The 57,671-nt window shown below is 63.7% G+C and carries 45 protein-coding genes and 1 pseudogene (2 of these 46 running past the window's edge); 18 read left to right on the forward strand and 28 right to left on the reverse strand.

Annotated features, from left to right (window positions below; genetic code table 11):
- On the forward strand, positions 1-2,696 hold the 3' portion of the coding sequence (locus tag OKA05_RS11590; protein ID WP_264487303.1) for a DUF1553 domain-containing protein. Its footprint begins 544 nt before the window's first position; 2,696 of the gene's 3,240 nt are visible here — the last part of the coding sequence; its start codon lies beyond the left edge, outside the window; the stop codon is at positions 2,694-2,696.
- A 6-nt stretch (positions 2,697-2,702) separates the two neighbouring features.
- Complete coding sequence (locus OKA05_RS11595) at positions 2,703-4,154, forward strand: DUF1501 domain-containing protein (RefSeq protein ID WP_264487304.1); 1,452 nt, start codon at positions 2,703-2,705, stop codon at positions 4,152-4,154.
- Between the two features lie 53 nt (positions 4,155-4,207).
- Here OKA05_RS11595 and OKA05_RS11600 read toward each other — a convergent pair whose 3' ends face one another.
- The 6 genes from OKA05_RS11600 to OKA05_RS11625 form a co-directional block, all read right to left on the reverse strand.
- Positions 4,208-5,314, reverse strand: a complete 1,107-nt coding sequence (locus tag OKA05_RS11600) for a PepSY-associated TM helix domain-containing protein (RefSeq protein ID WP_264487305.1) — start codon at positions 5,312-5,314, stop codon at positions 4,208-4,210.
- Between the two features lie 62 nt (positions 5,315-5,376).
- Complete coding sequence (locus tag OKA05_RS11605; RefSeq protein ID WP_264487306.1) at positions 5,377-6,354, reverse strand: FAD:protein FMN transferase; 978 nt, start codon at positions 6,352-6,354, stop codon at positions 5,377-5,379.
- Positions 6,351-7,133: a DUF4198 domain-containing protein gene (locus OKA05_RS11610; protein WP_264487307.1), complete on the reverse strand. Its 783-nt coding sequence runs from the start codon at positions 7,131-7,133 to the stop codon at positions 6,351-6,353. Before OKA05_RS11610 ends, OKA05_RS11605 begins: the two co-directional genes overlap by 4 nt.
- A gap of 19 nt (positions 7,134-7,152) precedes the next feature.
- Entirely contained in the window at positions 7,153-7,671 is a 519-nt protein-coding gene (locus tag OKA05_RS11615; protein WP_264487308.1) for a DUF2271 domain-containing protein, read from the reverse strand.
- A 4-nt stretch (positions 7,672-7,675) separates the two neighbouring features.
- Positions 7,676-8,347, reverse strand: coding sequence for a PepSY-associated TM helix domain-containing protein (locus tag OKA05_RS11620; RefSeq protein ID WP_264487309.1), 672 nt, complete (start codon positions 8,345-8,347; stop codon positions 7,676-7,678).
- A gap of 80 nt (positions 8,348-8,427) precedes the next feature.
- Positions 8,428-10,725, reverse strand: a complete 2,298-nt coding sequence (locus OKA05_RS11625; RefSeq protein WP_264487310.1) for a TonB-dependent receptor — start codon at positions 10,723-10,725, stop codon at positions 8,428-8,430.
- 201 nt (positions 10,726-10,926) lie between these two features.
- Here OKA05_RS11625 and OKA05_RS11630 point away from each other — a divergent pair, with 201 nt between their 5' ends.
- Entirely contained in the window at positions 10,927-11,619 is a 693-nt protein-coding gene (locus tag OKA05_RS11630; RefSeq protein WP_264487311.1) for a Fe2+-dependent dioxygenase, read from the forward strand.
- Between the two features lie 68 nt (positions 11,620-11,687).
- Here the strand turns inward: OKA05_RS11630 and OKA05_RS11635 are convergent, their stop codons facing one another.
- From OKA05_RS11635 to OKA05_RS11660, 6 genes are all read right to left on the reverse strand, one after another.
- On the reverse strand, positions 11,688-12,767 hold the full coding sequence (locus OKA05_RS11635) for an alpha-hydroxy acid oxidase (protein WP_264487312.1): 1,080 nt from the start codon (positions 12,765-12,767) through the stop codon (positions 11,688-11,690).
- Positions 12,768-12,911: 144 nt separating this feature from the next.
- Positions 12,912-13,646, reverse strand: a complete 735-nt coding sequence (gene truB / locus OKA05_RS11640; protein WP_264487313.1) for a tRNA pseudouridine(55) synthase TruB — start codon at positions 13,644-13,646, stop codon at positions 12,912-12,914.
- 16 nt (positions 13,647-13,662) lie between these two features.
- Positions 13,663-14,634, reverse strand: a complete 972-nt coding sequence (locus OKA05_RS11645) for a DHH family phosphoesterase (protein WP_264487314.1) — start codon at positions 14,632-14,634, stop codon at positions 13,663-13,665.
- A 67-nt stretch (positions 14,635-14,701) separates the two neighbouring features.
- Positions 14,702-15,472, reverse strand: coding sequence for an NIPSNAP family protein (locus OKA05_RS11650; protein WP_264487315.1), 771 nt, complete (start codon positions 15,470-15,472; stop codon positions 14,702-14,704).
- Between the two features lie 75 nt (positions 15,473-15,547).
- Positions 15,548-15,772, reverse strand: coding sequence for a hypothetical protein (locus tag OKA05_RS11655; protein ID WP_035602756.1), 225 nt, complete (start codon positions 15,770-15,772; stop codon positions 15,548-15,550).
- 191 nt (positions 15,773-15,963) lie between these two features.
- A complete protein-coding gene (locus tag OKA05_RS11660) occupies positions 15,964-17,358 on the reverse strand; it encodes a PLP-dependent transferase (protein WP_264487316.1) in 1,395 nt (464 codons plus the stop codon).
- Between the two features lie 201 nt (positions 17,359-17,559).
- On the opposite strand from OKA05_RS11660, the gene OKA05_RS11665 reads away from it, so the two are divergent.
- The 4 genes from OKA05_RS11665 to OKA05_RS11680 all read left to right on the forward strand — a co-directional run bounded on the left by OKA05_RS11665 (position 17,560) and on the right by OKA05_RS11680 (position 24,349).
- A complete protein-coding gene (locus tag OKA05_RS11665) occupies positions 17,560-19,119 on the forward strand; it encodes a S8 family peptidase (protein ID WP_264487317.1) in 1,560 nt (519 codons plus the stop codon).
- Between the two features lie 49 nt (positions 19,120-19,168).
- The gene (locus OKA05_RS11670; protein WP_264487318.1) at positions 19,169-19,888 is read left to right on the forward strand and encodes a hypothetical protein; all 720 of its coding nucleotides are present in this window, start codon (positions 19,169-19,171) and stop codon (positions 19,886-19,888) included.
- A 270-nt stretch (positions 19,889-20,158) separates the two neighbouring features.
- Positions 20,159-23,599, forward strand: coding sequence for a hypothetical protein (locus OKA05_RS11675; protein ID WP_264487319.1), 3,441 nt, complete (start codon positions 20,159-20,161; stop codon positions 23,597-23,599).
- Positions 23,600-23,626: 27 nt separating this feature from the next.
- Positions 23,627-24,349: a hypothetical protein gene (locus OKA05_RS11680; RefSeq protein ID WP_264487320.1), complete on the forward strand. Its 723-nt coding sequence runs from the start codon at positions 23,627-23,629 to the stop codon at positions 24,347-24,349.
- Here the strand turns inward: OKA05_RS11680 and OKA05_RS11685 are convergent, their stop codons facing one another.
- The 10 genes and pseudogenes from OKA05_RS11685 to trpS form a co-directional block, all read right to left on the reverse strand.
- A complete protein-coding gene (locus OKA05_RS11685) occupies positions 24,350-25,309 on the reverse strand; it encodes a phytoene/squalene synthase family protein (protein WP_264487321.1) in 960 nt (319 codons plus the stop codon). It lies immediately after the preceding gene.
- A gap of 109 nt (positions 25,310-25,418) precedes the next feature.
- On the reverse strand, positions 25,419-27,944 hold the full coding sequence (locus tag OKA05_RS11690) for a protein kinase domain-containing protein (RefSeq protein ID WP_264487322.1): 2,526 nt from the start codon (positions 27,942-27,944) through the stop codon (positions 25,419-25,421).
- An 87-nt stretch (positions 27,945-28,031) separates the two neighbouring features.
- Positions 28,032-28,598, reverse strand: a complete 567-nt coding sequence (locus OKA05_RS11695; protein ID WP_264487323.1) for a hypothetical protein — start codon at positions 28,596-28,598, stop codon at positions 28,032-28,034.
- Between the two features lie 75 nt (positions 28,599-28,673).
- Complete coding sequence (locus OKA05_RS11700) at positions 28,674-32,594, reverse strand: DUF7133 domain-containing protein (protein ID WP_264487324.1); 3,921 nt, start codon at positions 32,592-32,594, stop codon at positions 28,674-28,676.
- Between the two features lie 635 nt (positions 32,595-33,229).
- Entirely contained in the window at positions 33,230-33,538 is a 309-nt protein-coding gene (locus tag OKA05_RS11705) for a hypothetical protein (RefSeq protein ID WP_264487325.1), read from the reverse strand.
- A gap of 78 nt (positions 33,539-33,616) precedes the next feature.
- Complete coding sequence (locus OKA05_RS11710; protein ID WP_264487326.1) at positions 33,617-33,805, reverse strand: hypothetical protein; 189 nt, start codon at positions 33,803-33,805, stop codon at positions 33,617-33,619.
- A gap of 451 nt (positions 33,806-34,256) precedes the next feature.
- Positions 34,257-36,098 carry a transcription termination factor Rho gene (gene rho, locus OKA05_RS11715; RefSeq protein ID WP_264487602.1) on the reverse strand — a complete coding sequence of 614 codons (1,842 nt, stop codon included), beginning with the start codon at positions 36,096-36,098 and terminating at the stop codon, positions 34,257-34,259.
- A gap of 9 nt (positions 36,099-36,107) precedes the next feature.
- Positions 36,108-36,188: pseudogene (locus tag OKA05_RS29330) on the reverse strand (DNA-binding protein); the annotation flags it as partial.
- 91 nt (positions 36,189-36,279) lie between these two features.
- Positions 36,280-37,032: a YebC/PmpR family DNA-binding transcriptional regulator gene (locus OKA05_RS11720; protein WP_264487327.1), complete on the reverse strand. Its 753-nt coding sequence runs from the start codon at positions 37,030-37,032 to the stop codon at positions 36,280-36,282.
- A 533-nt stretch (positions 37,033-37,565) separates the two neighbouring features.
- Positions 37,566-38,534, reverse strand: a complete 969-nt coding sequence (gene trpS / locus OKA05_RS11725) for a tryptophan--tRNA ligase (protein WP_264487328.1) — start codon at positions 38,532-38,534, stop codon at positions 37,566-37,568.
- Between the two features lie 83 nt (positions 38,535-38,617).
- On the opposite strand from trpS, the gene OKA05_RS11730 reads away from it, so the two are divergent.
- From OKA05_RS11730 to OKA05_RS11760, 7 genes are all read left to right on the forward strand, one after another.
- The gene (locus OKA05_RS11730) at positions 38,618-39,589 is read left to right on the forward strand and encodes a thioredoxin domain-containing protein (protein ID WP_264487329.1); all 972 of its coding nucleotides are present in this window, start codon (positions 38,618-38,620) and stop codon (positions 39,587-39,589) included.
- A gap of 33 nt (positions 39,590-39,622) precedes the next feature.
- Complete coding sequence (locus OKA05_RS11735) at positions 39,623-41,158, forward strand: trypsin-like peptidase domain-containing protein (protein WP_264487330.1); 1,536 nt, start codon at positions 39,623-39,625, stop codon at positions 41,156-41,158.
- A 30-nt stretch (positions 41,159-41,188) separates the two neighbouring features.
- Positions 41,189-41,893: an SDR family oxidoreductase gene (locus OKA05_RS11740; RefSeq protein ID WP_264487331.1), complete on the forward strand. Its 705-nt coding sequence runs from the start codon at positions 41,189-41,191 to the stop codon at positions 41,891-41,893.
- 360 nt (positions 41,894-42,253) lie between these two features.
- The gene (locus OKA05_RS11745) at positions 42,254-43,456 is read left to right on the forward strand and encodes a GNAT family N-acetyltransferase (RefSeq protein ID WP_264487332.1); all 1,203 of its coding nucleotides are present in this window, start codon (positions 42,254-42,256) and stop codon (positions 43,454-43,456) included.
- A 736-nt stretch (positions 43,457-44,192) separates the two neighbouring features.
- Positions 44,193-44,954 (forward strand): hypothetical protein, encoded by a 762-nt coding sequence (locus tag OKA05_RS11750; protein WP_264487333.1) that lies wholly within the window; start codon positions 44,193-44,195, stop codon positions 44,952-44,954.
- A gap of 214 nt (positions 44,955-45,168) precedes the next feature.
- Complete coding sequence (locus OKA05_RS11755) at positions 45,169-45,621, forward strand: GYF domain-containing protein (RefSeq protein ID WP_264487334.1); 453 nt, start codon at positions 45,169-45,171, stop codon at positions 45,619-45,621.
- 253 nt (positions 45,622-45,874) lie between these two features.
- On the forward strand, positions 45,875-46,975 hold the full coding sequence (locus OKA05_RS11760; protein ID WP_264487335.1) for a glycoside hydrolase family 76 protein: 1,101 nt from the start codon (positions 45,875-45,877) through the stop codon (positions 46,973-46,975).
- On the opposite strand, the gene OKA05_RS11765 is transcribed toward OKA05_RS11760, so the two are convergent.
- The 4 genes from OKA05_RS11765 to OKA05_RS11780 form a co-directional block, all read right to left on the reverse strand.
- Positions 46,939-47,829 carry a YihY/virulence factor BrkB family protein gene (locus tag OKA05_RS11765; RefSeq protein WP_264487336.1) on the reverse strand — a complete coding sequence of 297 codons (891 nt, stop codon included), beginning with the start codon at positions 47,827-47,829 and terminating at the stop codon, positions 46,939-46,941. The genes OKA05_RS11760 and OKA05_RS11765 overlap by 37 nt on opposite strands.
- Before the next feature lie 53 nt (positions 47,830-47,882).
- Positions 47,883-50,000 (reverse strand): fused MFS/spermidine synthase, encoded by a 2,118-nt coding sequence (locus OKA05_RS11770; RefSeq protein ID WP_264487337.1) that lies wholly within the window; start codon positions 49,998-50,000, stop codon positions 47,883-47,885.
- Positions 50,001-50,067: 67 nt separating this feature from the next.
- A complete protein-coding gene (locus tag OKA05_RS11775; RefSeq protein ID WP_264487338.1) occupies positions 50,068-51,324 on the reverse strand; it encodes a S1 family peptidase in 1,257 nt (418 codons plus the stop codon).
- Between the two features lie 144 nt (positions 51,325-51,468).
- Positions 51,469-52,551 (reverse strand): mannose-1-phosphate guanylyltransferase, encoded by a 1,083-nt coding sequence (locus tag OKA05_RS11780; protein WP_264487339.1) that lies wholly within the window; start codon positions 52,549-52,551, stop codon positions 51,469-51,471.
- 100 nt (positions 52,552-52,651) lie between these two features.
- On the opposite strand from OKA05_RS11780, the gene OKA05_RS11785 reads away from it, so the two are divergent.
- Genes OKA05_RS11785 through OKA05_RS11795 form a run of 3 tightly spaced genes read left to right on the forward strand, consistent with a single transcriptional unit; the run spans position 52,652 to position 54,435 of the window.
- Entirely contained in the window at positions 52,652-52,957 is a 306-nt protein-coding gene (locus tag OKA05_RS11785; protein ID WP_264487340.1) for a hypothetical protein, read from the forward strand.
- Positions 52,958-52,961: 4 nt separating this feature from the next.
- Complete coding sequence (locus tag OKA05_RS11790; protein ID WP_264487341.1) at positions 52,962-53,816, forward strand: SDR family oxidoreductase; 855 nt, start codon at positions 52,962-52,964, stop codon at positions 53,814-53,816.
- A gap of 37 nt (positions 53,817-53,853) precedes the next feature.
- Positions 53,854-54,435: an SH3 domain-containing protein gene (locus OKA05_RS11795; protein WP_264487342.1), complete on the forward strand. Its 582-nt coding sequence runs from the start codon at positions 53,854-53,856 to the stop codon at positions 54,433-54,435.
- A 58-nt stretch (positions 54,436-54,493) separates the two neighbouring features.
- Here the strand turns inward: OKA05_RS11795 and OKA05_RS11800 are convergent, their stop codons facing one another.
- Positions 54,494-54,988 (reverse strand): redoxin domain-containing protein, encoded by a 495-nt coding sequence (locus OKA05_RS11800; protein WP_264487343.1) that lies wholly within the window; start codon positions 54,986-54,988, stop codon positions 54,494-54,496.
- A gap of 72 nt (positions 54,989-55,060) precedes the next feature.
- Between OKA05_RS11800 and OKA05_RS11805 the strand changes: the two genes are divergently transcribed.
- Positions 55,061-56,344 carry a valine--pyruvate transaminase gene (locus OKA05_RS11805; protein WP_264487344.1) on the forward strand — a complete coding sequence of 428 codons (1,284 nt, stop codon included), beginning with the start codon at positions 55,061-55,063 and terminating at the stop codon, positions 56,342-56,344.
- A gap of 49 nt (positions 56,345-56,393) precedes the next feature.
- Here the strand turns inward: OKA05_RS11805 and OKA05_RS11810 are convergent, their stop codons facing one another.
- On the reverse strand, positions 56,394-57,671 hold the 3' portion of the coding sequence (locus OKA05_RS11810) for an NAD(P)/FAD-dependent oxidoreductase (protein ID WP_264487345.1). 12 nt of this gene lie beyond the right edge of the window; only the last 1,278 of its 1,290 coding nucleotides appear in the window; the start codon falls outside the window, past its right edge; the stop codon is at positions 56,394-56,396.

The following is a 57,671-nucleotide window of genomic DNA, read 5'->3' on the forward strand; positions in this document are numbered from 1 at the left end:
ACCCGATCGACCGCTTCATCGCCGACAAGCTGGCCCAAAACGGCCTGAAGCCGAATCCCGCGGAAGACCCGGCTCGCTTCTACCGCCGCCTGCATCTCGACCTCACCGGTCTGCCGCCGTCCCCGGAGGAAGTGAAAGCCTTCACCTGGGACAAGCTCGATACCGAGGTGGACCGCCTGCTCGCGACCACCGCCAGCGCCGAGCACTTCGCCCGCCAGTGGCTCGATGCCGCTCGCTACGCCGACACCCACGGCATCCACATCGACAACTATCGCGCAATCTGGCCTTACCGCGACTGGGTGGTGCGCGCCTTCCAGGCTAACATGCCGTGGGACCAATTCACCACCGAGCAGATGGCCGGCGACCTCCTGCCGGACCACACGCTCGACCAGCAGGTCGCCACCGGCTTCAACCGCTGCCTCGCCACCACCGGCGAGGGCGGCGCGATCGCAGAGGAATACGACGCAATCTATGCGAAGGACCGCGTGGAAACGGTCTCCGCCGTCTGGCTCGGCCTCACCACCGGCTGCGCCGCCTGCCACGACCACAAGTTCGACCCGATCTCCACGAAGGAGTTCTACTCGCTGACATCGTTCTTCCGGAACACCCCGATGTCCGCGCTTGATGGCAACAACGCCGAGCACCCGCCGAATGTCTTCGTGCCACTGGTGGAAGACCGCGAGCGCTGGGGATCGCTGGCCGGCGAGATTTCCGGAACGGACAAGGCGCTCGCCGACCGCGGCAAGGCGGCTCGCCCCGAGTTCGATGCCTGGCTCGCGAATGCCACCATCGCGCCGCCTCGGGAAATCGATTCCACCTTGGCCCTGCACCTGCCGCTGACCGAATCCGAAGGACCTCTCCGCGGACTCGTCGATGGCCAATCACGCGAGTGGCAGGCCAACCTTTCCCGCATCGACGCACCACTCGGCAAGGCCCCGCTGGTGAGCGATGCCCCGGTGGACCTCGGCGACCTCGCCAGCTTCTCACGCGGCGACCGCGTCACCTACGGAGGCTTCATCCGGATCGAGGGAACCCCGACCGGCGCGGTGATCGCGCGGATGAATCCGGCCGAGTCCTTCCGCGGCTGGGACCTCTACTTGCAAGGCGGCCGGCCCGCCTCTCACGTCATCGACTCGTGGGACAAGTCCGCCAATAAGATCGTCGCGCCGAATCCGCTGAAGCCCGGCCAATGGCATCACGTGATGGTTACCTTCGACGGCACCCGTTCTGGCAATTATGCAAATGAGATCTACGTGGACGGCAAGCGGGTCGGTGCGAAGCTCTACCCTAACAGCGTCGGCGGCACGATCGAGACCAAGGTTCCGCTCCGCCTCGGCTCGCGCGACAACAACGACTCGAAGCTCAATGGCAAGGTCGCCCTCCAGGACTTCCGCTTCTACCGCCGCCTGCTCGCCCCCGCGGAGATCCAGGGCTTGGCGCAGAACAGCCTGCTCCAGCAAATCGCAGCGCTGCCGGCCGACCAGCGGACGAAGCAGCAGTTGGACGCCCTGTTCCAATACTACCTCGCCAATATCGATGCGCCAACCCGGGACCTGCGGGTGAAACTCGACGCACTGAAGACCGAGCAGTCGACGTTGCGCAGCCGCGGCTCCGTCTCGCTGGTCATGGCAGAGAAAAAGGGCGAACCCTTCGCACACGTGCTCACCCGCGGAGTGTATTCGGACAAGGGCGAAAAGGTCGGACCTACGACGCCCGCCGTACTTCCCCCGATGCCCGCCGATGCACCGAAGAACCGCCTCGGCCTCGCCCGCTGGTTGAATGACCCGGCCAACCCCCTGCCCGCCCGCGTGACGATGAACCGCGCATGGTACTATCTCTTCGGCACCGGCATCGTGGAGACGAATGACGACTTCGGCATCATGGGCGCACGCCCCAGCCACCCGAAGCTGCTCGATTGGCTCGCTGCCGAGTTCGTCGATTCGAAGTGGAACTACCGCCACATGGTGAAGCTGATGGTGACCTCGTCCGCTTACCGGCAGTCCGGTGTCGTCTCGGCGGACAAACTGGAAAAGGATCCCTCGAATCGCCTCATCTCCCGCGGTCCACGCTACCGGATGGATGCCGAGTTGATCCGCGATTCCGCCCTTTCTGCTGCCGGTCTGCTTTCAGAAAAAGTCGGCGGCCCGCCGGTGAAGCCCTACCAGCCCGAAGGCATCTGGGAGGCCGTGGCAATGCCGCAGTCCAACACGAAGAACTACCGCCCCGACAAGGGCGAAGCACTCTACCGTCGATCAATCTACACCTTCTGGAAGCGCACCGCGCCGCATCCCGCGATGGAAATTCTCAATGCGCCGAGCCGCGAGGTCTTCTGCGTCCGCCGCGACCGCACCAACACGCCGCTGCAGGCCTTCGTCACCATGAATGATCCGCAATTCGTCGAGGCCTCGCGACGTCTCGCGGAGAACGCCATGAAGGCCTCCGCGGACCCGCAGGCACGACTCGACTTCATCAGCGCCCGCTTGCTCTCCCGCACGCTCAACGACCGCGAACGGAAGCTCGCGCTCGATGTCCAAGGCACGGCCCTCGCCGCTTACAAAGCCGACGCCAAGCAAGCGCAGGCACTGATCGCCAACGGCGAGACCAAGGCCGACCCGGCGCTCGACGCTCCCGAACTCGCGGCCTGGACACTCGTTTCCAGCCAGCTTCTCAATCTCGACGAAACACTCAACAAGTAGTCCGCCATGAACTCGATCACCGACTACAACGACGCCATCACGCGTCGCCAGTTCTTCCGGAAAAACGGCACCGGTCTCGGCGTGGCGGCCCTGTCCTCGCTGTTAGGAAGCGGACGCGCCTTTCCCGAAGTGATGCAGGAGGCGATGCCCCACATTGCCCCGAAGGCCAAGCGCGCGATCTACATCTCGCTCATTGGCGCGCCCTCGCAGCTCGACCTCTTCGACTACAAGCCGGATCTCAAGAAGCGCTTCAAGGAAGACCTCAAGGACTGGCTCGCCAAAGAGGGCCAGCGCCTCACCGGCATGACCTCGGGGCAAGCAGCCTTCCCGCTCGCGCCGACGATTTTCAAGTTCGCCCAGCACGGCCAGTCCGGCGCATGGATCAGCGAGCTGCTGCCATGGACCGCGAAGATGGCGGACGACATTTGCATCATCAAGTCGATGCATACCGAGGCGATCAACCACGAGCCCGCGAACCAGCTCGTCTACACCGGCTCGATGCAGTCCGGCAAAGCCTCCATCGGCTCATGGCTGTCCTACGGCCTCGGCACCATGAACGAGGACCTGCCGACCTTCGTGGTGCTGCACGCCACCCACAGCTCGCCGTATGCGAACGTCCAGGCGATCTCCGCACGCCTGTGGGGCTCCGGCTACCTGCCGGGCAAGCACGCCGGCGTCGCATTGCGTTCGAAGGGCGATCCCGTCCTCTACCTGCAAGATGCCCCCGGCATCTCCCGCGATCTGCGCCGCAAGATGCTCGACGGCCTCAATGCGATGAACCAGCAGTCCTACGAGACCGTCGGCGACCCGGAGATCCAGACTCGCATCCAGCAGTATGAAATGGCCTTCCGCATGCAGGCTTCGGTGCCGGAATTGGCCGACATGGCCGGCGAGCCCGAGCACGTGCTCGAACTCTACGGCAAGGACAGCAAGGTCGGCGGCACCTTCGCCGCCTCGGCACTGATGGCGCGGCGTTTGTTAGAACGCGGCACCCGCTTCGTGCAGATCTTCCACCGCGGCTGGGACCAGCACGGCGACCTGCCGCGCGACCTCACCTCGCAGTGCAAGGACGTCGACCAAGGCATCTACGGCCTGATCCAGGATCTCAAGCAGCGCGGCATGCTGGACGACACGCTCGTCGTATTCGGCGGCGAATTCGGCCGCACCATCTACTGCCAGGGCGGACTCAGCGAAACCAACTACGGCCGCGACCATCACCCGCGCTGCTTCTCGCTCTGGATGGCCGGCGGCGGCATCAAGGGCGGGCAAGTTTATGGCGAGACCGACGAGATGAGCTACAACATCGTCAAGAACCCGGTCCACATCCGCGACCTGCACGCGACCATGCTGCACCAGCTAGGACTCAGCCACGAGCGACTCACCTACAAGTTCCAAGGCCTCGACCAAAAACTCACCGGCGTCGAACCCGCGAAGGTCGTGAAGGACATCCTAGCCTAACAGCCGCCCCGCATCGGTCGGCCCCACTGGCAGCGCCCCTTTCGCTCCCCCCTTCAACCCCGCGACCTCCTCCAACGCCGCCAAGCCAACGCCAACCCCGTCCACACCAGCGTAATCGCCGCGACCGCCGAAAGCCCGGCCAACAACTGCCCCGCCCAACCACCGGCCTCGCCCGTGTGAATCCACCGGATCCAAGTCCGCCAGCGTCGCCCGGCACTCTGGTCTTCAAATCGTTCCACCTTCCGCACCTCGCCACTCGCAAGATCGACCGTCACCACCTGGCGCAAGTCAGGCCGACCGCGGTGGCTATGGAACACCTGGAACACGCCTTCCTTCCCGCCACCCTGCGGGAACTGAAACTGGATCGACTGCCACCCCGGGCTCCGCCCCTGCACTGTCGCAAACGCCGCATTCCAACCCGTTGTGGAAATCGCCGCGGAAGCCATACCACCCGGCGGCGCGCCCTTCCCCTTGGGCGGGGGCGGATTCTCCCCGGCAAGGCGGAAGACCAGATTGTTCGCCCACGGGTAGCCAATCACCAGACCGGTGGACGTGATGACCAGCAAGGGAAGCGCGAACCAAATGCCGAGGACGTTGTGCCAGTTCCAATCCCGTGCGCGCCCCTTGAGTTGCCGCTGAAAGGTGGCAATGACCTTGACCCCCTGCCTCGTCCAGCGCTTGGGAATCCAGATGACGAGCCCGCTCAGGATCAGGAAAAAGAACACCAGCGCCGCGGCCGAGGTGATGTTCTTGCCGAGCTCCTGCGAATCGCTCTTCATCGCCAGCCAGCGGTGGAGGCCCGTCACGAATTGGAAGAACGCTCGCGTCTTCTTCGCTCCCTCGCCTAACACCACCCCGGTCTCGGGATGAACGAAGAGAGTCTTCTCCTTGCCGAATTGAAACGCCGCGGGCTGGGTGGCATCGGAGAAAACCATGAGCCCGGTAGCCCCCTTCAAGTCAGACTGGCGAAGGGAAACGAGTCCTTCAGGGTTAGCGGGCTTGGTGGCTGGCTCGAGCTTGAAGCCATCCGTCGCTTCGGTGATCTGCCGCTCAAACGAAAGCAGCACCCCGGTGCTCGCCATCATCAGGATGAGCAACCCGGCCGAGACCCCGGCAACGAGGTGGGCCCAAAAGACGAGTTTTCTGATTCGCTGGAACATGGCGGACGCAGCGCATGTGCCCGATGTGACCGCCGCTGACAATCGCGATTGTGGACAGCGCGCTACTCCAGCATCGCAGCCAGCGCCGCAGACCAACACTCCGAATGGCCCTCACCAGCCCGCAGCGTGAAGAGCGCCGACAGGCCCTGCTGCTCCGCGAGCTTCATTCCCTCCTCGGGACCGGCGATGAAAAGCGCGGTCGCCCAAGCGTCGGCATCCATGCACTGCTTGGCGAAGACACTGACCGCCGCCAACGCACCGTCCGAGGACAACGCGGTGCGGGGGTCGATCAAATGACGGCGAAACGCATCCCCCGAAGTAGCCACCGAGAGACCACAAAGAGCGGCGACCGTCTCAGGCAGATCGTCCGAAGATCGCGCGAGCGAAACCCACCACGGTTCGCCATCGGGCTTACAACCATGGCCACGGAGTTCACCGCCGATCTCGATGAGGAAATGCTCCACTCCCAGCGTCGAGAGACGCTCCGCGGCGAGATCCACCGCGTAGCCTTTCGCAATCGACGACAAGTCGAGTCGCAAGCCACCCGGCTGAAGGGCACGGCCCTTCAAATCCAGCTTGAGCTTTCGCCACCCGGCTCGCTCGCGAGCTGAGGGAACCTGCTCGGGATGACTCGAACCCGACGGACCGAAACCATGAAGATCGACGATCTCGCCAAGCGTAGGATCTAACAGACCGTCGGACGCCCGGGCAATCTCGACCGCACGCGAAAGAACCAGGAAGAACTCCGGCGACAACTCATGCCATGTGCCCGCTTCCGCGCGGTTGAAACGGCAAAGCTCCGAAGCCTCGTCCCAATGGCTCATCTGGCGGATGACGAGCCCGAAGGAAGAAGTCAACGCGGCCTCCACCCATTCGAGGTTGAGACCGCGCGGAAGTTGCAGGCAGGCACTCCAGTAAGTGCCCATCGTCTTTCCCGCCAGTGTGCACACCGGAAAGCCGCTGCCGGCCCCGCGGAGTGCGTCAGCGGGAAGGTCGCGCGGGATCAGCACCCGTCGCGACGCTTGGGAAGAATCGGTCACTCGGGCAAGACCTCGAAGACGGCCGTATAGACCGAGCGAGCACCGCCATCGCCCACCACGGCGGCATTCAGCCAGAAGCGACCGGCATCCGGCCACGTGACTTCGAACTCACCCTTGTCATTGGTTGTGGCGGTGATTTCGCCAGCCTCGCTGCGATAGCGATCGTCGCCCTTGATCACGCTGACCTTCACGCCTGCCGCGGGCTTGCCATTCAGGTGAAGAACGAAGGTGGCCTTCTCTCCGGCGAAGAGATCATTCGGATGCGTCTGGCCGAAGACGATTTCTAGACCCTTGCCGCTCGGCTTGAGGGCATCGGTGGTCGGCTCGCCGCGGGTGACAAAGGTCTCCACGCGCGAGTAGCTCTCCGTCACCTTGAGCTCCGGCTTGCCATCGAGGGCAGCGGCTTTAAATTCTGCGGCACTGCCGCGGAAGTTCTTGGTTTCCTCGCCTTCCTTCCACGACGCCAGGGTCATCTCGCGCACGGTCGCCACCTTGTAGGTGCCTTCCTTGGTCAGCGCGAGGTCGAAGACCGTGCGGTACTTGCCCTTCGCACCGTTCTGCAGTTCGGCCGGCTGGCCATCGGGACCGATCGCCTTGAAGGCTTCCAGCGGCGGCGCGACGTGATCGGCGAAGAACAGGTTGTTCGACACCGCGGCGTCGAAGGTGACCCACGGCTCTTCGCCGGAAAGAACGGTGGATGACGGCAGGATCCAGAAGCGATGCGCGAGCGCCGGACTGGAGAGCGTTACGAGGGCGGCAAGCGCCAGCAGCGGTTTCATGTTCATGATGGAATGGAATTCAGTTGGAAGCTTTGGTTTCGATCTTGATGGCGACCTTCCCGAGTTCGACCTTGCCGGCACTGGAAGCATCCACCGCCGACTTGCCATCCCACTTGAAGGGCACCCTGACCATCTCGCGCCCGCCAACCTCGCGGGACGCTTCGACGACGAGCGAGTATTCGCCTTCCGCAAGCGGCGGCAGCGTCACGACTTTCTCAGGAATGGAAACGGTGTGCGCACCCACCGGGCGGGTCGGGCTGCTCACACCATCGACTGGCATCTTCAGCGAGCGGCCGCTCTTGCGCCACCACTGGCGGATGTCCTTGAGCCACTTCTCCCCTTCCGCGTTCTTCATCTCGGTGTCGTACCAGACAACGAGGTTGGCGGCGTGGGACTTGTCAGGCTTCTCAATCCAGGCCGCGACGTAAGGTCGGTGATACTCGGCGACTTCGAGCCGCGGGATTTCAATGGTGAGCTGGATCTCGCCGGCACCCGCGGTCGCGAGCCCTGGCGTCAGGAGCAGGAATGCTTTTTTCATGAGGTCAGTGGACGAAGAAAACGATAATGACGACCGGCAACAGGATCCCGGCGATAACGACCGGCCACGTCTTGGGCCGGCGCCTAGCGTGCACCCACAACAGCGCCAGACCAGTAAGGCAGAAGACGACGCAAGCAACCGAGAAGACGTCCAGGAACCACGACCAGGCCGTGCCGGTGTTGCGCCCTTTGTGGAGATCGTTGAGATAGGATATGGCACCGCGCTTGGTGAGTTCGTAGGTCACCTCCCCGCTCTCGCGATCGATGGTCAGCCACGCATCGCCACCCGGGCGCGGCAGGCTAAGGTAAATCTCAAACTCCGACCACTCCGCCGTCTTCCCTTTGACGGTCGTGCGCAGTTCCTTGGCCAGCCATGCCGCGAGTTCGGCGGGCAGCGGCGCCTCGATGTCGGCCTCGCCGTTGGACGCCAGCGATTTTGTTAGATCGGCGGGCAGGGCCAGCTTGCGCTCGGTGACCTGCGGCTTCGCGGGGATGTCCTTGGCGTGATTGAGCGTGATGCCGGTGAAGGCAAACAACAGCATCGCCGCCAGACAAACCGCACTGCTGACCCAGTGCCACAGGTAGAATTGCTTCGTCCAAAATGCCTTCCGCTTCTTCGCCTCGGCTTCAGGCCGGGCAACGGCGGCGGGTTCCTCGGCTGGAGCGGAAACAGGCATCGTAGCGTGGAAAATCGGGACGGGAAGTACGCCCTGGCGCACTTCCCGTCCCTTTGCAGCAACCTATGAAAGGGAAGCGGTTAGAAGTTCAAGGTGGCGCTGACGATTGCCGAGCGCCCTTGGCCCGGGACGAAGTGACCACCACCGACTCGGTCGATGTAATCTTCTTCGAAGAGGTTATCCACGTTGAGCTGGAAGGTGACGTTCTCGTTCATCGCGTAGCTGGCCATCGCGTTCACGACGGTGAAGTCGGGCGCCTCCTGGCGAGTCGCCACGTTGTTGTTGTTGAAGCGGCTGTCCACATACTGGGTGCCAATGCCCACCGAGAAGCCCTTCGGCAGGTCATAGACGGTCCACAGGCTAAAGGAATTCTCCGGCGTGTTACTGATCTCGCTGCCAACCTCCAGGGGAACGCCCGACGCCTTCACCTCGCTGGAAAGGTAGGTGTAGCCGCCCATCACACGCCAGTTCTCGGTGATGCTGCCGGTGAAGCCGAGTTCGAAGCCTTCGACCACCTGCTCGCCAGTCAACGCCACGACTGTTGCATCGGTTGGGTCGGTGGTGCGGGCATTGGTCTTCTCAGTGCGGAAGATGGCACCGGTCAGCAGCAGCTTTTCATCGAAGAACTCCCACTTTGCACCCAGCTCGATGGTCTCGTTCTCTTCCGGATCCACATTGAAGAGGTTGATGCTGTTGTTGGTTGGGATGAGCGGACCGGTTGGATCCGCAGGATTGACCCCATAGGTCGGCGCGGCGATGTAGGTGAGATTCTCCGTCCCGGGGTTGAACGATGTGCCGTAGGCGAGATAGATGCTGCCTTCCTCGCACGGCTTGTAGGTGATGGCACCGCGATAGCTGAACATCGAGTCGTCGCGCTGGAGCGGGGTCGCCACGCCGGTGGTGGTCGCGGTGTCGGCACCACGGCCGTAGTAGTCCACATCGTAGCTATCCCAACGAACCCCGCCGGTGATCTCCCAATGCTCGTTGATCGTGGCGGTGTCGAAGAGATAGAACGCCAGGGTGTCCGAGACGGTATCGGTGATGGCACCGTTGCGGCGGATGATACCGGTGAACGGGACGAGCACCTCACCGGTGATCAGGTCGATCTGCGGCGTCGGAGCTGCAGTCATGCTGCCGGGCACGAAGTTGCCGCGGCCATAAAGGCGGGACGTCTCGCGACCGATCTCCATGCCACCCACCATGTTGTGCTCCACGCTACCGGTGTTGAAGTCGTAGCGGATGTCGGTCTGGCTGAAGAGCGCGTCGTCGATTTGCTCGCGGGACTGGAGCTGCTGGTTGAGCGTGGTGGTGGGGAAGGTACCATTGACGAAGCGCGGCGCGGTATAGATCGAGTCACGATCATTGCGGCCGTAGCGCAGCGTGCTGCGCAGCTTCAGCTTGTCGTTGAAGTCGTGCTCGAAGATACCGGTGATCAGATCGGTCTGAACCTTCTCATAGTCGCGAACCGGATTCCCATACCAGCGCTCGAAATCGACCGGCGGAATTCCCGGCGGAAGGGCTGGATTCACGCTCGTGCGAGGAACCCACGGAATGCCGTAATCCGGCGTGTTTTCCTGATCGAGGTGCATGTAGGACAGCGTGAAACGCGTGTCCGTGCCGAGACCCCACGAGATCGACGGAGCAATGCCCCAGCGCTCGTTCTCCACGCCGTCGCGGCCCGGGATATCTTGGTCGTGGTAGACACCATTGAGGCGGAAGGCACCACAGCCGGCGAATTCCTGGTTCAGGTCGAAGGTGCCGCGCATGTAATTGTCGGTGCCGCCGCTGAGCGTGCCGCCGTAGGAATTATCGAGGTGCGGGGTCTTGGTGACGATGTTGATCGAGCCGCCGGTGGAACCGCGGCCGGTGCTGGCCGACGAGGGGCCCTTGGTCACTTCCACCTGCTCGAAGTTGAACGGGTCGCGGGAATAACCACCGCTGGAGGTGTCGCGCATGCCATCGACGAAGATATCGGAGCGCGCCGCGAAGCCGCGGATCGCAAGGTTATCGCCGGCCGGACCGCCGCCGCCTTCACCGGCCTGCATGCTGATGCCGGGGACATTCCGCAGCACGTCGCGGAGATTGGAGGCAGCCTGCTCCTTCATGACCTCGGCCGGAATGACCGTCACGGTCTGGGCCACGTCGCGAAGCGGTTGGGTCACCTTCGGCGACTGGAGGCGTTCCGGCTTGTAGAGGCTCTTCTCAAGGTCTGCCTGAACGACCATTTCCCCCAGGTTCTCGGTCTTCGGCTCCTCCTTCTTCTCAGCAGTAGTGGCCGGGGTTTGGGCAGCGAGTTGACCAAGGGCAAACAGAGTGCCGGTGAAGACAAATCCCTCCGGAAGACGGGAGGAACGCAGGCTGGTATCGTGGTGGTTCATGCGGAAATCAGTGCGCGCGAGTCAGGATTCAGGGAAGCATCGCGAGAAGCTGTTGCGAATGCGTCTCAATTACTCGAAACTGTCAAAACGAAAAATCCCCTGCCCTCAGAATTGGCAATTTACCGCTAATCGAGGGCGATTGACCGGGAATTCCGGGAAATGACCTTGACCCGATACCCCCGCCCCGGACGAGAGAAGTCCATGATCCTTTGCATCCCCGACGTTCTGAACCCTGCGCAAACCGCCGATTACCGCCGTTTGCTGGAGGAGGCCGATTGGGAAGATGGCAAGGCGACCGCTGGCCATCAGGCCGCGAAAACCAAGGACAACATGCAGATCCCCGCCACCCACCCGGTGGCGCGCGAGGTCGGCGACGCGATCCTGCGAGCCCTTGCGACAAATCCCCTCTTCCAATCGGCGGCGTTGCCGCTGCACTTCCTTCCGCCGATGTTCAACCGCTACTCGGGCGGCCAGACCTTTGGCACCCACGTCGATGGTTCCATCCGCCAGATTCCCGGCATCTCGCAGCGCATCCGCACCGATCTCTCGTGCACGCTGTTTTTTGCCGGCCCGGAGGAATACGATGGCGGCGAACTGATCATCGAGGACACCTACGGCTCCAAGAGCGTGAAGCTGCCCGCCGGCCACATGGTGGTCTATCCATCCACCAGCCTGCACCGCGTGACGCCCGTGACCCGCGGCACCCGGTTGTGCTCGTTCTTCTGGGTGCAGAGCATGATCCGCTCCGATGAGCAGCGCTCCATCCTCTTCGACCTCGACATCGCCATCCAGCGCATCTCTTCCTCCCTCCCCGATCACGAGGCAGCCGGCCAATCGGCCGTCCAACTCACCGGCGTATATCACAACCTGATCCGCCAGTGGGCCGAGATGTGATGGTCAAACTGGGAACGCGGAATTCATTCCGCCCGAATGGTCCCTTCGGCCGACTAAATTCCGTGCCCTCAATAGACCACCGATCGATCGATCGACGACAACGTCGCCCGCCCTGTTAGAGCCATCGCGATCTCCAACTCCGTCCTCAAGATCTTCAGCACATGAGCCACGCCGGTCGCACCAGCCACGGCGAGGCCGTGCAGAACGGGACGGCCGACCATCACCGCGGACGCACCTAGCGCGAGAGCTTTCAGGATGTCGGTCCCGCGTCGGATTCCACTGTCTAACAAAATCGGTAGTTGCCAAGCCACCGCCTCCGCGATCTTCGGAAGCACTTCGATCGCCGCCGGCACCGTATCGAGCGTACGCCCACCGTGATTCGAAACCACGATGCCCGAGAACCCTTCAGCCACGGCGATGCGCGCATCCTCCGGATCAAGCACGCCCTTCAAGATCACCGGCAACGACGTCAGCGACCTCAGCCACGCGAGGTCCTTCCAAGTCGGAGCAGTTTCTAACAACGGCGTGCCGAATACCCCCTCGGCAAGCGGCAATGACTTCATCCCGCGCAAATTCACCGCCTCGATGCCCGGCGGCAATCGAAAGCCGGCGCGCTGCTCGCGATTGCGCAGACCGCTCAGCGGCGCATCTGCCGTCACCACCAGCGCGGCATAGCCGCCGGCTTCGACGCGCTTCACCAGCTCCGCCGTGAACCCGCGGTCGGCCTGCACATAAAGCTGGAACCACGGAGGAACCGTGGCCGCCTTCGAGATGTCTTCGAGCGGGATGCCTGCCGACGTGCTCACGGTGAGACAGGCTTCCATCACCGAGGCCCCGAGCACGGTCGCGCGCTCACCGTCCGGATGAAATAGCCGGTGAAAGGCCGTCGGAGCGATGAAAACCGGGTGAGCATAGCTCCGGCCAAACAGCTCCAGCCGCGTATTCGCACCGGCCAGGTCGCGCAGGATCCGCGGCGACAGTTTCAGCCGCTCGAAGGCCGCGCGATTCTCCCGCAAGGTCAGCTCATCCGCAGCGCCCCCCGAAAGATAAGCCCAGGCGCTTTCCTCCACGCGCTCACGAGCGAGCGCCTCGTAGTCATCGAGTGAGACGACCTCCGGTGGGATCGAGGAAAGCGGCGGGAGCGGCATGGCGGGGCGATCCTAACGACTCACCTTCGCCGTGGCGACTCCGATCCAGCTTCCTGTAGGCGCGGCGGTGAAACCGCGGAAGCCACGGGCAAAGACGGCCTCTCCCGTGTTTCCGCATTCTCACGAATGCGCCTACGCAAAAACTTAAGCACCGCGCATCAGCGAGATCTCCGCGAGACTCACCAAAGTCTTCCACAGCTCCTCACGCGGCATCGTCTTGAGCTGATCGACCGTGATCGCACGATCCAATGTGAAGCGTCCAGAACGGCTCCGGCGCAGGGCACTGAGGTGCGCACCGCAGCCGAGCTTGGCACCGATGTCGTGCGCATACGTCCGCACGTAGAAGCCCTTCGAGCAGTTCACCACGAAATCCACTTCCGGCAGCTCGATACGACGGATCTCGTACTTCGACACGGTCACCGGCCGCGGCGCTCGTTCCACTTCCTGACCCTTGCGGGCCAGCTTGTAGAGCGGCACGCCGTCCTTCTTGATCGCGGAGACCATCGGCGGGATCTGCTCGAAGGCACCGGTGAATTCACCGAAGGCCGCATCGATCTGCTCCGCGCTAAAATTCGCCACTTCCTTTTCCACGAGCACGTCGCCCTGGCGGTCCTGCGTGGAGGTCACCTTGCCGAGCGTGAGGGTTCCCTCATACTCCTTGTCCTCGCTCATCAGGAGGTCCTGGATCTTGGTGGCGCGTTCGATCACCAGCATCAACAGCCCGGTGGCCATCGGATCGAGGGTGCCGCAGTGGCCAATCTTCTTCGTGCCCAGCGAACGGCGGGCAATGGCGACCACGTCATGCGAGGTCATGTCGGGAGCCTTGTCCACCAGCAGCACGCCGCTGGGCACCATCGGGCCGGGATTCGGTCGATTCATATAAAAGTTCAGTCAGTCAGGGCAATGCGCGCTTCACGGCTTCGAGCACGCGTTCTTTCGCCGCGGAAATCGGTCCCGCCATCCGGATGCCGGCAGCCAGCGAGTGGCCGCCACCGCCGAATTCCATGCACACCTGGCAGGCATCCACGCGCGCGTCCTTGGAACGCATCGACACGCGGATCTTGCCGTCCGGCAGTTCTTCGAAGAAGAGCGCCACGATCACGCCGTCGATACCGCGGATGATGTCGATCATCCCCTCGCTGTCCTCGGGCTTCAGGCCGATCCTCTCGCTGGTCTCCATCGTGAGATCCCAGTGAGCCACCCGGCCGTCGCCGGTGAGTTCCAGCGTGTTGAGCAGCGCGCGCATCAGCTCGACGCGGCGATACGGGCTGTGATCGTAGGTGAGCGAGTTGATGCGGCCGACATCGAGCCCGCGGTGGATCAGATCCGCCGCCATCAGGTAGGTCTCCTCGGTCGTCGAGGGATACTGGAAGGAGCCGGTGTCGGTCGAGACCGCCACGTAGATCGCATCACGCGACGCGTCCGGCAGCGGTAGGTTCAGCGCGGTGATCAGCTTGTAAAGGATCTGGCCGGTGGCCGGGCTGCTGGAGTCGATGTGGTTCACATCGCCGTAGGCCGGGTTCGACTTGTGGTGGTCGATGTTGACCCACAGCTTCGCCTTCGACGCGGCATGCAGCGCATTGTCGCCGAGCCGCGGCTTGGTCGCGGTGTCGAGCGCGATGGCGACTTCCACGTCGAGCGGTTCCGCCGGCGGCAGCTCGATCCGCTGCGATTCGGCAAGGAACACGAGGTTGTCGGGGAGCCCATCCTCATTGATCAGGCGGACCTTCTTTCCCGCGGCCTCGAGCGCCAGCCCGAGCGCAAGCTGCGAGCCGATGGCATCGCCATCCGGCCGCACATGGCTGAGGATCACGAATGAGTCGTGCTTCGCGAAAACTTCGCCGATGTCCTGATAGCTCGCGTTCATGGTGTCCCGCGGAAGGGGGCGGGATTCTCCCGATGAGCCCCTCGCACGCAAGGACAAAGGCGACGGGTTACTTGACCGGCGAGAAGTCCACCGGCTTGAGGAAGACCGACTTCACGCCATCGGGCACCGTGAGCGATCCCCCGGCAGCCTCCTCGGAGGCCTTCTTCGCGGCGACCCAGACCGGATCGGCGCGGAAGCTCGTCCACGATTTTTCCGCGGCGGCGGCGTCCTTGTGGGCGAGGAAATAGACCAAGGTGTCGTCCGCGGCGGGCTGGCCGGCGGTGAGCTTGAAGTAGCCGCCGTTGGTCATGCCATGCTTCTTGAACAATTCGAGGGTGTGCTCGCTGAAGCGCTTGTGAAGGTTAGGCAGCTTCCCTGCGGTGGCCGTATAGGTCCGCAGCTCGAACAAGCGGTCCGCCCCGCCCGCGACACTCGTCGGAAAGCCCCGCGAAAAGTCGGTGTTCGTCAGATAGAGTTCGTCGATCTTTCCAACGAGCTTGCCGTTCACCTCGGAGGCGGCGGCGGCTTTCTTCCAATCCTCATCGGCGAGGAAGCCTTTCCAAGACGCATCGCGGGCGGCGCGATCGGGATAGGCCATCAGGTAGATGAGCAGGTTGTCCTTGTTCTCGACCGGCACCCAGTAGCCGACGTTGGTCATCCCGTGCTTCTCGAAGAGCTTGCAGGTATGGTCGCGGAAGCGGGTCAGCAGCGCATCCAGCTTGCCCGGCTCGGCATGATAGGTGCGGAACTCGAAGAGCCGGGCATCGCGGGGCTTTTCTTCAGCCATGGCAAGGGAGGAAACGACGGCAAGGAGACCGAGAACGAGGGACCTGAGCATGAAAAAGGGTTGCCCGCCGTGATCGGCCTGACAACCCCGTCTTCAGTCACCGGCGGTTAGACCGGCAGAAATCGCTCAAGCGGCGATTTCGTAATGCTCCGCGATCTGGCGGAAAATGCGGTCGCGGCGCTCACGGGCCTGATCGACATCGCGGGTTTTGAGAGAGAAGCGGAGGCGCTCGGCGGTCGCGTCCGGTTTGTGAACGGTCAGGTGACACCACCAGACGCCGCGATTGTTCCAAAGGTGATGATTTGGGTTTTCCTGGTTCACTCGCAGGGCGAGCTTGGGCTTCCTTTTCATGCGTTTCGGTGTCTTGGGCTGGGGTTCAAGAAAGGCCACTTCCTTAGCAGAAGCTGCATTTCCCGACACGAATGACGCCGATTCAAGGGGTTTACCTGAGGTAGGCAAGGAGATTTACTAAGGTAACACCTTAGCGCACTTTTTGACAAATCAAGTGACCGAAAAACCTTCGGAAATCCAGTAATTCGGGCTTAGGCCTGAGCCAAAGCGGCTTCAAAATGAGCCAGCAGGACGGCGGTCTCCTCCGCGCCGCAGGAAACCCGGATCAGATGGGCCGGCACGCCGCAGGCCTCTGCCCACTCCAGCTCGGTGTAATGGGCCAGCATCGTATAAGGGCACGCCAAGGTGAAAGGCGTGCCGAAGCTTGGCCCCTTGGAAACTTTCAGGGCGTCGAAAACCTTCGGGGCCTTCTTTGGATTCTTCAGGACGAAGGACAGCAGCGGCCCGTATCCGCCGTGCGGTGCGCGAATCTTGTCGTAATCCTCCCGCGTCGTCAGCGAGGGATGCCACACTTCCGCGACCGCCGGGTGCTTAGCCAGCATCCCGGCAATCGCCAGGCCGTTGGCATTGTGCGCGGCCATGCGGGACGGGAAGCCCTTCAGATTGGAGAGCAGCACCTCGGCGTCGCCGATATAGAGCGGGCTGCTGCGCGCGCTTTCCTCGGCCAGGGCGGCGAGCAAGATGCCCGCGTGATCGGAGTCCGGGCGGATCGCGGCCATCCCGGCCATCACGTCGCCGGTGCCGGACAGCCACTTCGTCAGGCTGGTGGTGACCACGTCGGCATGGCGCAGCGCCGCCACATTCGACGGCCCGACGGAGGAGTCATCAATGATGAAAGGCACACCGCCCTCGGCACAAGCCGCCGCCACCCGCGGCACATCGATGGTGCGAAGCAGCGGATTGCTAGGGCACTCGGTGAAGACGCCGGCAAACTCGCCTTGGCGGATCCGGCGGAGCGCTTCGTCAAAGGATTCGCCGACCGCCTGGTTCAGGAAGACGACGCCGTTTCCGAACTGCTCCTGCACTTTCAGCGCATCGACGTAGGGAAACTCGATCTGGAGGGTCTTCTTGCCCTCCTTGACGCCGGGCAGCGAACGCAGGACGGCGGTAATCGCCGCCATCCCGCTGTTGAAAATGTAGACGTGGTCCGGGGCGACCGCGAGCAGCTTGCCCAGCCGGCGCTGGAGCAGATGGGCCTTGTCCCCTTGGCGGACCTTGCCTTCCAGGAAATCCTCCGCTTGGCGGCTGCTGACCAGCTCGCCGGTGAAGCGCTGGTAATCGACCGCCGCTTGCCGCGCCTTTGCGGGAACCGCCAGCACGTGCATCCCGTGGAAGCTTTCCGAGCGGACCGCCATTTCGGTGCGGCGCTCGATCCACCGTTGGGCCCGCTGGGCAGCGACCTTGTTGGGGAATACGAACGCCTCCTCGCCTTCCTCGGCGATTTCCTCCGCCGCCATCGCGGCAAGTCGCTTCACCAGGGGGTGCCGGAAAAAGCGCGGATAGCCCATGCGCATCCGGCGGACCACCTTGTCCCGGCCCTCCTCGTAGCCGATCACGGATTTCCATGTCGGCAGGCATACGGACACGGCATGGGGTGAATCCGGGAGAGGCATTCCCAGATCCACTTCCTGCCAGGCAGGCTGAGCCGACAAATCACGCATGCGCGCCCCCTGCTTGCCGGGAGGTGGGGCGGTTGGGCAAGCCGGATTCCCGGAATTCTAGCCATGCCCCGGACAATCTTAAAATTTCGCGCTACCCGTCGCGACCATTCGGGGTTACCGGGAGGCATGAGAAAAGGCGGGCAATCGGCGATTTTGGCCGCGGTGATCGTGGTCGGGGGGGCTGCCGGCTGGTGGTTCACCCGATCCGCCATCCCTGAGGAGGCCCCCAATCAGGTGGTGGCAGCCAAGGCCCCGAAGCCGAAACTTTACGACCCGCCCCCGAAGGAGGCTAAAACCGCCAAGCGCTCCGAGGGCTGGCAGCGCGACCAGGACGCCGCCCAGGCCGGGGCATTGCAAAATCAGCGGTCGCTGGTCTTTTCCAGCCGTGAGGCCATGGCGCGGTTCCTCGCCGCGGCCCAAGGCAAGGGCATCGCGATTCTCGGCTCGATCGACAAATTGAACGCCCTCCACGTCGGCTTCCTTTCCTTGGCCGACCTGACGGCATTGCTCGATGGCAGCGAGGAGTCCGGCTACATCTTCCCCGTCACCCTGCCGACCCCGAAGACGGAAGGAGTGCAGGAAGGAGCCCTCGGCTTCGGCAACCAGTTGCTCGCGTGGCTGGGCATCAATGGCGACAATTCCGCCTATGGCACCGGGGTCAAGGTCGGCATCCTCGACACCGGGTCCACCTTGGCGGGCGCGAAGAACTTTTTCCTCGTCGAGCCCCCCGCCGACGCCTCCGCGTGGAACGGCCACGGCACGGCGGTGGCGGATTTGATCCGGCAGATCGCCCCCTCCTCGGAGTTGCTCTCGTGGCGGGTGGCCAATGACGACGGCACCTCCAACAGCTTCCTGCTCGCCCAGGGCATCCTCGCCGCGGTCGACTCCGGGGTGCACATCATCAACATTTCGATGGGTTCCTACGGCAACTCCGCCCTGCTCCGCCAAGCCGTAGAACTCGCCCAGAAAGAGGGCGTGATGATCTACGCGTCCGCTGGAAACGAAGGCTACGACCAGGTCGCCTACCCTGCCGCCTACCCGGGCGTGGTGGGAGTCGGCGCCGTCGATGCCGCCGGCAATCACCTGAATTTCTCTAACACCGGCACCCTCGCCATGAGTGCGCCAGGCCTGGACCTCGTGACCGCGTGGACCGGCGGTCAAAGCATCTACTTCACCGGCACCTCGGCGAGCGCCCCGGTCGGCGTCGGCGTGCTGGCGGCCACCATGTCCTCCGGCGGCACCCGCATCACGGCCTCGAAGGCCTACAGCATGGTCACCGACAACCTCAACGAATCCGGAGCCCCCGGCGATGACGACTACTACGGAGCCGGCACCGTCGACCTCGGCCGGGTTTTCCGCTCCGGCGAAGGCGGCATCACCGACGCAGCGATCGCTTCGAACTACATCAGCATCGGCGCGAACGGCCAGCCAGTGTTGCAAGTGGTGGTGGAGAACCGCGGCACCGCCACCTTGATCAATGCCCCCGTCCAAGTGACAGTGAACGGTTCCACCACGACCTACAACATCACCACCCTCCCGGCCGGCAAAATTGCGAGCTTCACCCTGCCGCTGAGCATCGCGAATGGCGGCGCGACGATTGTTTCGGGCGTTTCGAGTAGCACCAGCGACCTGAAACCCTCTAACAACAAGCGGTCCGATGTTTACGTTCCGCCGACGACGAATTGAGGTCGCCCTCCTCGCCCTGATTGCTTGCTGCCGTTGCCATGCAGCGGAAATGCGGGAAGCCCCCAAGGCGGACGCCGCCCCGGTCAACCAGCTCTCGATCTCCGGCAATGCCTGCGGACCGTCCGCGCTGCTGTCATCCTTCCGCTGCGGAAATGACGCTTGGCAGCGCGCCGCTTCCTCGCTGCCGGGCACCACGGACCGCGAGCAGCTCGGCCAATGGATTCGGCGCCACGGTCTGCTGCCGTCGGAGACCTTGAGAGGCCGCAAGCGCTGGACCAGCGCCGGCATCAATGTCGAGGACCTCGTTGCCGCGACCAATGAGATGACCAAGCCGCTCTACCTGCCGGCGGTTTCCCAAGACGACCTTTTCCTGCGCCGGGGCGAAAAGCGGGAAGCCCTGCTCCGCCGCACTCACCAACGCCTTGAGGAATCCCTGTCGAAAGGCATCCCCCCCCTCCTCAGCCTGCGCCGCTTCGTGCTGCGCGATGGTAAGTGGATCGCGCTACAGGGCCACTTCGTCACCGTCACCGCCGTCACCCGGAAATTGGGTCGCGGGGAAAGTAGCTTCAGCTTCGTCTATCTGGACCCGTGGGGTGGCAAGCGCGGCCAAGGCACACTCCGGGTTCCGACGACCTCGCTGGTGGCATCGCCGGGCCTCACATCCCCCTGCCTCGAGGCCATCGTGCCCGCCGCCAACATTGGGAAAAAGGAAGTTCGGCGCGCGGAAACCACCGCCGTCGTCCCGGCTGCGGTGGTTGGCCGCTGGTAGGTAGTTTACAAGGAAACCTGTTCCTTACGTGGCGGACTTGAACTTTTTTGTCATGGTTGTCGTCTCCCACGACATTTTGGCTTGTGCGGAAACCCAAGTTCCCGCTCCCCCATTGGGGTAGGTTTCAGGTTTTGTATTTACAAATCCCGAGCCAAGCGTAATTCTTTTCCTACAAACGTCATGAAACCCACTTCTTTTGACGGAAAAAAGCATTTCCGTGCTCGTCGCTATTTAGGGCGCCGTTTCCAGCAGCCTCGAGGCTTCGCTTTGGTGATCTCGCTGTCGCTGATGGTGCTGCTTACGGTCTTGGCCGTGGGGCTCCTTTCGCTGTCCACGATTTCGCTGCGCGCCTCGGCTCACTCGGACGCCATGTGGGCTGCCAAAGGCAATGCACGGCTCGCGCTGATGCTGGCGATCGGCCAATTGCAGAAGACCGCCGGCCCCGATCAACGGATCTCCGCACCGGCGAATCTGGTCAATACGAGCCATCCCCAAGGAGTCGCCGGCGTTTGGAAATCCTGGCGTCCGCCGACCGACGGCACAGCCGACTATGAGGCGGAGAAGACGAACCGCTTCGCCGGCTACGTGATGTCGGCCCCTACTTTTCCAGCGACTGTCGATCCAGCCACGATGCCCGGCACCGGCTCGCCCTCGGAACTCCTGGTTGGCGAAGGCAGCCTTGGAATGAACTCCACGGATCGCCAGGTGCGGGCTCCGATTGTCAGCGTTGGCAAAAAAGGCACCCCCGACTCCGGCTCGGTGGCCTGGGTCGCGCTCGATGAGGGCGTCAAAGGCCGCATCGACCTGCTTCCCGACAAGGACACTTCCACCAACACCCTCGGCAAGAACATCACCCGCCTCGGCTCCTCGCCACGCAACAAGGCCGGCAAGTTCGCCGGCTTGGAAACCTTGGCCGCCGACGACAAGATGCTCACCGAGACCCTGCCGAAGCTGGTCAGCACGGATGAAGTGAACCTGATGTCGGCCGACAAGACGACTTTCGGCAAATACTTCCACGATTTTAGCGTCACCTCGAATTCGGTGCAGGCCGACGTCGCGAACGGCGGCTTGAAGACGGACCTGAGCGTACTTTTCGACAGCCCCACCCTGCCGACCGAGTTCGCCAGCCGCCGACTCTACTCGGGCACCACCAGCGCCTTCGGTGGTTCGACCTCCGATCCGCTGTGGGGCATCTACCACCACCACTACCGGCTCTATCAGCGGACCGCCGCCAATGACAACCCGAAGGATGGCCTGAAGAACTACGTCGGCAGCCGCTATCGCCTGAACACGATCTCCGACCGCACCCTCCGCGACAATCGCTACGAGCCGAACATGGCCACGCTGACCGAGTCGATCATCATGCCCACCATCGCCAAGGTGGACATCGTCTTCAGCTTGGTCGTCCGTGACGTTCACGGCGGTCGCGCCGAAGGCCTCCGGGCTGCGGGCTACCCCCAGATGCTGCACATGATGTATCTGCCGGTCATCACGCTGCACAATCCCTACAATGTTCCGCTTCGCTTCACCCAGCTCGAGGTCGAGTTTGAAGACCTTCCGATGGGCTTCCAGTTCTTCGTGAACGGCCAACCGGCCACCGGCGGTCCTCAGGCATTCAACCAGCTCTATGTCAACAAGGAGAACGGCCAGACCAAGAAGATTTTCAAGCTGGTGCTCACCGGCGACCTGAACGCCAACCGCGAGGTCGTGATGGGAGCCGGCGAAACCCGGATCTTCGGCAAGCCATTCCCGCCGACCTGGACTTGGAACAACGAGTCCGCCGGAACCGGAGCGGACGGCACCATGATGTTCGACTGGCGGAACGACAAGACAGCCCAAGGCAACCGCATCATGCCCGGCATGATCACCGGACCGAATGATGGCATCGGCTACGATCTCGACTGGCTGGCAGCGACCAACCGCCAGCCGTGGCTCACGTCCCGCACCAGTGAAGGCATCATCCCCGTCAAACCGACCGAAAGCGTCAGCGTGCAGTACGGACCGAAGAGCCAGGCCAGCACGCCTAACAACAAGTTTGCGGTGACCCTACGGCTGACTCCTGGGAACTCGACCAACAACTACTCCACCACGCAGGTCTTCTTCAAGGACGAGGCTCGCCTCAAGGCAATCCTCGAAGAAGGGACTTCACCTCGATTCCAAGATCGCCGGCAGTTCCCGGAGACCTTCCCCAAGCCGGGGGTCGAAGGCAACCGCACGGCGCAATCCCTCTACGAATCCAACGGCCAGACGATCAGCCGCTACGTGAATGCCAAGCCGTTCGCGATCTTCAGCCTGAGCGGAAAGACCACCAAGGATTCTTTTACCCGTTCGCGACCGGTTGCCGACACCGGGATCACCTTCCAGATGGCGACCTGCGATTTCACCACCGCAGCCAGCCAAGGTTCCAGCCCGCTGGAGTTCGTGCTGACCCCCGTGCGCAACGGCAGCGGCGGCATTGAGTCGGAAGGCTTGAAGGGCTATTTCTTTGGCGGCCACGGTGCCAACCGCGGCTCGACCAGTGCTACCTTCTACGAGATCCCCCAGGCCCCGCTGCAGTCGATCGCGCAAATGCGCCATGCGAATGCCGCCAGCCTCGGCAGCGCGCCCTACTTCACCTACTCCGTCGGCGAATCCCGCGCCCACCCGGCGATTCCGGTCAACGCGGTGAAATTCCAGCCGGATACCAGCCGCGTGATGCTCGACCACTCTTGGCTGGCCAATGATGCCCTGTGGGACCGCTACTGGTTCTCCACCCTCGCCTCGCTTCAAGGCACCGGCTACACCGGCAGCGATGCGATCGCCCAGACCGCGCTGGCGAGCGAGTTCTTCGGTGGCACCCGCAACCTGCCGAACCCGCGCAATCAACCCTATCTCACGGCCGGCAACACCGCCGAGAGCGCGGCGTCGTCGATCCTCGTCCCCGAGCAAAAGGGTACCAGGACCGGTGCCTACGTTATGACCAAGGGTGGCTTCAACGTGAACAGCGTTTCCAAGTCGGCTTGGATCTCGGTGCTGAGCGCCCTTTCCAATTCCTCGATCCCGATCGCCGCGGGCTCGCTGGAAGCGACCGGTGACGATGTCCCCATGCTGCGCATGCGGCGGCCCGTCGGTGGCCTTAAGGAAGGCCGCGAACTCAAGAACCAGCTCTGGAACAGCTATCGCAAGCTCACGCCCGGCGAGATCGACCTGCTCGCCGAGCAGATCGTGGTGGAGGTGCGCGAGCGCGGTCCCTTCCTCTCGATGTCCGACTTCGTCAACCGTCGCTTGGACAGCGGTGAACTCGCCCAGAAGGGTGCGCTCCAGGCGGCGATCGACCGCTGCCAGTTCAACGAGATCATGGAAGCCAATGCGACCACCATCACCACCGCTGACGTGGCCTCCTTCGGCTGGAAGAACCCCGCCGCCGTGAATGGCACCAACACCGGTGCCGGAGCTCCGGGCGAAATCTCCCAGGGCGACGTGCTGTCCGCCATCGGTTCCTTCGCCACCGTGCGCTCGGATACGTTCAAGATCCGCGCCTTTGGCGATGCCCGCGACAAGGAAGACAAGGTCCTAGCCCGTGCCTGGTGCGAGGCCACCGTGCAGCGCTTCCCGGAATATGTGGACGGCACCGACAAACCGGAAGTGGCCGCCACCACCGAGGCGAACAAGACCTTCGGCCGGCGCTTTTCCGTGGTTGCATTCCGCTGGCTTCACCCGGATGAAGTGTGAAGCGCGATGTGGAATCGCCAAACTGCCATGACGATGCGTCTTCTTCCGCTTTTCGCCCTCGCCCTGTCCGCCGCTTCCGCCTTTGGCCAGGGTCGCAAGGTCGCCTTCCGCACCTTGTGCCTTGATCACGTCAAGGACCTGACCGAGCTCAGCTTGCCCGCCGCCAAGGCCGGCGAGGGTGCAGTCACAGTGCCGCTCTTCACCGCTTCCACTTCGGAAGTCATCGAATCGACCTTCCCCTCCGGGGAGGCCGTGCTCTACGTCAAGGGTGCCGGTGGTGCCACCGACAAGCCGGTGATCGCCGCCAGGGCCCCGCTCGCCAAGGGGGACCGCCAGCTCTTCGTCCTGATGCCCGGCCCTGGAGGCGAGGGCAAGCCAGCCTATGTGATGCGGGCGTATGACGACGACCTGAACTCCTTCAAGCTCGGTGCCGTCCGCGCCATCAACCTGGCGCCCGTTCCCGTGCGCTTCGTGGTCTCCGGTGCCACCACGCCACAGATCCCGGCCGACAAGCATGCGATCTTCCCGCAATCCACCAAGGTCGACGAATACAACATGTATCCGGTGGCCGTGGAGTTCCTCAGCGGCAATGGCGACTGGGTGAAAGGCTACTCGGCGAGCTGGAAGGCGAGCGACCAGCGCCGCGAAATCGTGGTCACGCTCGTCGATGGCAAGTTCAAGCAGCCGGTGGTGAAGATCTTCAGCGACATCCCGCCATGGCTCCAGCAGCCGGCGGCCGCCACGCCTTGATTAAGGGCGAATCGAGCCTTTCGGCCACCAGCAGGCGCGCCACATGGCGCGCCTGACTTCTTTCCGGGTGACCTTCACCTTCGCCTCCGCGGCAGGATCAGCCCGGAGCAGCGCCACGGTGTCCTCGCCGATCAGGGCGGGCAGCACGGATGCGGCACGCAGGCGCCACTGGTTCAGCCGTGAGGAATAACGGCGACCCGATTCAAGCCACACCGCCGCGTGATCCAGCCACTCCTTTCGCAAGGACGCCATCTGCTCGCGGTCATGGGGATTCGCCACGGGCAAGTAGCAGCGCCCTTGGGACAGGTCGGCCGGCAGATCGCGGAGAATGTTCACGAGCTGCAGCCCCATCCCGTAGCGCACGCCCAGATCGCGGAGATCGTCGGGGTTCGAATCGGAGAACCGGTTGCCCATCGTAAGCAAGCCGATGCGCGTCCAGAAGGCTCCCACGCAACCGGCGACCCGATAGCAGTAATCCTCCAGCTCCTCCTCGCTCTTCAGCGCCACCGGACGCGCGCGGCTGGCCTCTTCAAATCGCACTAGATCAAGCCGCTGGCCGCTGATGATGGTCGCCAGCACTTCCCGCACGGCATCGGCTTGGAGTCCGTCGAGTTCCGCAAGCCCAGCGAAACACTCATCGAGCCGCTCCAATAGCACGCGCTCCCCCATATCGGTCTGCTTCTCGGCAAACGCCCGCAACTTGCGCGACCGCCACTCAGAACCCTTGCCCTGCAACTCAGCCGCGAACCCATCGAGCAACTCCAGCCGGTCATCCACCGGGACCTCCGCGGTGTCCGCCAGCGTGTCGCTGGCGCGGGCCAGCAGGTAGCCGGTCGCGGTAGCCGGGCGCATCGGCTGGGGAAGCAGCCGCAAGCTCAGGTAGAAGGACCGCGAAACATTTCGCAAAACGTGACGGTCAAGTTGCACCGGCCTCAGAGAGCCCCGATCGACGCGCTCCATCAAGTCCCAAAATCGGCGGAACCGTGCGTAAATCCCGATCCATGAGGACTATCCTGACGCACCTCATCGCACCCAGGCAGTGAGAGACGCGGGCTGCGGCAGCCCGGGCTCACAGCTCCTTAAGCCGCTGCTGGCACCACGTCAGGCCTTCGTAGTACTCCTCGTTGTGCGGGCGCTCGCGATTGAGCTGGGTCCACACCGCCACCGCTTCGCCAAAGGCCGCTTGGGCGAGTTCCGGCTTGTCGGCCAGTTGCGCGGCATGTCCCAAATCGCCCAGCATGTAGCCCAGCGAACGCCGGACCGACTCGGCGCGCAACAAGGCGTTGTCCTCGCTGGTCAGCAGCTTGCGCAACATCTCCGCGGCACGGCTCTCAAGCTCGATCTCGCGGGCGCGGTCGCCGTCGGCACCGCCCATCCGGCCCTTTTGCCACAGCAGCAGCGCGAGCCGGTACTTCGCCACCGGGTCGGCGGATTCGCCGACCGCGATTTGCTCGACCAGGAGAATCGCCTCTTCCACCCGCTTCTTCGCCTCCGCGGTTTCGCCACGGTCACGCAAGATCCCTGCCATCAAGCCGTGCTGCCCGGCCAACATCGACCGGACCTCGGCCTGATCCGGCTGCTGGCCCATCAATTCTTCTAACAGCTTCACCGCCGCCTTGGACATCGAAGTCGCCGAACCGACATCGCCGGAGAGGATCGCCGCCTCCGCCATGCCGCCATAGCAGCCGGCAAGCTCCAGCCGCATCTCCAGATTGCCGGGCTCCTTCTTAAGCAAATCTAACAGCTCCTCCGAAGCCTGGGCGCGCACCTCGCGCGCGCTGCCCATTTCGCCGATGCCATCGAGGATGGTGGCGGAGTCGAGGAAACAGCGGGCCAGTTCCGAGCGCAGCACGGTGGCATCCGGCCGCTGCTCCGAAAGCCGTGACAAGGTCTGGGTGGCACGATGAAGCTGGTCCAGCGCGGCATTGTCCTTCCCCGCCGCGGCGAGCAGCTTCGACTCATGGAAATCCAGCACCGCGAGCAGTTGCTGCACGCGATCCGCATCGGCCGCCGCTTGCGGCACCGCTTCGAGCGACTTGCGCGCCGACGCGAAGGCCGCCTCCGCGCCGTCGTCATTGCGATCCTGCAGGAGCAATGCCAGTAGCAGCCGGTCGGTCGCCAGCCGCAGGTCGAGATCGGGGCCGGCCGGCAAATCATCGGCCGCCGCCATCGCCTCCTCCAGACGCTGCGCCGCTACCTTCGGATCGCCGCGGGCGAGCGACACTTCGGCCAGTTGCAGTCGCGCCCGCGCCCGCTCTTCCTTCAGGGCCTCGACCTCCGCGGTCCGCGTAATGAAATCCAGGAAATAGTACTCCAGCCGTTTCAGCCGCTGCTCGCGCCCATCCAGCGGCGGCAACTTGCGGTGCCCCTTCTCCATGGCCCACGCGAAGAGATGGTCACCGGTCGCCCGCGATGCCTCGAGGCGCGCGAGCCAAAGATCCTTTTCGTACTGGAGCACCTTGCGCTCGCGATCGAGCACGATATCCGCCTCCGCTTTCCCGCTCTCCGCCACCTTTCGCTCTGCCTCAAGCCGGGCGACATCGTTGCGACGGCCCTGCTCCTCCGATTCCAGCTCCTTGGTCTTGACGTTCCAGAGCATGGAAAACACCAGCGCCGCCCCCGCCATCACGCCGCTGGCCACATTCGCCCGCCACGCGCTGCGACGCGCCCGGCGCTGCTGGTCCAGCAATGACTCCCGCATCTGCTCCTCACCCGCCGCCCGCTCCGCTTGCTCGAATCCGCGCAATAGCTCGCCCGCATTCGCAGGGCGCACGGCGGGGTCGAGCGAGAGGCACCGGTCGAGCTGATCGCGATAGGCAGACTCCAGGGAATTTGCCGGCGCATCCGGCCAAGAGACGCCCGGCCGTCCCTCGATCATCCGGGCGATGCTTTTCAGGTTCGCCGCGATCCCCTCGCGCCGCGTCATCCCGGGCTCGGGAGCCACTTCGTCAAAGGTCTCGGTGCAGCGCGGGAACGCCCCGGTGACCATCCGGTAGGCCAGCACGCCGAAGGCAAAGACATCCCACCGGTAGCCCTTTTCCCGCAGGTAGCCACCGGCATCGCGGAGCTGCTCGGGCGGCTGGTAGAGGATCGCATCCGTATAATCGAGCGCCTGGACCCCGGGCATGTTGCCGAGCGTCCAATCGGTCAGCGCGACCTTGCCGTCATCGTCAAAAAATACATTCCCCGGCTTCAGGTTGCCGTGCGCCACCTGGCGGTCGTGCAACGCTGCCAATGCCCGGAGGATCTCCAGCACCACCGGCCACGACTCTTCGCCGGGAAAACGGGCCAAGCGGTGCTGCAACGAACGCGGCACCCACGTCCCCTCCACCTCGTCGGCGAGGAATGGCGTGACCCGCAGGATCTGCTTGCCGCGATAGTCCTCCCTCAGTTCCTCCAGCACCCCGGCTGGCCAGCCGGCCGCCTCCAACCGCTGCGCCGCTTCTTCCAGCAGCACGGGATTGACCGAGGCCGGATTGAAGAGCTTCACCGCTACTTCCCGGCCGCTCTCATCACGCGCTCGATACACCCGGCCGCAGGCCCCGGCTCCCACCGGGCCCACAACCTGCAATCGATTCACATCGGGGGGCTGCACGGGCACATCATGCAAGACGTCGGCGAATTCGCCAATCCCTCAATTCGTCGTCAGTTGGTCCATCAAATCACGGTCGACCGATAGCCGTCAGCGAATCGCCGGCGAAAAAAGGGCAACCCAAAAAAGGACTACCACGATCAGGATCAGGGCGATCCAAATCCAACGCGGGGCCCGGTAGCGAAGATGAGGTGTCCGGGCGATAATCTCCGCGTAGGCCGGCGACAGCACCGTGCGGCCCTTGGCGCAGAAAAGCAGATAAAGGACGGAGCCTCCAATCACCGTGCCAACCGGAATATTGAACAAACTGAACCCCGCCACCAGCGCCGCCGGAATCTTTGCCCGTGGCCGAAGCTTACGAAGCCCGCGACCGGAAATGAACTGCGCGATCCCAATCGCAATCAGGGTGCCCATGAACGTCCCATCCCAGTTGCCGAACCCACTCTCCGATCGGGTCCTGACGCCTCCATAAATTGCGACCAGTGCCACCACCGAAAGGGCCACGAGTATCGCGCTGAGGAGATAAAAAAATCCGACCGCCTTGAGCCAAGCCTCGTGCTTGAGGTGCTGGCTCCGGATCGCCTCCGCCCCGGACAAAGGCGCGGCCGGAGCCACCACCTCTTGGACTGCCGGAGGTTGATAGGGATTATCAGTCACGGATTTGCACCTTTCCCACCACCGCTGGAGATGCCAAGTCGCATCTCCGACGCTTGTTAGAGGGAGCGGGCAGGATCACGGCGTGACCAGTTCCGGCTCGGGGCGCTTCTTCGGTGCCGGCTCCTTGCCCTTCTGCGTGCCAAGCCAGGCGACCAGATCGCGAAGCTCGGCAGGACTCAGCAGCAGACCCATCGGCGGCATGGCGGAGACCGGCGGGGTCATGCTTTCGATATCGCCGCGGCGGACCCGCAGGACCTTGCCGTTGCTATCGACATCGACGTGGTCTTTCCCATCCGCCAGCAGGATGCCGGCGACGGACTTGCCGCCCTTGAGGGTGACGCTGGAAATACCGAAGCCGGTGGCAACCTTGGCCCCGGGGTTGACAAGCGACTCGAGCAGGAACTTGGCGTCGCCACGCTTGCCAACGGCCTCAAGGTTCGGGCCGGCATCGCCACCGCCGTGACCGCCGCCGGCGGCGTGACAGCGCATGCACTGACCGGCAGGCTGCGACTCGAAGAGCTGCTCGCCCTTCTTGGGATCGCCACCTTGCAAGGAGCCGAGATACGGGACGAGCGGGTCGGTAGACGAGGCGATGGAAGCCTTGTAGCCATCCAATGCGGTTTTCACCGCCGGCTCGGTGCGCTTCGCGGCGGCATCCAGCAACTCAAGCGCGGAGGGCGAAGCACCGGCCTTGGCCTTGAGCTGATCCAAGGCCGCAGTGAAGAGCGACTCGACGCCCGGAGCCGTGAGCGCCGCGGCAACTTTCCACGCTTCCTGCTGGCGATGAGCGTTGGCATGGGTGGTCGCCGCCTTGAGCGACTCCAAGGCAGCCGCCGGTTGGGAAGCGGCGAGCCGCTTGATGGCCCCGATGGCGAGGTCGTCGTTCTGGCCCTTGGCGAGTTCGCCGAGGAGCTGGTCAAAGCCCGCCGGCTTACGGGTCGCGTAGAGTTCCAGCGCTTCGGAGCGGGCATTTCCAGGCAAGCGCTGGTTCATGACGAGAGCCTTGAGCGTGGCGTCATCGACCGAGGAAAGATCGAGCTTGTACTTCGTGACGAGCGCCAGCGCGGGCTCAGCGAGCTTGCCCTGAAGCTTGAGCAGTTTGCTGAGGTCCGGGGTGAGAACGTTGCTGACCATCGCCGGATCACGCTCCGAGAGCGGAGCCACGCGACCGAGCGATTGATCGACCATATGCGGCTTGCTCCACAGCCCGGTGAGGCGCAGCGCTTCGGCACGGGCAGCTTCGGGAGCCTTGTCGTTCAGGACCACGGCGATCACGCGGCGAAGGTTCTTCTCATCACCCAGCCGCAGGGCGCTGTGCAGCACCCGGCGCCAGTCCATCGTGGTGAGCCAGGCGGGCGGCGCGTCGAGCAAATCGGCAACTGCTGGACGGGCCGGCTCGATGCCGACATCGTGAATCGCCTGAAGCGCCTCACGGGCGACCTTCGCATCGCCATCGCGCAGGAACGCAACGACCGCGGGGTCCTTCAAGCGGCGCAGTGCGATCACCGCGGCGATCCGCACGCGAGGCGACTCATGCTGGTTGAGCGCGGTAAGCTGGTTCGGTTTGCAAAGCTTCGAGAGAGCGAAGGCACCCGCATGGCGCAGCGCCGGGTCGTCCGATTGGCCGAGCATTTCCCACACCTGCGAAAGCGTGCCGGTCTGACCCAAGCGGCCGGCCGCGATGGTGGCAAAGGCACGGACACGCGGCGACTCATCGGCGATCAGCGCGAGCAGCGGCAGGCCCGCGCCATTGAGGCCGGACTCGCCGATCGCCTTGATGGCCTGCGCGCGGACTTCCGCGTCCTTGTCGGTAAGCAGCGGGACAAGCTCCGCCCGGGCCTTGTCACGCGCCGCCTTGTCGGGAAGTTTTCCGAAGCCATCCCCTGCGCCGGCGGGAAGCGGCACCGATCCACGACGGGCCACGATGCCAAGGCCCCACACGCCGTGCAGACGGGTGAGGCGATCCTTGCCCTCCTTCGCGGCTTTCGCGAGCACGTCGAAGCCACCGTCCTTGCGGGTGAGCTCGATCTGTGCGCGCAGGCGAACGCGCATGTCGGGATGGGAAAGCAGCTTTTCCAGAGCGGGGACCGGGCGCTTGGCGAAGCCTGCCTCGATCAGCTCGGCCGTATGCTCGGCTTCGTCGGCGCGGAAGACATTGTCCGCCGCAATCGAGTAAACGCGGCCGGCTTCATGCGATGCCCAGCCGGTGATGAAGTCGGTCACGACGAGCTTGCCGTCCCACGAGTATTCGACGTCGGTCACAGCCGCACCCCAGTTCATCTGGCGGGAGTCCGCGAGCTTCATGCCACCACCGGACGGCTCCACCTTGAAGGACCAGATGCCGGAATTCGCAGCGCCACCGCGGTAGTCGCAGATCAGGAAGCGACCCGCTTCCCCTTCCATGAAGCCGGTGCCCGGATGGTAGGTCAGGCCGGAGGGGCCGGACGTGAGATTCGCCACCGGCGGCAGGATGTAGGCCGGCTGCTTGTCATTCTGCGGAGCCCACATGTTCTCCTCCATCCAGCGGTTCGGCGGACGCTCCTCCATGCCGATCTGGCGGTGGAAGCTATGCAGCGCCTGGTGCTCCATGGTCCAACCGGAGTCCGCGCCATCGATCACGTAAACCACGCGCGCCTGGTCGCCTTGATCGGAGTTGTTATCCACCGAGATGGCGTTGCCCAGCTCGTCGAAAGCGATCTCCTTCGGGTTGCGCAGACCGGTGTGGATGACTTCGAAATTCGAGCCATCGGGATCGAAGCGGAACACGCAGCCCTGGTCGGGATATTCGTAGTGCGTCCCCTCCTTCGTGGTCAGGTTCATGCCGCGGTCACCGAGCGTGCCGTAGATCCGGCCATCGGGTCCGAGTGCGAAGCCATTCAGGTCGTGACCGGAAAACGACACGCGCACACCGAAGCCTTCGAACAGCTTCTGGCGCTCGTCCGGCTTGTCGATCTTGCCATTGCCGTCCTTGTCACGCAGCGCCCAGATGTTCGGGATGCACGCGACGTAGATGGTGCCGTCGTAGGCGAAAACGCCGGCCGCGGGACCATCTAACAAATCATTGAAGCCATCCGCGAAAATCTCGCCGGTGGCGGACTTGCCATCCGCGCCGGGCTTGGAAAGCACGCGCACGCGGTCAGCCTTTTCGGTCAGGAACTTGATCGAGGACTTCTCTTCCTTGTCCTTCCACTTTTCGTGGAGCTTGCGCCGGTCCTCGGTCGTGCGCGCGGAAATGTCGTCGAGATACCAGTAGAGGTGATCGCGGTTGTCCGGCACGCCGTGGCGGAAACGGGTGGTCTCGGTCACGTAGATCTCGCCCTTTTCACCGAGCGCCAAGGCGGTCGGCGAGGTCACGCCGCCGTTCTTGTAGTCCGCGACGATCGCCACCTTCGTCCCCGCCGGCACTGTCAGGCCGGCAATGGCATCGCTCCCGACCAGCCCGGCGGCGTGGGCCTTGCCGTTCTTGGTCGTCGGCGGAAACTTGTAGTTCGCGTAATCCGTCATCACGAACTGGTCGGCCGCGATGATGCCCCACTGGCCACCTTCTTCATCCAGCAGGCGAATCCGTGCGTTCTTGCCCTTGAACTCGGTCACGTTCCAGACCTCGGTCCGGCACTGCACGGTATTCTGGCCGGTCGCCTCGCGCACCACCTTGCCATCCACCAGCAACTGCACCGCGGTCTTGCCGGGATGCTTGCCGCCGGCGATGAGGAAGCAGATGTAGTTCTCGGAAATCTTGATGTCAGGCGAGGTCAGCGAGCCTTTCGCCCCGTCGCCGCCATTTGCCGAGCAGGCCAGCGAGTCCTGGGAATAGCCGGTCAGCTCCGCGGTGAGGCCGTCCATCTTCCCCGGGACCGGTGCCAAGCCGAAGGCTGTGCCCTCGACCTTCCAATCGCCGTAGCCGTCGCCCTCGAAGGCTTGGAGCACTTTGGTGGCTCCCAGCGTGGAACCGGTGGCAAACAGCAGGCTGGAGGCCCAGAGGAAGCGCGCTTTCATCGCCGGGGACGCTAGCGACGGGCGACGGATTGGCAATGGCTCAGAAGGGTGAAGGAAAGGTCGAGGTCCCATGTCCCGCGGGGGACGATGGCGGGAGAGCGCATCTTTCAGGAATGCCACACCAGAAAGCTGGACCGCGGACCTCGCGCCCCACCCCGCGCCGGTTGACCCGAGCCGATCGCGGATCCCGTCAGTCAGCGCAAAAAGCCGCCTCCCATCGCGTTTGCGATGACTTGAACTCCCATTTCCGGACAAATTGTGAACAACTTGAGAAGACGGCCGGTTTCCCCCTCAGGCAAAAAGCAATCCCCAAGCCAACTTCCTACCCGGTTGTCCTCCGCTGAAAAATGCCGATCCGTGACGAAAGTGGGTGTTGCGGACGGCTTGTTCACCGCCCCGCACGTCGCGACAAAACCCACAAATAGACACAAATCTCTAAATACCAACACCTTATAATGTTACAAATCCGTTTCCCACGACCTATCCACAAGTTATTCACAATTCCACTGTCAACGAAGAAAAGCGGACAAAGTGGCGCTAACAAGACGATGCATTGTGCTCTCCCTCCCCTTTAAAATGGGGGTTTTCCCCAAATTCCGTTGTGAATAACTTGGGAATTTCTTCGCAAGCAGCCGTTAGTGCGGCCGCGACAACGAGATTCCAGCCCGGCTTCCCCCTCCCCCGCCGATCAAAAAGCGCAGCACGCCGCCGACGATCTTCAAGACGATCACGACAGCGCCAATCACCACGCCAACGGTCAGAATCAGACCGAGTGCCACGATCCCCAGGAGCACCCACAGCGGCCACCAGCGGCGGTCGAGGTTCACCACCCGGCCACGCATCGCCTGCCACGGGTCTTGGCGGCGGGTGTGTTCAGGGTCATTCGGAGTCGGCGGCGGACTGCCGTCGATCTCCAGCACCTCGGCTTCGATGGTGTCAGGCACGGCAGGCAGTTTCGCAGGGATCACCGGTCGGGCAATTCGAAGTTTTGGGGTGGGTTGGAACCGGTTGCTCTCCCCAGTTCAGTGAGCCTTGTTTCGCGTAAAGTAGACCGCCCCTACCAGAACCAGGAATCCCAAGGTCCACAAAACTGTCGTCGGCAGATTCGTGCTCAGAAGCCCGATGCTCCCATCGGGCCCCACCGCAGGGATCATGACGACGCTTCCGGCCGGGAAGAACACGAACGCCAGAATGGAGACGAGGTATCGCATGGGTTCCGCCATTGAGGCCAGATGGCTCCGAATTTGCCGGGGATGTCTTTACCGCCAACGGCGTGTCCGCCCAATGGACAAGCCGGTAGGGACGTTCGCCAGTTTCAGTATTTTTCGTCCCAACGGGACGGTTCATAACAGCCCGGCACGACGTGCCGGGAATCATGCCCAAGATCATCGCGTCCTGCAGGGACGCCTCATGCGTCTAACGGCTCTGTTCTCGGCCTGGCTCGAAATTTCCCATGGAATGGCCCTCTGCGTTGGAGAAATACCTGGCCGAAAGGAATGCTCGGCGGCTTGGGGATAAAACCGCCGCACCCCGCATAAGGTCTCCCGTTGGGAGACCACAATCCTTTGCCTCCAGGACCCGGCACTTCGTGCCGGGCTTTTATAAGTCGTCCCGTTGGGACGGAAGAGACACTCACCCCTTGATCCCAAACAGCATCGTCATTCACCCCTTGATCTCCAGCAGCATCTGCGGATTATTCGGGAACTTCTTCAGGAAAAACAGCAGGCGCTCCATCGCCTCCACTGGCCGATGCCCGGAGAGGCCGCGGCGGATGAGGTGGATCTTGTGGAGCATGTGCTCCGGCAGCAGCAGTTCCTCGCGACGGGTGCCGGATTTGAAGATGTCCACGGCCGGGTAGATGTAGTTCTCGGCGATCTTGCGATCGAGCACGAGCTCCATGTTGCCGGTACCCTTGAACTCCTGAAAGATCGCTTCGTCGGCGCGACTGTTCGTTTGGATCAACGCGGTGGCGAGGATGGTCAGCGAGCCGGCATCGCGGGTATTGCGGGCGGCGGCGAAGAGACGGCGCGGGACTTCCAGCGCACCCACGGTAATGCCACCGCTGCCGATGCCACGGCTACGACCGCCTCCCGCGTTGCCATTGTAAGCACGGGCGAGACGGGTGATGGAATCCATCAGCAGGAAGACATGCTTGCCACCTTCCACGAGACGCTTGGCGCGCTCGATGCACATCTCGGCGATGCGGCAGTGATTGCGGGAGCCTTCATCATTCGAGCTCGCCCAGATCTCGGCACCCGGCAGCGTGCGGCGGAACTCGGTGACTTCCTCAGGCCGTTCATCCACCAGCAGGATCATGAGATGCATCGTCTCATCATGCAGCTCGCGCACCGCCTCGGCGATGTGCAGCAGCAGCGTGGTCTTGCCGGAGCGCGGCGGGGAAACGATCAGCCCGCGTTGGCCACGGCCGACCGGTGCCATCAGATCCAGCACGCGGGTCGTGTAGCGATCAGGCGTGGTTTCAAGAGAGATGCGCTTGCTCGGGTTCACCGCCTTGAGTTCCTCGAAGGCCGGGAACCGCTTCGCCTCATCCGGCGTGACATCATTGATGGTGGTGAGCTCGACGAGCTGCTGGCCGCGTGATCCTTCCTGGGCAAGCCCGTGGATCCACACGCCGGGGCGCAGGCCATGGCGGCGAACCATCTCAGGCGAGACAAAGACATCGTCGCGAGCTTGCTCGAAATTCTTCGAAGGCACGCGCAGGAAGCCGAAGCCCTTTGGCGCGAGTTCAAGCATGCCATTCACTTCGACCTTTGGGCCGGTGAATGCGGGTGCGCGCTCGACGGGTTCCGCGGCCTGCTGCCTTTCCGCCACCGGCGGGCGCTCGCGATCGCGATCGCGTTCACGGTCGCCGCGATCACCGCGGTCACCACGGTCACGTTCACGCTCGCCTCGTTCGGCTTGCTCCCCACCCTGCTGGTGGCTACCGCCGCCTCCGCCTTGAGGGCCACCTTGGCGGCCTTCGCGTTCGCGCTCACGGCGGCGCTTGCGACGGCGCTTGCGGCGTTCGCGATTCGCATCGGTGCGATCACCCACGCCACCAGCTCCGCCGCCGCCACTATTACCACCACCGCCACCACCGCCACTTTCCTGGCGCTGCTGCGGCGGCTGGGATTGATTCGGCTGCGGCTGGCGCTCGCGGTCGCGCTCGCGGTCCTCGCGATGCACCGGACCACCGCCCGGCACGCGACCAAAGGTCACCGGCTTGGACTCGTAGCTGGGTCCGTCTTGAGCTTGATCTTGGAAAACGGGTGGCGCCTCCGCGGCTGGCGCGGGCGCGGGTGCCGCCTTCTTTTCAGAGGCCACCTTCTTCGGCGGCGCAGCGGATGCCGGGGCAGGAGCTGGCTCGGCGATGGCAAAGGATTGCTCCACCGGTGCCGCCTTCTTTTTGGCAGCGGCCTTCTTCGCGACCTTCTTGGGTACCGCAGGCGTATCGAGCGGCAGCACTGCCTGGACGGGCGCTTGGACCGGCGCGGCCTCGACCACCTTGGCTGCCTTCTTGGCGGTGGTCTTTTTGGCTGCCGTCTTCTTCGCGACGGCTTTCTTGGCTGCCTTTTTGGCGGCCGCCTTCTTGGCGGGCTTGGCAGCATTGGGGGATGTGTCCGCGGCAGATTCGTAGCCGGCGGTGTCCTGAGTCGTGTGTTCGCTCATGCGGAAAAAAAAATTGTTAGGCGTCGAGTGCCGCGAGCACGTCGTCGGCGACTTCGAAATTGGTGAAAACGTTCAAGGTGTCGTCGTAGCCATCGAGCAGCTCGTAGAGCTTCATCACCAGACGGGCGATGTCCGGATCCTCGACGACCGAGGGATTCTGCGGGATGGAGACAAACTTTTCGGAAGCGATGGCAAACCCGGCGGCGCGCAGCCCTGCAGCCACGGCGGCAAGCTCGGTGGGCGGCGTGTAAATGACGTGCTCGGACTCATCGCTGTGCACGTCATCCGCGCCGGCCATGATCGCTGCTTCCATCATCGCATCCTCGCCGATGTCACCGGCAGGCACGCGGATTTCGCCCTTGCGGTCGAATTGGTACGACACGCTGCCCGGGGTGGCGACGCTGCCCCCATTTTTGGAAAAAATCGTGCGGATGTCCGCCGCAGTGCGGTTGAGATTGTCGGTGGCCGCCTCGATGATGAAGGCGATGCCGGACGGGCCGTAGCCCTCGTAGGAGACTTCCTGGATGGCCTCGCCGCCCAGTTCGCCGAGTCCCTTCTTGATCGCGCGGTCGATGTTTTCCTTCGGCATCGAGACCGCCTTGGCATTGTCCACGGCGGCACGTAGCCGGTGATTCATGCCGATGTCGCCGCCGCCGGAACGAGCCGCGAGCGCGATTTCATGGGCACATTTGCTGAACACGCGGCCCTTGATGGCATCGACACGCGCCTTGATGTGTTTGACCTTCGACCACTTGTTGTGACCAGCCATGAATCGCTTGGGGAAATCGGAAGAGAAGGCCGTGATCCGGCCATGCCCTTGTTAGGGTACGAGAAGAGATAAGGAGAGACGAAGCAACCGGGTTTGGGGAATTCCCTGTCCATTGCGAAACCATTCGCGACAAGGTTTTCAATCCCGGCGGCGGGCACACAACCCGCGACCGCCAACGTCCATCGGACAACCGCAAGATGCCCCCACCCCGGCAGCTTGGCAAAGCAAAAATTTCACCCCCGGAAAGTGGCCTCCATTCTGGCGCGAACCTTTTAAAAAGGCCGATTGGGATCACAGGGGCATTTGAAAAAATCCCGTGTAGAGGGGACGAGGCTTGGTTCGCGGACCCCGCGCCTTGGAATCTGCGGCTCATCGCAGCTTTTCCCGAGCCCTGGAAGGACGAGGAGAGCTGCGCCCCATTTGTACGTAGTCCCGCCTTCAGGCGGACTCGAGTGGTCCCTTCGAGTCCGCCTGAAGGAGGGACTACGAACCACCGCAGTGCATCCCCACAGGTCACTTCAGCAGGGCTCAAGTCACGCCAAGCCCACCGCACGGCGCACGCGATCGATCACCGGTGCCGCCGCGGCACGCGCCTTCTCGGCCCCCTTCGCGAGCACTTGATCGATGTATCCCGGATCCGCCAGCAGCTCCTCGCGGCGCGCACGCATCGGCTCGAAGCGCTCGAGATAAGCATCTAACAGACGCTTCTTGAAGTCACCGTAACCAATGCCGCCGCGATCAAAATCGGCTTCCATCGTGGCCACGTCGGCCTCACTCGCCATCAGCCGGTAGAGTGCCAGCAGCGTGGAATTCTCCTTCGGCTTCGGATCTTCGAGCGGCGTGGCATCGGTCACCAGCTTCTTCATGATGATCTTCTTCACCTCGGCCGGATCGGCGAAGAGCGGCAGCGTGTTGCCATAGCTCTTGCTCATCTTCTGGCCATCGACGCCTGGCACCACGGCGGCCGACTCACGGATGATCGGCTCGGGCACCACCAGCGTGCCTTCGCCGAAAGCTTCGTTGATCTTGCCGGCGAGGTCGCGGGTGATCTCCAGGTGCTGCTTCTGGTCCTTGCCGACCGGCACCTGATTCGAGTCATAGAGCAGGATATCCGCCGCCATCAGCACCGGATACGCGAACAGCCCGTGGCTCGGCGAAAAGCCATGCGCGACCTTGTCCTTGTAAGAGTGCGCCTTCTCCAACTGGCTGACCGGGCACACCGTCGAGAGGATCCACGCGAGTTCATTCACCTCCGGCACGGCGCTCTGCAGGAAGAATACCACGCGATCCGGATCGAGGCCGCAGGCGAGGAAATCGATCGCGACTTCGCGGGTGTAGGCACGGAGTTCGTCGGGATTCCTCACCGTGTTCATCGCGTGGTAGTTCGCGATGAAGTAGAAGGCCTCGCCCTGGTCTTGCAGGCGCACGGCCGGCTCCATCGCCCCGAAGTAGTTGCCGACGTGGAGTTTCCCGCTGGGTTGCAGCCCGGTCAAAATGCGCATGGGCGGGAAGATGGACAGGACCGGCCGGGGTGGTCAAGGGCACCGCCCGCTTGCGGCGGGGCGGAATCCCGCTAGCCTGTGCCATGCCCTTCGAGTGCCACGGCCAGCGCTGTCAGGTGCCACCCTGGATGCCGCGCCTGCTGTTTTTCGCGGGCCTGTATCACCTGCTTTTCGCGCTCGGGGCGGTGGCGTGGCCGCATTTCTGCTTCGATTGGGCGGGCATTCCGCGGCCGAATCCCCCGGTGCTGTGGCGCGCCGCGGGGCTGGTCTCGGCGGTTTTCGGCGTCGGCTTTCTGATCGCCGCGCGCGACCCAATCCGCCACTGGCCCCTGGTGCTGCTCGGCTTCTCAAAGGCCACGCTGGTGATCGGCCTCCTCGCCGCGTCGATCGTTGCCAGCGAGTTGCCCGCCAAATCGCTGTGGCTCGCGTTCTTCGATGACTTCATCTGGTGGTTCCCGCTCGGGGCCATCCTGTGGGCCACGGTGCAGTCCCACCTGGGCCGCCCGCCGACCCGCGAGAATCCCCTCACCGTCTCCCAGGCCTGCGAAACCTACCGGCTGTCCTCCGGCGAGACGCTGGCCGAGGCCTCCGCGAAACAGACCATGGCGGTCGTTTTTCTCCGCCACTTCGGCTGCACCTTCACCCGCCAGATCCTCACCCATCTCACCGAGCTGAAAACGGAGGCCGATCGCCACGACGCCCGGCTGGTGCTGGTCCACATGCTGCAAAAGGGCGGCGAAACCCATTACCTCGGCGAGCGCAGCGGCGTGGCCCGCATTGCCGACCCGGTGTGCGAGCTCTACCGTGCCTTCGGCCTCGGCAAGGGCGGCTTCCTCGAGCTCTTCGGCCCGCGCGTCTGGCTGCGGGGCGCCGTTTCCGTCTTCAAGGGCTGCGGCGTCGGCCATCTCGCCGGGGACGGGCTCCAGATGCCGGGTGCCTTCCTGGTGAAAGACTCCCAGGTCATCTCCAGCCAGCCGGCGAGATCCGCGTCCGACATGCCGGACCTGCCGCGGCTCTTCGATGACTTCGGCGGGCTCGTGGCGAATGTTCGCTGAAAAGCACCGAACTTGCCTTTCCCACAACTTCCGATGCACTCTGCCTCATCGCAGTTTTGCAACGATGATATGAACGTGGAATTCGAGTGCCCGGGGTGCCAGCAATCCCTCTCCGCGGATGTGCCCGCCACAGGCGTGGACGTCACCTGCCCCGCATGCAGCACGGCGTTTCACGTCGATGCCCCGGAAGTCGCAATCCCCACGGTGAAAGCCCGGATCGCGACGGCGCCGGTCACCGTCGCTCCGGCTAGTGCGCCGGTGAATCGCCCGGGTCCCGGTCCCGGCCCACGCCCGCCGGGCGGAGCGCCTCATCGCACAGCCTATCATCCGCCCCCCGCAGCAAGCTCCGGGGATGGCAAGCTGATCGCGATCATCGCCGTCGCCGTTCTGGCCCTCGCCGGCGGTGGCTACGGGATCTGGGCGGCCGCCTCGAAGGCGGAGGAGAAAAAGAAGGCCTTCTTGGCAGCGCCCACCATGCAGGAACAGGCCCGCCAGAAATTGGCCGAGCTGGCCCTCAAGGACGCCGAACGCCGCGAGCGCGAATCCGCGGAGCGCCAGAAGAACATCGAGAAAAACCGCATCGAGATCGCCAAGCGCGAGAAGGAAGACGCAGCGCGCCTCGATCGCGAGCGCGACGTGAAGCTCACCAAGATCGCGCAGGAACATTTCAACGGTGACAAGGTCGCAGCCGCCGAACTCCTCAAGGAAGCCGACGCGGTCAACGAGGAGATCAACAAGCTCTTCGCCGATAATGTCCAGGGCAACGAGCCCCAGACCCAGGCCGAATTCTATCAGACCTTCAATCGCCTCTTCGAGCGCCGCATCAAGTCGAACCCGATCATCTCCAAGGCACTTGCCGGGAACAACTCGATGACGGAATTCCTGAGCGAGTCGCCGGGCGAAGCCTTCACCAAGAATGCGGAGCTGCTAGAGAAATACGGCAGCTTCGGTTCCGGCTTCTTCATCTCCGCCGATGGCTGGCTGGTCACGAACCGCCACGTCGTGGGCAAGGCCGATACGGTGGACCTGCGCACCAGCGACGGGAAGATCGTCCCGGCCCAAGTGGTCGCCCGTGATCCGAAAAACGACCTCGCGCTGCTCAAGGCAGACGTGAAGTCGTCCACCTGGCTGCCCGTTTCCCAAGGCGGCAAGGAGCTGGAACTCGGCGACTCCGTTTTCACCATCGGCTTCCCGAATCCAGTCATGCAGGGCCTCGAGCCGAAATACACCGACGGCCGGGTCAGTAGTCGGGCCGGCATGATGGACGATGAAGCTTTCTATCAGATTTCCGTGCCGGTGCAGCCCGGCAATTCCGGCGGCCCGCTCATCGATATGGAGAGCGGCTGGGCCGTGGGCGTGATCACGCTGCGGCTGGATCGCACCTCCGACGGGCGAAATGCCGACAATGTCAGCTACGCGCTGAAAGCAGCCGTCCTCCACCAATTCGTTTCCGGCACCCCGGAGGCCGCGCCGGCACTGAAGGCCGCGGCCGCCGACAAGCCCGCCGGCGCCTCGGCCATCATCGCCCGCGCCAAGGGAGCTTCCGCCACCATCCTCGTCCCGAATTGACCGGCGGCTCCAGCACGCCAGCTTTCCCGCATGAGCAGCCCAGACGGCCCCATCGTCCTCGTCACCGGAGCGTCCAGCGGCATCGGCCGCGCGTTGTCGGAAATGTTAGTGAACCGCGGTGCCGCCGTGCTCGGCGTGACCCGCCGGCCGGAGTCGCTGCCGCCCGGCGTCGCCCCGATCCAGGCTGACCTCACGAAGCGCGACGAGATCCTCGAAGTCTTCAACCACCTCGGCCGCATCAATGCCCTGGTGAATTGCGCCGGCGTCGCCTACCTCGCCCGCATCAGCGACGGCAATCCGACCGACTGGGAGGAAATGTGGCGCGTCAATGTGATGGCGCTCGCGCTCTGCTGCCAGCTCTCGCTCCGCCATTTCCCGAAGCAGGGCGGACGCATCGTCAATGTCTCCTCGATGAGCGGCCACCGCGTCCCCCCCACCGGCGGCTTTTACGCCCCGACGAAATTCGCCGTGCGCGCCATCACCGACGCCCTGCGCAATGAACTCAAGGCCACCGGCTCGCCGGTGCAGGTCGCCTGCGTCTCGCCCGGCTTTGTCGATACCCCGCTGCTCGACCAGTACTTCCGCGGCCGCGAGGACGCCCTGCGCAAGACCCGCGACAGCATGACCATGCTCAAGCCCGAGGACGTCGCCCTGTCCATCCTCTCCATCCTCGAAGCGCCCACCCACGTCGAAATCGGCGACATCCTGATGCGCAGCAGCGACCAGCAGGCGTAGGGTGGGGGCCACTGGGAACGCGGAATTCATTCCCGCCCGAATGGGTCCTCGATGCGGAATTACCGCAAAGGCACAGAGGGAAATCCAATGGGACCGGGATGGATGAGATGGATGGGATAAGAATTCACCACCGCGCCTACGAATGGCAATGCGGCCCGCGGGAGCAAACGTTGGCGTGTTCGTTAGAACTCGGGAACCGAGGTGCGGTCCGCTTTTCCCGTGGCTTCCGCAGTGACACCACCGCGCCTACGGAACCAAATCCCCCCTCTTTTTCGCGTGATTTCGCGGTCCGATTCCTTTCTCTGGTGCCTGCTGAACGGCCACACTCCGGCTCGGCTTACCTCCCAACTTCATCCCCCCATGGACATCGACATCCGGATCATCGAGACCCGCGAGGAATTCCACGCGCTGCGCGAGCCGTGGAATGAACTCGTCGATCACATGGAGGGCAGCGAGGCCTTCTTCTGTTGGGAATGGGCAGCCGCACGGCTCGATCACGGCCACGCCGACTGCAATGAGCTGTTCATCCTCGCCGGCGAAAAGGACGGCAAGCTCGTCGCCCTTGCGCCGCTGTGCATCCAGCGCACCGGCATCGGCCCGCTCAAAGGACGGGTTGTTAGAACGATCACCGGCGACCAGGCGGACTACAGCAGCTTCTACCTGCATCGCGATGGCAATCACCGCGTGATGCTCGCCGCTCTGCTCCGCGTGCTGCACCAGCAACGCCACCGCTGGGATGTGCTGCATCTTTTCAACTTCAACTCGCGCAACCCGCAGGCCTTCCTGCTGGCCGATCTAACAGAGGCTGAGTTCGGCACCACCTGCCACTTCGGCGAGCGCGTGCTCACGCCGTATTTCCATTACGGCTCCAATGACGCGAAGATCGCCCGCTCGCGACTGAAGACCACCGAGCGCCGCGAACGCGGGCTGCGTCGCGATCACCAGGTCGAGCTGGTGATCGGCGGTGCCTTCAGCGAGGAATTCTGGCAGCGCTTCCTGGAGCTCCACCTGGCGAAGTGGCCGGAGAGCAATTTCCGCGACCCTGCCCACACCGCCTTTCTGCACGACGCCATCACGCGGCTCGAACCGCTCGGCAAGGTGGAGGTCTCGTGGCTGAGAATCGACGGTGAACTCGCCGCGCTGCACCTCGGCTTCAAGACCAAGGAAAAGATCGGATACTACATTCCCGTGGCGGATCCGAAATACCAGCAGCAGGGCATTGGCGGCATCCTGCTGAAAAACCTGATCGACCACTACGCCGGTCAGAAGCGCGAGTTCGACTTCCTCCGCGGGAACGAGCCCTACAAGTTCCACTGGACCGACAGTGTCGCGGCGAATCACCACCTGCTGGTCGGGCAAAAAAGCGTGCGCTCCCGGGTCGTGGCCGCGTTTCTCCGGGCCAAGGACCAACTGCGCGGCATAGGTGGGCTGCGGAAGCTCGTGCGGGCGGCGACGCAAGAGCGCCAACGGCGCGCCCCCTACGGGCAATCCCTTTTCATCGCCCTGGTCAACGAGCCTTTGGCCGCCCTCCAGCTATGGGCCTCGCCCCTCATCGGGGCATGACGGCCGGGCCGGGCGGACTTCTTACCGAGGACAAGCCACCCGGGTGCCACCCCGCAGCAGGGCTGCGGCCATCCAAGCGCCTTTCCCATTCGTCAGGCTGAACCAGGGACCACCGACCCTGCAAGCAGGCCGCTACGTCGTCGCTCCAACCAACCGTCGCCCGCCCTCGACACTGACCGCGGTTTTTGCTTAAGGTTCGGCGTCAGAAGCGAACCAAGGTACCGCTGTCGCTTTCTTCTCATGGGCCGTTCCGGAAAGATCCTGTTGTTCAAGTTGACGTTGGCCCTTGCTATCATCCCGGGGTGCTACTCTCTCGCGCTGTACACGCCGAGCGTGATTGTTTGGGTCGAAAGGAACCTCGTTCCCAAAAAGGCTCCGCCGTCCTCATCTCCGCCGATCATCTATTGTCATTAAGGTTGAGCTGTCTCCCGTGTGGAGGCACCGGCCGGATGAAGGAAATTGAGGCGAGGAAGCTCCCGGGACGATTTCGGGTTCAGCTCATCCGTCATTCTTATCCCATCCATCCTATCAATCCTGGTCCAGATCCTCTCCATCTGCGTGCATCCCGTTCATCTGCGGTTGGTTGATTCCCCGTCGTGGAATCGGTCGGCAAATTACCCTTCCAGATCCGTTCGCGTCGATGCGCGTCCATTCGCGGTTCCTCTTCCTCAACGCCCACCCGCGAATTCCCCTTCCCCCCGCCCCGTGCTGCCGCCAAGCTCGCCGCCACCCAACGATGCCCGGAGCACCCGTCAACATCATCTGCATGAAGTGGGGGACGCGCTACCCGTCCCGCTACGTCAATATCCTCTACCGCTCGATCGGCCGCCACCTGCACCGGCCGTTCCGCTTCGTCTGCCTCACCGACAGCAGCGAGGGCTTGGTGGATGGCATCGAGATCCACCCGTTTCCGGAGAACCCTGGCGTCACCCAGGCCCGCTGGCCGAATGTCTTCCTCAAGCTGGTGATGACCCGCGACGGCTTCGCCAACCTCGAAGGCCCCACCCTCTTCCTCGATCTCGACCTCGTCATCCTCGATGACATCGACTGCTTCTTCGACTACCAGCCGGGGAAGAACTGCATCATCCACAACTGGATCGAGCGCCGGAAGCAGATCCTCCGCAAGCGCCCCGACATCGGAAACTCCTCCATCTTCCGCTTCGAGGCCGGCAAGTCGCAGTACATCTACGATACCTTCCTGCGCGAGATGGACCGCGCCCAGGATCGCTCCATCTTCCAGACCGAGCAGGCCTTCCTCACCTATGCGATGAAGGAGCGCTACTGGTGGCCGGAGGAATGGGTGCGCAGCTTCAAATTCAACGTCCGCCCGCCCTTCCCGCTCAATCTCATCCTCGCCCCGCAGAAGCCCACGGGCGCGAAGTTCCTCATCTTCCACGGCAAGCCCGATCCGCCCGACGCCGTCGATGGCGTCACCACCGGCAAGATCCACCACAAGGTGCTCCCCGCCCCATGGGTCGCGGAGTATTGGAAGGAGTGAGTTGGCACTGAAAAAGTGCAAGCGTCCAAAACCGGGCCGCGATTCTCAAGACCATATCAGGACGATCTTCACCGTCATAGAGACTCCTTGCCGGGGACAAAAGAGATGCATAGCGTACCCCGCGAGCGCCTCGAAATCTGCCATAATAACCCAACAAGTCGGAAAGCTTCGAGACCTGTCTCCAAATAACCGTCAGCTTCGCCCTCCCCACTCCATGAACGATCACTACTGGATTCAATCTGGCTCGGACCAAAAAGGACCTTACACGCTATCACAGCTTCAGAGCATGTGGCGCGGAGGCTCGATTACCGCCGATACACTCTACTTCCAAGAAGGTCTCGAAGGCTGGGAGCCGATTTCATTGATCGCGGAAACTCTTGATCCTCCGAAGCCTGTTTTGTCCAGCACTCCAGCTTATCAAGCCCCCGCAGTTCCCCAGCAGATTAACTCCGCACAGCCTCCAAAGAACCCCGGAGTGGCTGCTGTCCTCAGCTTTTTCGTCCCCGGTCTCGGCCAGATTTACAATGGTCAGATAGGCATCGGCCTCGTCCTTTGCATCCTCACTTTCGCACTCTACTTCACCATCATTCTCGGCTTGGTGCTTCATCTTCACCTCGTGTACGACGCCTATCAAACGGCCACTAAGATAAATACTGGCAAAGCTTAGGCAGGGATCACCGGGTCCCACTCCCTGATCCATCCCTTGCGCTACACCACCATTCTCCAATTAGGGCGGCCCCGCACCGTGTCCGCCGGACTAGCTCCGTCCTATTGACCCTACTGCCCCGTCCTTCCCCGCAGCAGGGCTACTAGCTTCGAGCCCCTTCGCAAATCCGCGTCATCCTCCCGGGAAAAACGCCCCTCGCGCGCAAGATCAACCGCTCTCTCCACGAATAGAGCGTGTGACATTCCAAACGCGTTTGCTTTCCCCCGCCCTGGTCGCGCTCGGCCTCCTACTCCCCGCCGCCGCGGAGCCCCCACCCTTTCGCCAATGGGGGGCCGAGACGCAGGAGGTGCTGCACAAGGACCTGTGGCTGCCGGAAAAGAAGCTATACGCCGAGAAGATCAATCTGGAGACCGGCAAGCCCGACCATCCGTCCTTCATGTGGGGTGTGGGCGTCCAGCTCTCGGCCCTCGCCGCCGCCGCGGCCGTCGAGCCCGACAAGTATCTCACCCCGATGCGCGACTATGCCGACGCGATCCAGGTCTATTGGTGGGAGCACAAGGGCATCGCCGGCTTTGACGTGCAGCCCGGTCCAAAGGAGTCCGACCGCTACTACGATGACAACGCCTGGCTGGTGCTGGCACTGGCCGAGGTCTTCGAGGTGACGAAGGACACCAAATTTCTCGATCGCTCGGCGGCGACCTTCCGCTTCGTGATGAGCGGCGAGGACGACAAGCTCGGCGGCGGCCTCTACTGGCGCGAGCTGGAGAAGACTTCCAAGAACACCTGCACCAATGCCCCGGCCATCGTGTCCGCGCTGCGCCTCCATCAATTGACGAAGGACGACAAGCACCTTGACACTGCCAAGCGCGTCTATGCCTGGACCAAGTCAAAGCTGCAGGATTCCGACGGCCTGTATTGGGACAACATCAATCTCAGGGAGCGCGTCGACCGGCGGAAATTCAGCTACAACTCCGCGCTGATGATCCGCGCGAATTGCCTGTTTCACGAGATCACCGGCGAGGCGGCCTATCTCGATGAAGCCAAGCGCATCGCCCGCGCCGCCGAGAAACAATGGATCGCGGAAAGCGGGGCGATGTCCGACACCGGGAAGTTCGCGCACCTTCTGTTAGAGTCATTGCTGGAGCTTCACGATCGCGACAAGGACCCGCATTGGCATGAGGTCGTGACGCGCTGCCTCGTCCACCTCCACGACAAGATGCGCGATCCCAATGGCCGCTATCCACAGCGCTGGGATCGCACCTGGGGCCGGCCGATGCGCGAGCTGATGCTGCTCAGCCAGGCCAGCCCGGCGCGCATCTACTGGCTCGCCGCGCGCGAGATCGCCGCGCGTTGAGCGGCCTTTCTCTTCCCCGCCCGCCGGCTGAACCACGCGGCCACCTCCGCTCCCGCGAGGAAGGCCTGGATCGAAGCGGACAGCCAGAAAAGGAACAGCAGGAAATTCACCCCGCCACTGATGAACGACCCCCACATGCTGTTGCGGAAATAGAGATCGAGGCCGCCTTTCAACGAGATCGCCACCAGTGCCGCGAAGGCGGCCCCGGCCAGCGCGTGCCGCCACAGCGGACGGCGGCGCGGCAGGACTTTCAGGAGCAGCGCGAAAGCAAAGGTCAGCATCGCGTAGGTCGAAAGCCAGCCGAAGCGCTGGACCAGATTCAGCTTCTCCAGCCACGGCACATCGAGTCGCGACGCCACATAGGCTGCGAAGCCATCTAGCAAGGTGCCCGCTGCCAAAAGCACGCCGAACATCAGGACCAGGCCCGCACACAGGCCGCGCGATGCCAAGCGCCCCAACCAGCGCCGCGAGGGATCGGCCGGAGCCGCTTCATTCACGACATTGAGGGTCGTGCGCAATTTGGAAAGGACGTGCGAGCCGGCGTAAAACAAGGTCACCATCGCGATCACGAATGCACCCGGCTGCGACAGCGGTGCGATTCGCGCGCTCTGCAAAATGCCTTCTATCGTCCGCGCCAAATCGGCCCCCAGCACCGCGGTGAACTGTCGCTCCAGCTCCCCGTGGGCCGCCCGTTCGCCGAGCACCATGCCCGCCACCGTCACGCCGACCAGCAGCAGCGGCGGCAGCGAGATCAGCGCGTAGAAGGCCAACGCCGCCGCATTGTCCGCGTGGCGATGCAACCTCCACCGGCGGGTAAACATCCGCAAGATCAGGAAGAGGCGCAGCCGTTTCATCCGCGACATCGCCACGACCTAACACGCGGAAAGGCCTCGGCGAAAGCGCCGATTCAGCGCAGCCGGAAATCGAGCAGCGGCAGGATCGAGGAATGGTCGTCGGTCCACAGCGGTGACGCCGTATCCCCTTCCACCGCCTCCCAGTTCCCCTTTTGAGGCAAGGCGCCGAAGTCCCCGGCTCGCCGCGCCACGATCATCCAGCGGGAAGGAAATCTGCCGGCGGCCACTTCCTCGTCGGTCACCTCCTCGTCATCCCCGGCCAGGCAGACCAGACCGGCCTCATGGGCGAGGCTCGCCACCACCGGCCGCAGGTTCAGGTGCAGGTTCGAGACCTGGAAGGCAATGCGCCCGCCCGGGGCGAGCTTGCGCAGATAGAGCTGCAGGGCCTCGCGGGTCAGCAGGTGCACCGGCACGGAGTCGGAGCCATAGGCATCCAGCACCAGCAACTCGTAGCGGGCATCGGGAGCCTTCGCCAGCATCAGCCGGGCATCACCGAGGATGGTGGACACCTTCGCCGGCGATCCGGACAAGTACGAGAAGTATCGTGGATCCGCCGCGATCCGCGCGACCGCGGGATCGATTTCGTAGAAGTCGATTACCTGCCCCGGCTTGCCGTAGGCCGCCAAAGCCCCTGCCCCGAGCCCCACCGCACCGACCGGACCGGCAACACCCGCGGCGAAGATCTGCCCGAGCGGCCCCTCGGGATGATAGTAGCTCAGCGGCACCTGCGGTCGTGCGGTGTCCTGCAAGCCGTGGATCGTCTTGCCGTGGAAGAGCCGTCGCAGCCGGCCGTCATCCTCCACGCGATGGATGCCGAAGAAGCTGCGCTCGGTGAGCAGCACCCGGCTGCCCTTTTCCACCGTGAAGCCCGCGACCAACAGCACACCCGCCAGGCCAAGCGCAAAGCGAGCCCCGTGCCGCGACAGGAGAAAGCACGCCACCGCCGCGCCACCGAAGGCAGCGGTCAGCCCCAGCGGCTTCACCAATGCCAGAGCGAGCACCATCGGCACCGCCGCCCACGCCAAGTCACGCCAGCCCGCTTTTCCCGACGAAAGCCCGAGCCACGCCGCAGCAACCAGCATCAGCGGATACTCTAACACCCGGTCGAAGATCACCGGCGCGAGCAAGGCATTGAAGGCCCCGCCGAGGACACCGCCGAGGGACATCCAGAAGTAGAACTCCGTGAGCGAAGCCGCTCCCGGCCGGTCCTTCGCCAACTCGCCATGGCACACCAGCGCCGCGATGAAAAACCCTAACAGGTGAAGCGCGGCCAGCATCGACATCGGCGTCGTCGCACCGATGGCGAGCACCATGACCACGCCGACCAACACCAGCGGCAACGCCCGCTTCGCGATGCGGTGCGGGATCACCGGCCGCCGCGCAAAGACCACCATGAAGGTCGCGAGGAAAAGCGCCAGCGGCAGCACCCATAGCAGCGGCACCGCCGCGATTTCGCTGGAGAGATAGCTGGTCACGCTCAGCATCAAGCTCGACGGCACCAGTGCGCACAGCACCCAGCGCAGGCGTCGTCTGCCGGTGATTCGTTCGCGTCCCACACCCGCCGGCTCAGGCCCTCCCGCCGACCGCCAACCACAGGACATCACTCCCAAGGCCAGCAAGGCGTAGCCAGCCATCCACCACCACGCCTGGTTTCCGAGTGTTAGATGGGGCTCCACGAGCAGCGGATAGCCAAGCAGGCCCGCGAGGCTGCCGGCATTGCTGGCAGCGTAGAGGAAGTAGGGATCATCGGCATCGGGATGTCCCGTCTTGGAAAACCAATGCTGCAACACCGGACTGGTCGCCGAGACGGCGAAGAACGGCAGACCCACCGCGATCGCGAGCACGCCGATGAGCCATGGCACCGGATTGCTTTCGCCCGGCGGAGCGGCATTCGCCGGGACGGCAAACGGCAGACACGCCAGCCCCGCGACGAGCACCAGCGCATGAATGCCGAGCTGCCATTTTCTTCCCGCCCTCGATGTCAGCCAGTGCGCATACCCATAGCCCGCGAGCAGCACCGCCTGATAGAAGACCATCGCCGTATTCCACACCGCCGGTGCCCCGCCAAGCAGCGGCAGCACCATCCGCGCGAAGACGAGCTGGATAAGAAACAGCAGCGCCGCGCCGAGGAATAGGGTCAGCGTGAAGAGCGGCGCACGGCGGGCGGGCATGCCGTTCACTTCACCCATGCGGCCGCCACTTGGACAGGCCGTTTTATTTTCATGCCCCAGGCCGCATTCACTGACCCGCCGGGCCGAACTGCGAGAGCGGCGGCAGCGTGAACCACGTGCCGACCGGCATGGTCCCGCCCAGCGAGGCCTTGTTGTTGAACCAGTCCTCGGCATTCTGCAGGTTCTTGTGGCAGCCTTCGCCGAGTGCGATCACCCCCAGTTTCTCCAGCTCGATGCGGTAGTAGGGTGGAGTCTTGCGAAGGATCTCCTGGCTCTCCTTTAGGTAGTCCTGCCGGATCTCTTGAATCGCCCGCGAGTAGGTTTTGACGACCTCCATGTTATTCACCCCGATGCTGGTTCCTTCCACCCGCGCCAGCTTCTCATTGAGCTGCGCCACCGGCCCCAGGATCGAGTGGCGGCGGTAGCGGTCGAGCGCGAGCTTGTAGGTGACCGGACCCGCGAAGCGGTCGCTCAGCTTTACCGCGAAGCCGCTCTTGGTGGGCGTGGTGTTGTAGATGATCGTTAGGACCCGCACGGTATCGAGGAACTTCTGCATTTGTTCCGAGCCCTTCAGAAAGTCGGCTGCAGGGACTTGGGCCCAAGTGGCCCGCTGGAGCAGCGTGGCGCCCGCCAGTCCGCCTGCGGCTTGCTTGCGATCTTCCTGCCACAGCGTTTCCAGCGGCTTCACGCCCTCGATCCCCCACGTATTCAGACCGATGGCGGTGAAGTCCTTCGCATCTAACAGCACTCCCCCGCTGCTTCCATGCGTGGTCTTGCAACTGGTGAGCACCGCCCGCTCGGTCGCGGAAACGACGTCGCCTGGCAAGGTCTCCATCTTCTTGTCCCCGTCGTTGTCGCCGAGCGTGATGACCTTGTAGCCCTTGCCGACACTGGCCGGATCCTTGTGGAGCTTGAAAGCGAACTCGCGCGGACGCTTGAGCTCGAGCCTGACGCCATCGCCGCCGAATTGGATCAGCCGGTCCTTTCCCTTCTTGCTCGTCTTGGCAATGGTCATGGTGCCGCTGCCCTCGGCATAGCAGCCGAAACGCCCGAAACCCGCGAGGACCTTGCCTTCCATGTCCGTGAACTGGATCTTCGCGGCACCTTCGATCACGTGGGCATTCGTGTGAATCCACTGGACCCCATCCTCTTCCACCACAAACGCGGATCCGTGCGCGATCGGCTTTTCATCGGCACCGAACGTAGCGGCAAAGAAGACGCACTTGAGCGCCTCGTCGATGTTGGCCGGATTCCGGGCGAAAGCGCCGGCGGAAACGAGAAGCATGCAGCCGGCTGCAAGAGGGAAAGCGGAAAGAGATATCATGGAAGGAGGATGGATTCCCAGTCTATTGCCGCTCCGGCGGACCCGCGGCAAGTCGGAACCGGTGCATTACGGTAGCGCAGAGGACCGCGCCTCGGGCTAAACAGATACGGCTTGCACCACTCACACCCCGTCCACCTGCTGCCGTTACAAGAGTTCCGGCGGCAGCATGCTCGAGAGCTTCTTGATCGCGTCCGCCTGATGGCGGTTGGCGATGAGCAGCGCATCTTCCGTCTGCACGATGATCAGATCGTCCACCCCGAGCAGGGCGACGTGGCTGCCCTTGCGGGCGTTGAAGACGATGTTGTTCTCCGATTCGATCTCGGACACAGGAGTATTCACGCGATTGTCGCAACCGACCTTTTCCAAGTACTTGGCGACGGAAATCCAAGAGCCCACATCGTCCCAGTCGAAAGTCGCTTCGATGTTGAGAACCCGCCGGGCCTTCTCCATCAGACCGTAGTCGATCGAGATCGGGGTGAGCTTAGGAAACTGCGCCGCGACGGTGGCGGCGACGTTCGAGGAGCGGCGGATCTCGGAAATGAACGCCGCGAGTTCCGGCTGGTGGGTGCTCAGCTCGCGGATCACATTCTGGAGCGACCACACGAACATGCCGGCATTCCAGCAGAAGCCGCCTTGGGCGAGGAACTGCTCGGCGAGATCGGTGCTGGGCTTCTCGCGGAAGCGCTTCACCTCGGCCGGCATCTGGTCGCAGACCAAGCCCGGAATGGTGGCACGGGAGCCGCGCTCGATGTAGCCGTAGGACGGGCACGGCCACGTGGGCTTGATGCCGATGGTGACGAGCCCGTCGGATTTCTCAGCCGCGGCCAGCGCATCGCGCATGACGGCTTGGAAGGCACCGACGTCCTGGATCAACTGGTCAGCCGGCAGGACCATCATCAGCGCGTCGGGACAGCGCGCCGCAATGAGACCGATGCCGAGCGCCACGGCCGGAGCGGTATCACGCTTGGCGGGCTCGGCGAAAATATTCTCCGGCGGGAGCATGGACGCCACCTCGCGGACGCCGGCTTCCTGCTGGGCATTGGTCAGGATAAGGATGTTTTCCACCGGCACCAGCCCGTCGAGACGGGCAATCGTCTGCTCCAGCATGGTGGTGCCGCCAAAGAGATTGAGCAGTTGCTTCGGCTTGGCATTGCGGCTGAGCGGCCAGAAGCGGGTTCCAGAACCGCCGGCGAGGATGAGAGCGTAGGTAGTGGAGGGATCGGGCATGTCCGGCAGGAACCTAACGCTCCGGGCCGCGGGGAAAAGGGCGAATCGTAGGGCATTTTCCGGGATTGTCTGCCGCCGCGGGGATGTTAGGCTTTCTTTCATGAACCCCGATGACGACGGCGAGCGCGACTGGACGGAAGCAACAGCCTTGGCAGCCCCTGCCTTGCTGGGCGCGGCGGCCGGCCTGATCCTCGGCGAAATGATGCACGCCCGAGCGCGCCGTGGCGTGGCCATCGGCTTCGCGATGATGGGCGTGGCGACGCTGTTGCCGCTGGCGATCGGCGGCGTGGTCAATCTCGTCAACGGACCGGAAAGCAAGTTCGGTGCCCGCCGGCGGCTGCGGAAGATCCGCGACACCGGGGCTCACGGCGCCTACGACGACTACGACGAACCGCTCGGCATCTGACCTGATGCGGCTGGCGATCACCGGAACTACGGGCCGGGTCGGCCGGGCCTTGGCAGACCGCTTGGCGGCTTTCCACGAAGTCATCGAGCTACCGCGCTCACGGCTGGACCTCGGCGAGGATGGCTGCGAGCGGGTGCTGGAGACGCTGGATTTCGACGTCCTGCTGAATCCCGCCGGACTGACCAGCCTGGAGCAGTGCGAGGACCATCCGGCCCTCGCGCAGCGGGTGAATGCCGATGCCCCGGCACGTTTGGCGAAAGCATGCCAAGGGCGGCCGGTGCTCCATTTCAGCACCGACTATGTCTTCGACGGCGCGACTCCAGGCTTGAGGCACGAAGACGAGCCCCCCTCCCCTCTCTCGGTTTACGGCAAGACGAAGGCAGCCGGCGAAGCGGGCGTGCTGGCCGCGGGAGGCACGGTCTTCCGCGTGTCGTGGGTCTTCGGCCCGGAAAAGCCGGCCTTTCCGGACCAGATTGTGACGAAAGCGTTGGCCGGGCAGGATCTCGCCGCGGTGGCGGACAAGTATTCGCTGCCGTGTTTCACCCCGGACCTCTGCGGGTGGGTCGCCGGCTGGCTCGCCGCGGGCTGTCCGGGCGGAATCTTCCACGCCTGCCAAGGGGGCGAGCCGGTGAGCTGGCACCGCATGGCCCTCGAAATCGTGACGCTGCTTTCCCAAAAGGGCATCGCCGCGTCGGAGGTGAAGGCGCTGTCCATGGCGGAAATGACCGCCTTCCGCGCCCCCCGGCCCCGCCACACGGCGATGGCGACCGACCGGATGGCCGCCCTCTTGGGAAAGCCCCCCCGGGATTGGAGAGAAACCCTGCGGGAGCATGTGGAAGCACTCCTGATATCCCGTTGACCCGTACCTGGGGGCGTGGCAGCGTGATGCCATCTTCATGAATCGACACTTCCTGACCCTCGCGCCGCTGGCGCTCGTCATGGCCTCTTGCGAAACCGGCAACGTGATCTCCAGCGGTAACTTCGACCCGCTGACACCGCCCGGATCCACCCGCACCCCGACTGCGGCTTCGCGCGGCCTGAAGCCGGGCTCCTACGTCCGCGCCAGCATGGAAGCTGCGTTCTTCAAGGGCCGCCCCAGCGGTAGCTCCACCGCGGAGAAGATGCTGCCCGCCAATACCGAAATGAAGATCATTTCCGACGACGGCAGCTATGCGAAGGTCGAGCTGGCCAGCGGTGAAGTCGGCTACGTCCCCTCCGTGCTGGTCGCCGACCAGGCTGCCGCCCAGTCGCAAGTCTCGCCCGACGCCATCCAAGTTTACCCCCCCGCCCCGGGAAGCCTTCCCCCGCTGGTCGATCCCGGCACCCCGACGATCCCACCGGTGATCGATCCCGATGCGGAGATGGTGGTCCCGGACGCCCCGCCGATCCCGGAAACCGAGCCGGTGGTCCCGCCCTCGGAGCCCGCGCCGCTCCCGCCCGGCAACGAGTCCCCGAGCGAGCCGCAGGTCGAGCAGTGATCTCATTCCAAACAAAAAGGCCGCGGGTGATTCCCGCGGCCTTTTTGTTTTGGAAATCTCAAGCCAGCGACTGGAGCGCTGCCTTCACCGCCTCGAAGTCAGGCAGATCCTTCGGGTGATCCTGCACTTCGGCGTAGCGGATCACGCCTTCCTTATCGATCACGAAGGCGGAACGCTTCGCCACACCGCCCATGATCAGGTTCGCCTCGGGCAGGAATTGCTCGTAAGCCACGCCGTAGGCCTTGGCGACCGTGTGCTCGTAGTCGCTCAGCAGCGGCAGCGTGATGCCCGACTTCTGGGCCCAGGCCTCCTGCGCGAACGGATTGTCGCCGGAGATCGCGAACACCTTGGCGTCGAGCGCGTCGTAGTCGGAGATGCCCCCGGAAATGTCGCACAGCTCGGTGGTGCAGACGCCGGTGAAGGCCATCGGCACGAACAGCAGCACGAGGTTCGACTTGCCGATTTGCTCCGACAGCTTCACGAGCTGCGGTCCTTCGGCGGTCTTGGTAACGAGGGTGAAATCGGGGGCTTGGTCGCCAACTTGGAGAGGCATGGTTTCAGAGGTTGTTCTGGAAAGAGCGGCCACTATAGGTTCCGTCACCCGACGGTCAACGGCACCCGCGATATGACACAGGAATTCTCAAACTTCGGCCGGCAGCTCGCCGGTGGCAGCGGCATCGAGGAACTCATGGACGACCTGGGCCACGCCCTGGCCACCGGGGGTCCGGACATCTGCATGCTCGGCGGTGGCCAGCCGGCCCACATCCCGGAGGTCAATGCCCTGTGGCGCCGCCGCATGGAGGAAATCCTCGCCGAACCCGGCGCGATGGAACGCACGCTAGCAAACTACGATCCGCCGCGAGGAAACCCGAAGTTTATCGCCGCCGTCGCTTCCCTCTTCCATCGCGAGTTCGGCTGGAAGGTCGGCCCGCAGCACGTCGCCGTGACCTCGGGCGGCCAGACCGCCTTCTTCTTCCTTTTCAACCTGCTCGCCGGTGAAATGCCGGACGGACGCCGCAAGAAGATCCTGCTGCCGCTGGTCCCTGAATACATCGGCTACGCGAACCAAGGCTCCTGCGGCGACCTCTTCCGCGCCGTCCCGCCGAAGATCGAGAAGACCGGCCCGCATGAATTCAAATACCGGGTGGACTTCGACGCGCTGAAGGTGACCGACGACATCGCCGCGATCTGCGTCTCCCGCCCGACCAATCCGACCGGTAACGTCCTCACGGATGAAGAAATCGCCCGGCTCTCTGATCTCGCGAAGGCGCACGATATTCCACTGATCATCGACAACGCCTACGGCGCGCCGTTTCCGAACATCATCTTCACCGAAGCCAAGCCGGTGTGGGATGACCACATCATCCTCACCCTGAGCCTGTCGAAGATCGGCCTGCCCGGCACCCGCACCGGCATCGTGATCGCTAACCCGAAGATCGCCGCCGCCGTCGCCTCGATGAGCGCGGTGATCGGCCTCGCGAACCCGAACATCGGCCAGGCCATCGCCCAGCCGCTGGTGGAGAGCGGCGAGATCCTGCGCCTCGCCAATGAGACCGTGCGACCCTTCTACATCGAGAAGTCCAGCCAGGCCCGCGAGTTCGTCGCCGAAAGTTTCGGCGGAGATTTCGACTACTACGTTCATCGTAGTGAAGGCGCGCTCTTCCTTTGGCTGTGGTTCCCCGGCCTGCCGATCACTTCGCGTGAACTCTACGAGCGGCTCAAGAAGCGCGGAGTGCTGATCATCTCCGGCCACTACTTCTTCTTCGGCCACGACGATGAATCCTGGCGTCACCGCCACGAGTGCCTGCGGATGACCTTCACGATGGACGAGAGCATCGTCCGCCGTGGCATCCGCATCATCGGCGAGGAAGTGCGCCGGGCGCATGAAGAAGCGGCAGTCGGGGTATAAGGAGCGTGGACATTCTGTCCACGCCGTGTCGACAGGATGTCGACACTCCTTATTTCACCGGCAGCACCGCGTAGTCCTCCGGCGGCCGGCAATCGTGCAGCATGTAGCGGCGCATGAAGCTCACCAGACCGCGGCTGTATTTCCGCCGCGTGAACGCACCGGAAGCCATCGACGCGATGTGCTTGGTCATGTGGTTCTCGATGAAATTGATGCCCGGCCAGCCCTTGAACTTCGCCGAGAACTTCGTGCCGGTCTCATACATCGAGAAGATCCCGCCGTCGTAGAAGTGCCGGATCAGCTCCCACCAGCTCTTGTGCCAATCGTGCAGCTCGTCCTCCGCCGCAGCGAATCCCGCTGCCATATCTTCCGGCCGGTCGAGCACGTCCTGACCTTTTGAAAACACGTGCTCGTCAAACAAGCGCGCCGACTCCAGCGCCATGAACAAACCCGGTGAGAGCATGGGATCGACAAAGCCGAACGAATCCCCGCAGGCCGCCCAACCCGGGCCGTGACCGCGGTCGGAGACGAGCTGGTAGTTCGTGTAGGTCATCACCGGCGTAACCCGCTTCGCATCCTTCGAGTGCTCCTTCAACAGCGGCTCGTTCGCCAGCGCGAAGGCCATGCGCTCCTCGGGCGTGTCCCCATAGGTCTTCGCCGCGTCCTTATGAACGACAACGCCCACGGAAAGCCGGCCAGGCAGCGGAATGCGCCAGCTCCAGCCGCGCTCGAGGATGGTGATCACCACCTGTCCATCCGGCGGGAAGTCGTGCGTGAAATTTTCGTAGTGCGCGAAGTAGGCGATATCCCTGCGTTCCCCGGTCTTCGCGCCGATCCCCAGCGTCCGCGCGAACAAGCGCGCCCGGCCGGTGGCATCGATCAGGAGGCGCGGGTGTCCGGTTAGCCCGGCCGCGGTTAGAGACTCGGCGGAAAGCTGGATCTCCCGTTCAGCATCGCCTTTCTCGACCGTCGCCCGATGGGTCACGAACCGTGCGCCGAGTTCCTCCGCCCGCTCGCGCAAGGTATCGTCGAACTGCGGGCGCGGGATATTATACGCATAGGGCACGGTGCCGGCGACCACTCCGAAGGTGAAATCGACCCGGCTGCCATGGCGGTGCAGGAAGGTCACGCCCGGCTTGTGCTGCGAGTAGCCCTTCACCTTTTCCTCGATGCCGAGACGCTGCATCACCGGCACGGTGGCGGGGACCAGCGACTCGCCGACCAGCAGTTCGGGGCGCTTGGCGTCGTCGAAAACCAAGACCTTGAATCCGCGCTGCGACAACAGGGCGGCCAGCGTCGAGCCCGCCGGCCCGGCTCCGAGGATGGCGAC

This window comes from Luteolibacter arcticus (genome assembly GCF_025950235.1).
Lineage (GTDB): Bacteria > Verrucomicrobiota > Verrucomicrobiia > Verrucomicrobiales > Akkermansiaceae > Haloferula > Haloferula arctica.

What these genes read in the sequence shown, in the direction of transcription:
- OKA05_RS11595 (WP_264487304.1), top strand. Translation starts at nt 2,703, where the DNA reads ATGAACTCGATCACCGACTACAACGACGCCATCACGCGTCGCCAGTTC.
- OKA05_RS11600 (WP_264487305.1), bottom strand. Translation starts at nt 5,314, where the DNA reads ATGTTCCAGCGAATCAGAAAACTCGTCTTTTGGGCCCACCTCGTTGCC.
- OKA05_RS11610 (WP_264487307.1), bottom strand. Translation starts at nt 7,133, where the DNA reads ATGAAACCGCTGCTGGCGCTTGCCGCCCTCGTAACGCTCTCCAGTCCG.
- OKA05_RS11615 (WP_264487308.1), bottom strand. Translation starts at nt 7,671, where the DNA reads ATGAAAAAAGCATTCCTGCTCCTGACGCCAGGGCTCGCGACCGCGGGT.
- OKA05_RS11620 (WP_264487309.1), bottom strand. Translation starts at nt 8,347, where the DNA reads ATGCCTGTTTCCGCTCCAGCCGAGGAACCCGCCGCCGTTGCCCGGCCT.
- OKA05_RS11625 (WP_264487310.1), bottom strand. Translation starts at nt 10,725, where the DNA reads ATGAACCACCACGATACCAGCCTGCGTTCCTCCCGTCTTCCGGAGGGA.
- OKA05_RS11630 (WP_264487311.1), top strand. Translation starts at nt 10,927, where the DNA reads ATGATCCTTTGCATCCCCGACGTTCTGAACCCTGCGCAAACCGCCGAT.
- OKA05_RS11635 (WP_264487312.1), bottom strand. Translation starts at nt 12,767, where the DNA reads ATGCCGCTCCCGCCGCTTTCCTCGATCCCACCGGAGGTCGTCTCACTC.
- truB (WP_264487313.1), bottom strand. Translation starts at nt 13,646, where the DNA reads ATGAATCGACCGAATCCCGGCCCGATGGTGCCCAGCGGCGTGCTGCTG.
- OKA05_RS11645 (WP_264487314.1), bottom strand. Translation starts at nt 14,634, where the DNA reads ATGAACGCGAGCTATCAGGACATCGGCGAAGTTTTCGCGAAGCACGAC.
- OKA05_RS11650 (WP_264487315.1), bottom strand. Translation starts at nt 15,472, where the DNA reads ATGCTCAGGTCCCTCGTTCTCGGTCTCCTTGCCGTCGTTTCCTCCCTT.
- OKA05_RS11655 (WP_035602756.1), bottom strand. Translation starts at nt 15,772, where the DNA reads ATGAAAAGGAAGCCCAAGCTCGCCCTGCGAGTGAACCAGGAAAACCCA.
- OKA05_RS11665 (WP_264487317.1), top strand. Translation starts at nt 17,560, where the DNA reads ATGAGAAAAGGCGGGCAATCGGCGATTTTGGCCGCGGTGATCGTGGTC.
- OKA05_RS11670 (WP_264487318.1), top strand. Translation starts at nt 19,169, where the DNA reads ATGCGGGAAGCCCCCAAGGCGGACGCCGCCCCGGTCAACCAGCTCTCG.
- OKA05_RS11680 (WP_264487320.1), top strand. Translation starts at nt 23,627, where the DNA reads ATGACGATGCGTCTTCTTCCGCTTTTCGCCCTCGCCCTGTCCGCCGCT.
- OKA05_RS11685 (WP_264487321.1), bottom strand. Translation starts at nt 25,309, where the DNA reads ATGGAGCGCGTCGATCGGGGCTCTCTGAGGCCGGTGCAACTTGACCGT.
- OKA05_RS11700 (WP_264487324.1), bottom strand. Translation starts at nt 32,594, where the DNA reads ATGAAAGCGCGCTTCCTCTGGGCCTCCAGCCTGCTGTTTGCCACCGGT.
- OKA05_RS11710 (WP_264487326.1), bottom strand. Translation starts at nt 33,805, where the DNA reads ATGCGATACCTCGTCTCCATTCTGGCGTTCGTGTTCTTCCCGGCCGGA.
- OKA05_RS11720 (WP_264487327.1), bottom strand. Translation starts at nt 37,032, where the DNA reads ATGGCTGGTCACAACAAGTGGTCGAAGGTCAAACACATCAAGGCGCGT.
- trpS (WP_264487328.1), bottom strand. Translation starts at nt 38,534, where the DNA reads ATGCGCATTTTGACCGGGCTGCAACCCAGCGGGAAACTCCACGTCGGC.
- OKA05_RS11730 (WP_264487329.1), top strand. Translation starts at nt 38,618, where the DNA reads ATGCCCTTCGAGTGCCACGGCCAGCGCTGTCAGGTGCCACCCTGGATG.
- OKA05_RS11735 (WP_264487330.1), top strand. Translation starts at nt 39,623, where the DNA reads ATGCACTCTGCCTCATCGCAGTTTTGCAACGATGATATGAACGTGGAA.
- OKA05_RS11740 (WP_264487331.1), top strand. Translation starts at nt 41,189, where the DNA reads ATGAGCAGCCCAGACGGCCCCATCGTCCTCGTCACCGGAGCGTCCAGC.
- OKA05_RS11745 (WP_264487332.1), top strand. Translation starts at nt 42,254, where the DNA reads ATGGACATCGACATCCGGATCATCGAGACCCGCGAGGAATTCCACGCG.
- OKA05_RS11750 (WP_264487333.1), top strand. Translation starts at nt 44,193, where the DNA reads ATGCCCGGAGCACCCGTCAACATCATCTGCATGAAGTGGGGGACGCGC.
- OKA05_RS11755 (WP_264487334.1), top strand. Translation starts at nt 45,169, where the DNA reads ATGAACGATCACTACTGGATTCAATCTGGCTCGGACCAAAAAGGACCT.
- OKA05_RS11765 (WP_264487336.1), bottom strand. Translation starts at nt 47,829, where the DNA reads ATGAAACGGCTGCGCCTCTTCCTGATCTTGCGGATGTTTACCCGCCGG.
- OKA05_RS11770 (WP_264487337.1), bottom strand. Translation starts at nt 50,000, where the DNA reads ATGCCCGCCCGCCGTGCGCCGCTCTTCACGCTGACCCTATTCCTCGGC.
- OKA05_RS11775 (WP_264487338.1), bottom strand. Translation starts at nt 51,324, where the DNA reads ATGATATCTCTTTCCGCTTTCCCTCTTGCAGCCGGCTGCATGCTTCTC.
- OKA05_RS11780 (WP_264487339.1), bottom strand. Translation starts at nt 52,551, where the DNA reads ATGCCCGATCCCTCCACTACCTACGCTCTCATCCTCGCCGGCGGTTCT.
- OKA05_RS11785 (WP_264487340.1), top strand. Translation starts at nt 52,652, where the DNA reads ATGAACCCCGATGACGACGGCGAGCGCGACTGGACGGAAGCAACAGCC.
- OKA05_RS11790 (WP_264487341.1), top strand. Translation starts at nt 52,962, where the DNA reads ATGCGGCTGGCGATCACCGGAACTACGGGCCGGGTCGGCCGGGCCTTG.
- OKA05_RS11795 (WP_264487342.1), top strand. Translation starts at nt 53,854, where the DNA reads ATGAATCGACACTTCCTGACCCTCGCGCCGCTGGCGCTCGTCATGGCC.
- OKA05_RS11800 (WP_264487343.1), bottom strand. Translation starts at nt 54,988, where the DNA reads ATGCCTCTCCAAGTTGGCGACCAAGCCCCCGATTTCACCCTCGTTACC.
- OKA05_RS11805 (WP_264487344.1), top strand. Translation starts at nt 55,061, where the DNA reads ATGACACAGGAATTCTCAAACTTCGGCCGGCAGCTCGCCGGTGGCAGC.